We start from the raw sequence: 56067 nt of genomic DNA on the forward strand, positions 1-56067 counted from the left end.
GGAGGTTGGCTTAGAAGCAGCCACCCTTTAAAGAAAGCGTAATAGCTCACTAGTCGAGTCGGCCTGCGCGGAAGATGTAACGGGGCTCAAACCATACACCGAAGCTACGGGTGCACTCTTTTGAGTGTGCGGTAGAGGAGCGTTCTGTAAGCCTGTGAAGGTGAGTTGAGAAGCTTGCTGGAGGTATCAGAAGTGCGAATGCTGACATGAGTAACGATAATGGGAGTGAAAAACTTCCACGCCGAAAGACCAAGGTTTCCTGCGCCACGTTAATCGACGCAGGGTGAGTCGGCCCCTAAGGTGAGACTGAGAAGTGTAATCGATGGGAAACAGGTTAATATTCCTGTACTTCTAACTATTGCGATGGAGAGACGGAGAAGGCTAGGCCAGCGCGGCGTTGGTTGTCCGTGTTTAAGGCAGTAGGCTGAGATCTTAGGCAAATCCGGGATCTTAAGGCCGAGAGCTGATGACGAGTCCTCTTATGAGGATGAAGTGGTTGATGCCATGCTTCCAAGAAAATCTTCTAAGCTTCAGATAGTTAGGAACCGTACCCCAAACCGACACAGGTGGTCGGGTAGAGAATACCAAGGCGCTTGAGAGAACTCGGGTGAAGGAACTAGGCAAAATGGCACCGTAACTTCGGGAGAAGGTGCGCCGGCTAGGGTGAAGGACTTGCTCCGTAAGCTCTGGCTGGTCGAAGATACCAGGCCGCTGCGACTGTTTATTAAAAACACAGGACTCTGCAAACACGAAAGTGGACGTATAGGGTCTGACGCCTGCCCGGTGCCGGAAGGTTAATTGATGGGGTTAGCGCAAGCGAAGCTCTTGATCGAAGCCCCGGTAAACGGCGGCCGTAACTATAACGGTCCTAAGGTAGCGAAATTCCTTGTCGGGTAAGTTCCGACCTGCACGAATGGCGTAACGATGGCGGCGCTGTCTCCACCCGAGACTCAGTGAAATTGAAATCGCTGTGAAGATGCAGTGTATCCGCGGCAAGACGGAAAGACCCCGTGAACCTTTACTATAGCTTTGCACTGGACTTTGAAGTTGTTTGTGTAGGATAGGTGGGAGGCTTTGAAACTGTGACGCCAGTTGCAGTGGAGCCAACCTTGAAATACCACCCTGGCAACTTTGAGGTTCTAACTCAGGTCCGTAAGCCGGATCGAAGACAGTGTATGGTGGGTAGTTTGACTGGGGCGGTCTCCTCCTAAAGAGTAACGGAGGAGTACGAAGGTGCGCTCGGGCCGGTCGGAAATCGGTCTAAGAGTATAAAGGCAAAAGCGCGCTTAACTGCGAGACCAACAAGTCGAGCAGGTACGAAAGTAGGTCTTAGTGATCCGGTGGTTCTGTATGGAAGGGCCATCGCTCAACGGATAAAAGGTACTCCGGGGATAACAGGCTGATACCGCCCAAGAGTTCATATCGACGGCGGTGTTTGGCACCTCGATGTCGGCTCATCACATCCTGGGGCTGAAGCCGGTCCCAAGGGTATGGCTGTTCGCCATTTAAAGTGGTACGCGAGCTGGGTTTAGAACGTCGTGAGACAGTTCGGTCCCTATCTGCCGTGGACGTTTGAGATTTGAGAGGGGCTGCTCCTAGTACGAGAGGACCGGAGTGGACGAACCTCTGGTGTTCCGGTTGTCACGCCAGTGGCATTGCCGGGTAGCTATGTTCGGAAACGATAACCGCTGAAAGCATCTAAGCGGGAAGCGTGCCTCAAGATGAGATCTCACTGGGATCTTGAATCCCCTAAAGGGCCGTCGAAGACTACGACGTTGATAGGTTGGGTGTGTAAGCGCTGTGAGGCGTTGAGCTAACCAATACTAATTGCCCGTGAGGCTTGACCATATAACACCCAAACAATTTGGGTCTGGTTGATACCAAACAAACGAAAATTTAGTTGAACTCAAAACACCGAATCAACTACTATTACATACCTAATTCGAAGGCACGACAAAGCCGAGGCACACCTGCCCAGCCCACAACGGACCTTCTAAAGAATTGCTTGACGACCATAGAGCGTTGGAACCACCTGATCCCTTCCCGAACTCAGTAGTGAAACGATGTATCGCCGATGGTAGTGTGGGGTTTCCCCATGTGAGAGTAGGTCATCGTCAAGCGCCAAACAAAAATCCCCTGTACGCACATCGCGACAGGGGATTTTTTTGCTTAGGATTTATTAGTTTTTAAGGTTAACTTTTTATTTGCTATATTTTAAAGCGTTCGGCTTACTCATTAGTTTAGTTTTCTCAGCATGTAAAGCATGGCATGATGAAACAAAAAAGGTGGGCTATGTTAGATCAAGTGGTAAATAAAGTTAAAACGCATCGGCCAAGACAACTAGCAGCTGCTGCTCGAGCGGAAGCAGCTGTCCTAGTGCCTATGACTCGGACAGAATCCCCTGAAATTATTCTGACCTTGCGAGCGAGTGGCTTGTCTACGCATAGTGGTGAGGTAGCCTTTCCTGGTGGTCATCAAGATGCAACAGATCCTGACTTGATATACACCGCGCTACGGGAAGCGGAAGAAGAAATCGGCTTGGCTCCAGGTCTTGTCGAAGTAGTGGGGCCCATGAGTCAACTGGTCTCTTTGCATGGGGTGAAAGTCACGCCTATTGTTGGTATCGTGCCTAGTTTTTTAGAATATAAGGCCAATGAAGCTGAAATCGCTTCAGTGTTTAGTGTGCCGCTGGATTTTTTTGCCAATGACCCTCGTAGTATCACTCATCGTATCGATTACTTAGGTGAAAGTTGGTACGTGCCAAGCTATTTTTTCCAAGGCTACAAAATTTGGGGGCTAACCGCAGTTATGATCGTTGAGCTGATCAATGTGATTTATGGGCTCAATATTGATTTGCGGGTCCCTCCTGCTCAACTTACAGAAAGAGAATAATAAAATGCTTTATGCTTTAAATGAGAATACTCCTGAGATTGATCCTAGCGCTTGGGTTGCTGAAACAGCAGTGGTAATTGGTAAGGTGCGTTTAGCACAAGACAGTAGTGTTTGGTTTGGTGCGGTGTTGCGTGGCGATAATGAGTTAATCCAGATCGGTGTCGGCAGTAATGTCCAAGATGGCGCGGTTATGCATACCGATATGGGATATCCCTTGACCTTAGGTCAGCATGTTACAGTCGGCCATAATGCAATGCTGCATGGCTGTAGCGTCGGTGATGGGAGTTTAATTGGAATTAATGCGGTGATCTTAAATGGGGCGATCATCGGCAAAAACTGCATCATTGGTGCTAATACTTTAATTGCTGAGGGTAAAGAAATTCCAGATAATAGTTTGGTGGTTGGTTCACCGGGTAAAGTGGTTAAGCAGTTAACTGAACAGCAGGTTACTCAATTGAAACTGAATGCTATCCATTATGTGGAAAATGCTAAGCGCTACCAACAGAGTTTAATCCGATTAAAATGAGTGCTGAGATGAATAGTAAAGAACGTCCAGTGAAATCGCCTTGTGTCAGTATTTGTGCTTTAGATATTGATGATGTTTGTATGGGGTGTTTACGTTCTGGGCAGGAAATTAGCCAGTGGGGGAAGATGAGTAACGAACAGCGTTTGGCCGTTTTAGAAAGAATTAAGCAACGGGCACAAAAGTAGTCAACTGGCTTATTGGTTATTTCTAACTAGGCTTTATTTGGTGTATTGTACTGCCATGTTTACGGCACGTTGAGGAATGTATGCCCTGTTTAGGAACGCCGCTATCTGATAGCGCAACGCGAGTTTTACTCTGTGGCTCAGGTGAGCTAGGTAAAGAAGTAACTATTGAACTGCAGCGATTAGGTGTGGAAGTCATTGCCCTTGATCGTTATGCCAATGCGCCGGCCATGCAGGTAGCGCATCGTAGCTATGTAGTCGATATGCTTGATGGTGAAGCGCTACGCGCGATTATTGAGCAGGAGGAGCCGCATTTTATTGTCCCAGAAATTGAGGCGATTGCGACTGAGACCCTTAAGCAGCTAGAGGATGAGGGTTTCACCGTTATTCCTACCGCGCGTGCTGCTCAGCTGACCATGGATCGGGAAGGCATCCGTCGTTTAGCTGCAGAAACACTCGAGTTACCTACTTCTCCCTATTTTTTTGCTGATGATTATGATGACTATCAGTTAGCCGTAGAAAAACTCGGTTATCCTTGTGTGGTTAAGCCGTTAATGAGCTCTTCTGGTAAAGGTCAAAGCGTACTGCGTAGTGCTGCAGATTTAGCCAGTGCTTGGCAGTACTCACAAGAAGGCGGGCGTACAGGAGCTGGGCGTGTCATTGTTGAAGGCTTTATTGACTTTGACTACGAAATTACTTTACTCACAGTGCGCCATGCGCAGGGCACCTTATATTGTGAACCTATTGGGCATCGTCAAGAAAATGGTGACTATCAGTCGTCTTGGCAGCCTCAAGCAATGTCTACAGTTGCCCTTGAACAAGCGAAATATATTGCTAAAAGCATTACCGATGATTTAGGCGGACGCGGGGTATTTGGTGTCGAGCTATTTGTGAAAGGTGATGAGGTGTGGTTTAGCGAGGTCTCACCACGGCCCCATGATACAGGTTTAGTCACGCTGATTTCGCAGGATCTCTCAGAGTTTGCATTGCATGCACGGGCTATTTTAGGTTTACCGATTCCCAATATTGTTCAGCATGGCCCAAGCGCCTCTTCAGTGATTTTAGCCAGCGGCTGTTCTGAAGAAGTGAGCTTTGCTAACTTAACCGTGGCTTTATCTGAACCAGATACCAGCTTGCGTTTATTTGGTAAGCCAGACGTTGATGGTGAACGACGTATGGGCGTTGCTTTAGCAAGAGCGGAGAGCATTGAATCAGCGGTTGCTAAAGCAGAAAAGTCTGCTAAAAGTGTTCGCATAGAGCTTTAACTCAAGCGCGGCTGGAAACTCGGCTCAATAACGGCGAGTTTCCTAGCTAGCAGCAGATTAATAGCGTGATTTCACTCAGGTTGATTAATCGTCAAAGTCGAAATCAAAGTCTGCAAGTTCTTTTTGTAGACGTCTTTCTTCAAGTAAGTTATCTATAACTCGGCGTCTAGTTAGACTGCTTTTACTGGTTTCTGCTGGTGTGTCTTCTTCAGCTACGGGATCTGCATCATCATCTAAAAAATCGTCATCTAGCTCAATATCATCACTCATATTTATCTCCTAACGGCGGGCGTTGGCGCACCTTATATCTATTATTTTTATCTAGGTAAATATGAAAAAATCTATCGGTTCTATTAATTTATTAGATTAGATTAATTAATCAGAGGTTTTCTCTTTAAACTCGCATAGATCCTCAATCCGGCAGCTCCCGCAGCGTGGTTTCCTAGCCTGACAAACGTAACGGCCATGCAGGATTAACCAATGGTGTGCATCTAGTAAAAACTCTTTAGGCACCAAGCGTAGAAGTTTTTTTTCAACCTCTAATACGTTTTTACCCGGTGCAATTCCGGTGCGATTACTTACTCGAAAGATATGAGTATCAACAGCCATGGCGATTTGCCCAAAGGCGGTATTAAGCACCACATTTGCCGTTTTTCTGCCTACGCCAGGTAGCGCTTCTAGTTCAGCCCGAGTTTGCGGCACTTGACTGTTGTGCTGCTCGATCAGTATTTGGCAAGTTTTAATAATATTTTTAGCTTTGGTTGGGTAGAGGCCAATGGTTTTGACGTATTCGCATAACCCATCATAGCCTAAGGCAAAGATTGCTTCTGGGGTGTTAGCTACGGGAAATAGCTTATCGGTGGCTTTATTAACACCTACGTCGGTGGCTTGTGCCGATAGGATCACCGCAATCAGTAGCTCGAAAGGGTTGCTGTAGTTAAGCTCGGTTTCTGGCTTAGGATTATCTTCGCGAAAGCGACTAAAAATTTCGTAGCGTTTTTGCGCATTCATAATAGATTGTCCATGAAAAGGAGCGATCTTACTAAAAAACGGACAGTTTTGCTGCTGCACAGCTGAAGAAAAAATACCAGATAGAACTTGACCCGATAAAATCCTGCTGCAAACTACTGAGCTGTCTTTATGAGTGGGTGCAACTAATGGAATTAATTTCGGAATGGGTAACAACGATTAATGGCTTAGTCTGGGGTGTTCCCATGCTGATTGCCTTGTTGGGTACCGGGTTTTACCTAATGCTGCGCTTAAAAGGCATGCCGCTGTTAAGGATCAGTTTAGGTTTTAAGGAGCTGTGGCGAGGCCGTGAAACGGGCGCAGCGCATTTGGGGCATATCAGTCCTTTTGCTGCGCTCATGACGACGTTAGCCGCTACGGTGGGAACTGGAAATATCGCCGGAGTAGCGACCGCAATCGCCTTAGGCGGGCCGGGCGCGCTGTTTTGGATGTGGTGCACGGCATTGGTCGGCATGGCAACAAAATATGCAGAAGTGGTCTTAGCCGTACATTTTCGGCAGAAAAATGCCCAAGGAGAGTTTGTTGGAGGGCCGATGTATGCCATTAAAAATGGTTTACATCAGCGCTGGGCTTGGTTAGGCGCAGCCTTTGCTTTATTTGGCGGTTTAGCAAGTTTTGGGATCGGTAATCTAGTACAAGTTAATAGCATGGCTGATGCCTTAGCCAATGTGTTTGCGGTGCCATTATGGGGAACCGGTTTAATCGCAATGTTTGCGGTAGGCTTAGTCGTACTGGGCGGCATTAAGCGCATTGGGGCAGTAGCTCAAACTTTAGTGCCCTTTATGTGTGTAGCCTATGTAATGGCAGCTTTGGTGGTACTGGCGATTAATTATACGGCAATTCCAGGAGCATTTAAGCTGATTGTAGAGTCAGCCTTTAATGGTCATGCAGCCGTAGGTGGTTTTGCCGGTTCAGCAATGATTGTGGCGATTCAAATGGGCGTGGCGCGCGGGATTTTTTCCAACGAAGCAGGACTTGGTAGTGCGGGAATTGCCCAAGCTGCAGGAACCAGTAATAGTCCTGTACGTTCTGGCTTAATCGGCATGATGGGAACCTTTATTGATACTTTAATTGTGTGTAGCATGACGGGCTTAGCCATTGTTTGTACTGGTGTGTGGAGTTCAGGTGAGAGTGGCGCAGTACTGTCTTCAGCCGCATTTGAAAGTGCTTTGCCAGGGGTTGGCGGCTATATTCTTACACTGGCCTTAGTGGTGTTTGCTTTTACCACGATTTTAGGCTGGTGCTATTATGGTGAGCGCTGTTGGGAGTATTTGCTTGGGACTAAAGCGGTAGTTCCGTATCGCGTGCTGATGGTGTTAGCGTTGCCGATAGGCGCCTTAGTTAAGCTGAAGTTTGTCTGGCTGTTAGCCGATACTCTGAACGGGTTAATGGCGTTGCCAAACTTGCTAGCTTTACTCTTATTAAGTCCTTTAGTCATTCAATTAACCCGCCAATATTTTGCGGATCAAAGCCATTGTATTTCTTCCAATCAACGATAACTGTTTAAGGTGAGTGGTATGTCTCAAGTAACATTTAAAAATAGCCCAGTACGCATTGATGGCAACTTTCCACGACCAGGCGATACCGCGCCAGGCTTTAGCTTGGTCGGCTCTAATTTGGAGGAAGTGAGTCTTGCTAGTCTAGATGGACAGCGTAAAATTATTAGTATTTTTCCAAGTATTGATACACCGACCTGTGCTACTTCAGTGCGTAAGTTTAATGAGAAAGCGTCGGAGTTAAAAAATACCCGCATTTTGTGTATTTCAGCGGATTTACCCTTTGCTCAAGCGCGCTTTTGTGGCGCCGAAGGCTTAGAGCGAGTGGTGATGTTATCCACTATGCGTGATCCAGACTTTTTTCAAGCCTATGGAGTTGATATTGCCGAAGGGCCGTTAGCCGGTTTAGGTGCGCGGGCAGTGATTGTGCTCGATGAAGATAACGAAGTGCTTTACAGTGAGTTAGTAGCAGAAATTACTGAAGAGCCAGATTACCTAGCAGCATTGGCAGCACTGGCTTAGGCCAGTGTTTAGCTGTGATCTGAAGTAAGAATCTTTAGAAAACGAAGGTTTCCTCTGCCTCAGCGTGAACGAGTTCAGCTTCAGGTAGGGTAAATTCAGTTTGGGGTTGTAAGGTTGTAGTGGTGCTAAGCTGTTCGGCAAGGGTGGGAAGGTGGTGGGTGAGCTGTGATTCTACGTGGGTTTTAGCCGGCGTAGAGTCTGCTTCAACCAAGCAGCCATGCAATAAAAAGCAACTTAAAAACAAATAGCCTAAACGTTCTGCAGCTGCAGGAAAGTAAATTTTCATAACAGTCTCCTTTTCTGCATAATGACTCCATGGTTTCCTAAACAGCTTTGTAGCTGATTAGCTAAGAGAAAGCTACTCTCAGCCGATTAAGCAACCTTAATGTAACGATCAAAATGCAGTAAAGGAGCTAATATCTAGCTCCTTATTCTATTTCGGAATAACTGTATAAGAATAAACGCGCTAGAATTAACCTAAGTGCGCTTTATCTAACTCTACCGCTTGGGCGAGATCTGCTAAAAGCTGCTTGCGTACTTTGAGCTTAGTGTTTTTATGGGCATTCATATTCAGCTTTTTCATCATTTCTGCTGTGGCTTTTGCAGTGGCCATCAGTGCTTCAGGGGCGACTACCTGATCTAAAAAGCCTGCAGCGACTGCTTGCTCTGGGCTAAAGGGTTCGGCATTAATCACCGAGCGTTCAAAGCTAGCCGGTGTTAAGCGATTTTTCGCCAACTCAATACCGGCATGGTGCATGGTCATGCCAATTTGCACTTCATTTAGTTGAATATTGAAAGGACCGCTGACACCAATGCGATAATCAGCACTGAGCAGTAAAAAAGCGCCTTTAGCTACCGCATGTCCAGAGCAGGCCACAATGACAGGAAACGGATGGGCCAATAAACGGGCTGAGAGGGTGGAGCCTAGGCTGACCAAGTTCACTGCGTGCTCAGGGCCGGAAGTCATTACTTTAAGATCGTAACCGCCTGATAAAATACCTTCTTTACCAGTGATGATCACTACGGCACGGTCTTTTTCTGCTTGATCTAAGCACTGATTAAAGCAGGCAATTAAATCAGGTGAGATGGCATTCACTTTACCGTTTTGCAAGGTTAGGGTGGCAATGCCATTGTCTAGGGAGTAATCAACAAGTTCGGTCATGGTTCATTCTTCTTTCATGCTGTAGATTAATGCTCTGCCGATGCAGACAGGCAGAGGAAGGGATAGAATGAGGCTAACCTTACCGAGGTCTAATGTTTTGGTAAAGACCATAAGCTGACTATTTAGTCTGATGTGGTCACAGATATACGGCATCAAACGTGACGGGCGTCGGTTGAATCAGTTGCGGGCGATGGCGAGTAGTTAGCCAGCCGCTGGGCGCGTGAATTAATATAATGTAGTGAGTACCGCATGAATCATAACCAACAAGCAGTGGATCCCCAGCAACTAATGATTGCCAGCGAATTAGACGCGCGAGGCTTGTTTTGTCCTGAGCCAGTGATGATGCTGCATAATAGTGTGCGCCAATTGCAGGCGGGTGAAGTGTTACACGTCATTGCTACTGACCCTTCAACCCAACGTGATATACCTAAATTTTGTACATTTTTGGGGCATGTGTTGTTGGCACAACAAGTGCAAGACTCAGAGTTTGAATATTGGATTCAAAAGAAAGCTGACTAAGTGGTTGGCGTGAGCCGCTGAGTATTCATTATTTTTCTTCGAGCTGGGCAGGAGCCTTATGGAACAGTTTCGTAATATTGGCATTATTGGGCGCATGGGCAGTGCGAAGGTACTGGAGACTATTCGTCGACTCAAGCGCTATTTGCTCAGTCGGCATTTGCATGTGATTTTAGAAGACACCATTGCCGAGCTGTTGCCCGGTCATCATTTGCAAACCTGCTCCCGAAAAATGTTAGGTGAAATCTGTGACTTAGTCATTGTCGTTGGTGGTGATGGCAGTATGCTTGGCGCAGCGCGGGCTTTGGCCCGCTCTAAAGTGCCGGTGCTCGGGATTAATCGTGGTAATTTAGGTTTTTTGACCGATATTGCGCCCGATGAAATGGAAGAAAAAATTGCCGAGGTATTATCTGGGCGTTATACCACCGAACAGCGCTTTTTACTGGAAACCGAAGTGCGCCGTGATGGTCAGCCAATTGGACAAGCCGATGCGCTGAATGATGTAGTGCTGCATCCAGGTAAATCAACGCGCATGATTGAGTTTGAGCTATTTATTGATGGCCAGTTTGTGTACAGCTTAAAAGCCGATGGACTCATTATTTCTACGCCAACTGGCTCTACGGCTTATGCTTTGTCTGCAGGCGGCCCGATTATGCACCCTAAGCTAGATGTCATCGTGGTGGTACCGATGTATCCGCATACCTTATCTAGTCGCCCGATTGTAGTCAGTGCAGACAGTGAACTGAAAGTGGTGGTGTCAACGGATTTAACCATTTACCCCTTGGTGTCTTGTGATGGGCAAAACCATGTTACCTGTGCACCAGGCGATACGCTGCATATTCAGCGTAAACCACAAAAACTGAACTTAATTCATCCCCTTGATCATAATTACTACGCAGTCTGCCGCGATAAATTGGGTTGGGGCAGTCGATTAGGTAAAGGGCAAGACTAATGTGGTTAGATTCTGCTCGTGGCTATGATGTAGTAGGTGACATCCATGGATGTGCCGCTACCTTAGTGCGTTTATTAGAGCAGCTGGGGTATCGGCGAATTAAAGGCATTTGGCAGCATCCAACGCGGCAAATGCTGTTTCTAGGCGATATTATTGACCGTGGCCCACAGATTCGTGAAGCCTTGCACCTAGTCCATGACATGGTGGATCGAGGGCAGGCGCATTGTATTATGGGCAACCATGAATTTTATGCGCTGGCGTGGAATACGCCAGCGCCAGCTGGTAGCGGTAAACTTTTTGTGCGAGAGCATACTAAACGTCATGCCCGTTTACAGGCGGAAACCCATGCGCAGTTTGTTGCCCATCCTTATGATTGGAAGGATTTTGTCACTTGGTTTCATAGCTTACCGTTATTTCTTGATGCGGGGCGTTTTCGTTTAGTTCATGCTTTATGGGATCAGCCTTTAATTGATACGCTGCGTAGCAGTTATCCTGATGGACGAATTGATCGTACGTTTTTACAGCAAGCAGCCTTTCAGGGCAGTTTTGCTGATCAAGTGTTTAACCGATTATTACGTGGCATTAATTTACGGTTACCCCATGGCGCATCACAAGTCAGTAGTGATGGCTATATTCGCTCGTTTTTTCGCAGCAAGTTTTGGGAAGAGGAGCAAGAACCTGAAACTTACGGTGATTTAGTGTTTCAGCCGGATGCACTACCTGAGGCGATTGCCAATGAGCCTTTGCCTATGAGCTATCGTGCATCTTTGATGCGCTATGATCGTTTGCAGCCGATATTGTTTGTTGGTCATTATTGGCGTAAAGGGCATCCAACTATGATTCGGCCTAATGTGGCGTGCTTAGATTACAGTGCAGTCAATGGGGGTAAGTTAGTCGCTTATCGACTTGATGCAGAAGACGTCTTGCTACCCAATAAGTTTGTTTGGGTGAATGCGGTTTAATTTTAGGATGCTTGGCATCAGCTAAAGAGGGTGTATGCAGTTTGTAAAAGCGTTAGCGCTACCACTGGATCAAGATCTAAGCCCATTACTGGCTTTACTTAATGCGCAGCAGATTATGCATCGGGTGATTGAGCATGCAGGGCAGCAAGAACTATGGATACTGCAGGCTCAGCAACAGCAAGTAGAGGCTTTGTACCAAGCGTGGCAAGCCGGGGAGTTGACGCATACCCAAACCTATCAGCGTTCATCGCTGACTCGTCCTGTATTAGGCCAATTAAAACGTGCGCCTATGACAACGACTGTTTTAATACTGACGGCGTTAGTTGCATTAATCACCCAAGTGGGCGAGAACTTTCACACCTTAAGCTATTTCAGTTTTACTGACTTTTATGTGCAAGCCCCTTACCTATATTTTTCAAGCTTAAATGCTAGCTTAGAAAGCGGGCAGTGGTGGCGATTGATCAGTCCGATTTTGATTCACTTTGGTTTTTTACACTTGGCAATGAACAGTCTGTGGTTTTGGGAGCTAGGTAAACGTATTGAGTGGCGGCATGGCGGCTTATTTCTCTTGCTATTAACTCTAGTTGCCGGTGGACTATCGAACTACGCGCAATACTTTTTTTCTGGACCCAGTTTATTTGGCGGGTTGTCTGGCGTGCTGTATGCCTTATTGGGCTATTGCTGGCTGTATCAGCGGCAAGTGCCGAGTGCCTTTACTAGTTTGCCTAAAGGCGTGGTCGTCATGATGTTAGCTTGGTTAGTGTTATGCTTAACCGGCATTGTGACTTGGCTCGGTTTTGGGGCAATTGCCAATGCGGCGCACGTCAGTGGGCTTATCGTAGGATGCTTAGCTGGCGCAGTCGGCGGCTGGCGAGCAAAACAACAACAGGTGCGGTAATTATCTATGCAGAATTTTTTAGCGATGATTCAAAATATTACTCCTGAAATCTATCAAGAGTTAAAGTTAGCAGTGGAAATTGGCAAGTGGTCGGATGGCCGTAAACTAACCCAAGAGCAAAAAGAAATTAGCTTGATGGCAATGATCGCCTGGGAGCAAAAAAACTTACCTGAAGAGCAACGCACTGGGTATATGGGCGGACAAGCCTGTGCCTCACAGAGTAAAAAACTAGCCGAAGTGGATGACAGCTTGTTTGCACCGGCTGCAGGTACGCTCCATTGATGCAAGAGTTAAGCCGTGGAACGTTGCATAAAATGCACATTGCCCTTGGTGATCCAGTGGCAGAGTACCAGCTCAATTTAGGCAATCAAACGATTGCGATGAACGAGCTGATTGGTAAGCAGTTAAAACTGACGCATTTAGGTGAGATTCATTGCATTCACTGCCAGCGAAAAACCAAAAAAAGTTTTGCCCAAGGTTATTGCTGGCCATGCTTTAAGGCTTTACCGCAATGCGATACCTGCATTATGAGCCCTGAAAAGTGCCATTTTGATCAAGGCACTTGCCGTGATGAAACTTGGGCTAGCCAGTTTTGCATGACCGAGCACATTGTGTACTTGGCTAATTCGACTGGGGTTAAAGTAGGTATTACGCGAGCTAACCAAGTGCCGACGCGTTGGCTAGATCAGGGCGCTGCTCAAGCCTTGCCGATTTTTCGCGTAGCGACTCGCCAACAATCGGGATTGGTAGAAGATATTTTGCGCAGCCAAGTCACCGATCGCACGAATTGGCGTGCTTTGCTACGGGCAGAAGCAGAACCTTTAGATTTGCCGCAGATACGCGATCAGATTACCCAAACTTGTCAGCCAGCACTGACTGAACTCCAACAACGCTTTGGTCTCCAAGCCATTCAGCCGATTAACAGCGCAACTGTGTTAGAAATTAGCTATCCCGTTGAGCAGTACCTGAGCAAGATCAGTAGTTTTAATTTAGATAAGCAACCCGCGGCTGAAGGTACATTGCTGGGTTTAAAAGGGCAGTATTTAATTTTTGATACTGGCGTCATTAATTTGCGTAAATATACCGCTTACCAAACGGCACTCAGCGTGCAAGCGTCTGTGAGTGTCTGAACGATTGTTATCTTATTTCGCAACGAGGAACCTATGCGTACAGAACAACCGCAAATGATTCGTTTAAGTGCTTATCAGCAGCCTGATTACTTAATTAACGAAACCCATCTTACGTTTGAGTTATACGAAGAGTACGCGTTAGTTCATGCGCAGCTGGTAATGCAGCGTAACCCCGCTTTAGACACGAATTTACCGCCGTTACATTTAGACGGACAGGAGCTCAGTTTGCAGCGGCTGGCACTGAATGATCGTGAGCTCAGCGCCGACGAGTATCAGCTCAGCCCTTATCAGCTTAGTTTGCAGCCTGATAGTGAAGCCTTTGTGATCGACAGTACCGTGCGTATTGAGCCGCAAAACAATACCGCGCTTGAGGGTTTATATAAGTCCGGCGGTATGTTTTGCACTCAGTGTGAGGCGGAAGGCTTCCGTAAAATTACCTATTACCTTGATCGTCCAGATGTCATGAGTCGCTTTACCACGACCTTAAGTGCGGATAAAAACCGTTATCCGGTCTTACTCTCAAATGGCAATTTAATTGCTAGTGGTCAAGCTGAAGAGGGACGGCATTGGGCGACCTGGGAAGACCCATTTAAAAAACCAGCGTATTTATTTGCTTTAGTCGCTGGTGATTTATGGTGCGTTGAAGATCGCTTCACTACGCTCAGTGGTCGTGAGGTGACACTGCAGCTGTATGTCGAACCAAAGAATATTGATAAATGCCAGCATGGTATGGATAGCTTAAAAAAATCCATGCGCTGGGATGAAGAAAAGTATGGGCGTGAATACGATTTAGATATTTTTATGATCGTGGCCGTGGATGATTTCAATATGGGCGCAATGGAAAACAAAGGGTTAAATATTTTTAACTCCAGTTGTGTGTTAGCTAAGCCCGAAACCGCGACTGATGCGACTTATCAGCGAATTGAAAGCATTGTGGCCCATGAATACTTTCATAACTGGTCAGGTAACCGAGTAACCTGTCGTGATTGGTTTCAACTATCACTAAAAGAAGGCTTTACGGTCTTTCGTGATATGCAGTTTTCCGCGGATATGAACTCGAAAGCGGTAAAGCGAATTGAAGATGTAGCTTATCTGCGTACCCATCAATTTGCTGAAGACGCGGGTCCCATGGCGCACCCAGTGCGACCTGAGGAGTATCTAGAAATCTCCAACTTCTATACCTTAACCATTTATGAAAAAGGTGCTGAAGTTGTTCGAATGATTCATACCTTGTTGGGTGAAAAAGCCTTCCGTCAAGGTTCGGATTTGTATTTTGCAAGGCATGATGGGCAAGCTGTTACTTGTGATGACTTTATTCAAGCCATGCAAGATGCTAGCGGGCAAGATTTAACCCAGTTTAAGCGCTGGTATAGTCAAGCGGGTACGCCTGTATTAAACGTGACTGATCACTATGATCCACAGCAGCAGGTTTATCGCCTTAAGGTAAAACAAAGTTGTCCAGCGACTCCGGGGCAGCCTGATAAAGCGCCCCTGGTGATTCCTTTAGCTGTGGGACTCTTAGATGCTAAGGGGCGTGATTTACCGTTACAGCTGGCAGGCGAGACTCAGGCGAGCATTGGTACTCGAGTATTGGTCGTTACTGAAGCAGAACAAACATTTGAGTTTATAAAGGTAACAGACGCGCCGGTGCCCTCATTGCTGCGCGATTTTTCTGCCCCGGTAAATTTATTTTTTGCTTATAGTACTGAACAATTAGTGTTTTTGCTCAAGCATGATAGTGATGGCTTTAATCGTTGGGAGGCAGGACAGCAATTAGCGGTTAGGGCGATTAAAGCGTTGATGGCTGATGCCAAAGCCGATCTTAGCGTCTTTATTCACGCGTTGGGAGCCGTTGCTCAAGATCCAACCCTGGATGTGGCTTTAAAAGCTGAAATTTTTAGTTTGCCAAGTGAAAGCTATCTGATTGAGCAGTTTACTCAAGCAGACGTGCAAGCCATTCACCAAGCGCGTGAGGCGTTACGCTTGCAAATAGCGGTACAGTTAAAAGATGCGCTGTGGACTCGTTATCAGTCGGCCCGTCATATTTCACAAGAAGTGGAGTATTCAGCCCAGGCTGACCATGTGGCGCGCCGCCGCTGGCAGAACGTAGCACTTAGTTATTTAATGCTCACTGAGTTACCTGAAATTGTTTTAGCCTGCGTTGATCAGTTTGAGCATGCCGATAATATGACCGAGCGCTTCGCTGCGTTAACCTGCCTGGTTAACTCCAGTCTATGCTATGAGAAACAGCAAGCATTAGCGGCATTTGAGCGGGAGTTTGCCGATGATGCGCAAGTCATGGATCAATGGTTTAGTGTGCAAGCGGGTAGCTTTTTAAAGGGTGGTTTAGGGCGAGTGAAAACCTTGATGCAACACCCTAAATTTAGCATTAAAAATCCGAATAAAGTGCGTTCAGTAATAGGTGCTTTTGCCAATCAGTCCTTAGTGAACTTTCACCAAGCTGATGGCAGTGGTTATGCTTTCTTAGCTGAGCAAATTTTACAATTAGATCGATTAAACCCACAAATGGCGGCTAGGATACTTGCTCCGCTAACGCGCTGGCAGCGCTTTGCTGAGCCGCAACGCAGTGCGATGAAAAAACAGTTACAACGCATTCAACAGGCCGAGCAGTTATCGCCTGACGTGTATGAAGTAGTGAATAAAAGCCTGTAATTAACAGACTGTATCGGAGAGTGAAGATGAAAACGATTAAATCCCGTGCGGCCGTGGCCTTTGGTCCAAAGCAACCTCTAGAAGTGGTTGAAGTGGATGTGGAAATGCCTAAAGCAGGCGAAGTCTTAGTCAAAATTGTCGCTTCTGGGGTGTGCCATACTGACGCTTACACCTTATCTGGAGAAGACCCAGAAGGGGTGTTTCCTGCGATTTTAGGCCATGAAGGGGGTGGAATTGTCGAAGCTGTGGGTGAAGGCGTCACGTCACTTGCGGTAGGCGATCATGTAATTCCTTTGTATACCGCTGAATGCCGTACCTGTAAGTATTGCACGTCTGGTAAAACTAACTTATGCCAAGCCGTACGCGAAACCCAGGGGAAAGGCTTAATGCCTGACGGCACCACGCGTTTTTCCTATAAGGGAGAGCCCATTTACCACTATATGGGCACCTCAACCTTCTCGGAGTACACGGTAGTTCCTGAGATTTCATTAGCTAAAGTGCCAAAAGAAGCGCCATTAGAGAAAGTCTGTTTATTGGGCTGCGGCGTTACCACAGGTATTGGTGCTGTGATTAACACGGCTAAAGTTGAAGCTGGCGCTACTGTGGCGATCTTTGGCTTAGGCGGTATTGGTTTAGCGGCGATTATCGGCGCCAAAATGAATAAAGCTAGCCGGATTATTGCCATTGATATTAACCCAAGTAAGTTTGATATCGCCAAAGAGTTAGGTGCTACCGATTTTGTTAATCCAAAAGATTATGACAAACCGATCCAAGAAGTGATTGTAGAAATGACTGATGGCGGTGTGGACTATTCATTTGAATGTGTCGGTAACGTGCAGCTAATGCGTGCTGCGCTTGAGTGTTGTCATAAAGGGTGGGGTGAGTCGACCATTATTGGAGTGGCGGGTGCGGGCCAAGAAATCAGTACGCGTCCATTCCAGCTAGTGACTGGCCGCGTATGGCGTGGCAGTGCGTTTGGTGGTGTAAAAGGTCGCACTGAATTGCCTAACTACGTAGAAAAAGCTCAGAACGGCGAAATTCCACTGGATACCTTTATTACCCATACCATGGGACTGGATGAAATTAATGAAGCCTTTAAATTAATGGAAGAAGGTAAAAGTATTCGTAGCGTGATTCATTTTTAAGTCGCTCGTTTGAGAAATGAAGCGCTGCTGAGTTAAGTGACTAAGCAGCGCTTTAAAAGCACATTCTTAGCCAGGTAAGGCGTTAATGTTTGGGGGAACAGTATGTCTTTAGAAAAACTTAGTTCTAACCTTTGCTTTGGTGGCGAGCATCATCGTTACCGTCATCAGTCCAGTACCCTTAATTGCTCCATGGAGTTTGCAGTATTCTTGCCGCCACAAGCGCTGCAAGGTGAAGCTTGCCCAGTTTTATACTGGTTGTCTGGCTTAACCTGCACCGATGAGAACTTTATGCAAAAAGCCGGAGCGCAACGCGTCGCTGCTGAGCTGGGTATTATCATTGTGGCGCCTGATACCAGTCCGCGCGGTGAGCAGGTGGCCGATGATCCTGAAAAGGCGTGGGATTTTGGCTTAGGTGCAGGTTTTTATCTCAATGCAACCGAGCAGCCCTGGCAGGCCCATTACCAAATGCATGATTATGTGGTGCAGGAATTACCAGCGCTAATTGAGCAGCAGTTTAAGGTAACCGATAAGCGCGGTATCAGTGGCCACTCGATGGGCGGGCATGGAGCGTTAGTTTGCGCGATGCGGAACCCAGGACGTTATCAATCGATCTCGGCCTTTGCTCCAATTAGCAATCCAATCAATTGTCCTTGGGGTGTAAAAGCATTTAGTCACTATTTGGGCGAAGATCGTCAAACATGGGAGGCGTGGGATGCCTGTGAGCTACTAGCTCAAGCTACAGAAAAGCTTCCGACCTTAGTGGATCAAGGCACGGCGGATAGTTTTTTAACGACTCAACTCAAACCCGAGGCGCTAGTTAAGGCGGCCGAGCAGGTGGGGTATCCGCTGAAGTTACGCCTGCAAGAAGGCTATGATCATAGCTATTATTTTATTGCTAGCTTTATTGAAGATCACTTGTACCATCATGCAAAGCATTTACGCTAAGTTATTGGTTTAGTCGGTAAGCGTCTAGACAGCTAGGCGCTTTTTTATTGTCTATTCTAGGGTTTGAGGTTAGCCATCTTGAAGCATCGAACATTACTGACTGCCGAAGGCTACGATAAATTAAAAAACGAACTCAGTTATCTAATACGTGAGCATCGTCCTGAAATTACCCAAATAGTCTCTTGGGCGGCGAGTTTAGGAGATCGTTCAGAAAATGCCGATTATCAATACAATAAGCGAAAATTAAGGGAAATTGATCGGCGTATTCGCTATCTCACTAAATTATTTGAGGTGGCTGAACGAATTGAGTACCACCCCGTGCAAGAAGGTAAGGTATTTTTTGGTGCTTGGTGCGAGCTAGAAAACGATCAGGGAGAAAGTTTGACCTTTAGAATTGTGGGGGATGAAGAGGTGTATGGTGAAAAAAACTATATTTCTCTTAAGTCACCTATGGCTAAGGCGTGCTTAGGTAAAACCTTAGATGATGAAGTTATCGTGCGTACCCCTAGTGGTGAGGCGCATTGGTATATTGTTGGCATTCGTTACGCTTAATTCGTTGCTTGCTGGCGCTGAGGGGCGGACCATAGCTGTTGGGTGTAGGAAGTGGGCGGGAGTAGGGTAATGAAAAGTTGTGTTTACGGTTTGTTTGGCCTTAGCAGCTTAAGTTTATTGGGGTGCAGTACAGTAATGCCTTTAAGCCTGCATAGTTTGCCTGATCCGCAGTATCAATTTAACTACACCGCACCTGTATTGGTGCAAGCAGAGGGTCAAGGGGCTGAAGCATTAAAAGCGCGTTATTATTTACCCAAAGTGGCTGACGGTCTTCGGCAGCTTGGCTTTCAGCAGGTAATGGTCGCTAGCGCTCAGCAGTCTGTAGATAATGTGCAGCTTATTTTCCGACTGAGTGTTAGCACAGAGCAGCAAGCCTATAGCTATCAGGCTACGGATTATGGTTATACCCATACTGAATACTTCAGTCACTGTTACACTGATGAGCAAGGTGTGCGTGCATGCAGCCAAAGTGCTCGCCCAGTTTACGGCCCAGTCGGTACCTCCGAGCGAGTAGGCTACACTCGCTATTCCGAATTTAAATTAACTGGAATTGATCCTGCGAGTCAGCAAACAGTACTTAGCGTGATTGCCAGCTCAAGTAACACCCAGTGTAAAGATAAAAAAGTTGAAGACTTTTTGGTCGAGCGAGCGTTGGGCTATGTCGATCTCAGTCAGCGGCAAGAGCTGGCGTTTAAAGTTAAAATGCCAGAAGGCTATTCCTGCCAGTAATGGCGGCAACAATAGCCTTAGATTGCTTAACGCAAGTCTGGTGCAGCTAAAGGCTCGCCCTCATAACCAACGACTTGGCCGAAGTGATCGGTTTCTTTCCAAAGCTGGATGAACTCTAACACTTCGGTTTTATTACGTGCGACAAAATTCCAGTACAGCATGATTTCTTCAGTAAAGGGCTCACCGCCAATTAGAATGATTTGACTGGCCTCTAACACTGCTAAATCAATCTGGCTTCGACCTTTTCCTAAATACAGCAAAGTGCCCGGTTGTAATTGTTGATCTTCTACTCTGGCACTGCCGGTGAGTACCGCAATGCCATACTCAAATGCTGGATTAAGTGGCAAGTTAAGGGTGGTCGCTGCTTGGCTCGTAATATCAGCGCCGAGCAGTGGAGTATGCACTGCAACGGGTGAAACGTGACCGAACATTTCCCCTATCAGTAACGTTAACTGGGCTTGTTCCAATGCAACCTTAGGTAGCTCTGGGTAATGCTCAAATGCGGGCTCGATAAAGCGTTTTTCATCTGGTAGAGCTATCCAAAACTGGGCCAGTTGTAATTGCGGCGAACGTTGCTCTGGGGACTCTTCAGAGTGAGAAATTCCACGGCCGGCAGTCATCAGATTAACTTGGCCTTGGGTGAGCAACTGTTTTACTCCAAGACTGTCACGATGCAAAATTTCGCCTTCGATCATCCAACTAAAAGTTTGCAAGCCTGTATGAGGATGTGGCCCAACACGTACCCCGGAGCCTTGACTTACATCAGCGGGACCGGCGTGATCAAAAAAACACCAAGCACCGATCATGCGCTGCTGGCGGTGGGGTAATAAGCGGCGAATTTTCATTCCTTCGCCCAGCGTAGCCTCCCGCGCGGTTAAGGCTAAAGGCGGAGTGATCTGACTATGATGCCGACATTCAGCGTATTGTTCTGGGGTCATATGGATAGATGAACTCATCGGTTACTCCTTAATCCTGACAGGCGGTGATTGTGTCATTGAGCGTACACTAAAAAGCATCACAGTAGGCAAGCCACTGTGATGCTGAGTTAGCACAGCACTAATTAGCTATTGTGTTGTAAAGTGTCGTCGCGGCTTTGAATTAAGTTGGAATAGGCCGGTAAATGGCCTGCCAAAATACCACCAAAGCCTTCAATGTCATTACGCCAATCGCGATGCAGTTCACAGCCTACGCCAAACCAGCTCATTAATTGTACGCCAGCCGCTGACATACGATCCCAAGCGGCATCACGGGTGGTTTTATTAAAGGTGCCCGATGCATCGGTGACCACAAACACTTCATACCCTGCTTCAATGGCAGAAAGTGCTGGGAAAGCCACACAGACTTCAGTGACGACACCGGCAATAATCAGTTGTTTTTTACCGGTTGCTTCAACTGCTTTAACAAAGTCTTCGTTATCCCAGGCATTGATTTGACCAGGGCGGGCAATGTAAGGCGCATCTGGGAAGGCACGCTTTAGTTCTGGAACTAAAGGGCCGTTAGGGCCTTGCTCAAAGCTGGTCGTTAAAATAGTCGGTAATTCAAAAAAGTTGGCAATATCCGCTAATGCCATAACGTTATTTTTAAATTCGTCGGCATTAAAATCACGGGCTAAAGACAGTAAGCCTGCTTGGTGATCCACTAGCAGAACCGCAGCGTTATCTTTATCTAAACGTTGGTATTGAAATGACATATACACCTCGCATCATCGAATCACAGGGATTGAATTAGTTACGGTGATGCAACTAATTCAACTTCAGCATCGATAGTAGTTAACCTTGTAGCTCAAGATTAGAGGGTTAAATAAGGACGGACTGTTTTAATGATGGAACGCTAGAAGCTCCTTAAATAGCAAACGCTAACGCTTGGCATGAGTCAGCAGCCTAAACTAGGCTACTCCCTTTATTTATCCCTGGCGTAAGGTTTGCATTGGGCTGGTATTAAGTACTTTACGGGTTCCTAAACTACCGGCAGTTAAAATCACGACCGCGCCTAACAGCGGCACTAACAGTAACCAAGGATGCGGAGACCAAGTTAAATCAAAAGCATAACGGTACAGCACCCAGCTGCTGAGCTCGGTGCCAAGCCAAGCTAAGCTGCCACTGATAAAACCAATTAAGGCAAATTCGTAGCGTCTCGTTTTGACTAGCAAAGCCCGCTCGGCACCTAACGCCCTGAGTAAGCCTGCTTGCTGAGTGCGTTCAGCTAAGGTGCTTTGTAATCCGGCAAATAACACGGTTAAGCCTGCAGCCAAAACGAACAGTAAAATAAATTCTACCGCTAGTGTGACCTGCGCCAGAATACTGCGGAGTTGTTCAATAATAGCGTCCACTTGCAGCAGAGTAACACTTGGGAACTGCTGATTTAGTGCTGCCAAATCCTGTTGCTCGTCAGCGGCTAGATAAAAGCTGGTTATCCAGGTGAAGGGAAGCTGGTTTAGGCTATCGGGTGAAAAAATCACAAAGAAATTAGGTTGCATACTGTTCCAATCAACCGATCTTAAGCTGGTAATGGTAGCTGTTTTCTCAACCGCGCCAAAGGTAAAGGTTAAGCGATCACCTAGGATTAGGCCTAAACGCTTAGCAAACTCTTGCTCGACTGATATTTCTGCACCCTGAGCGCTTGCTTGCCACCACTGGCCGCTGGTTATCGCGTTGGCGCTAGGGAGGTGTTCTGTCCAGGTCACGTTAAGGTCGCGCTGCAGACTCTGCATACCTTGTGAGCCTGCTGCCACAAACTCGCTGGCTGGTTGTTGGTTAATCTGACTTAAGCGTGCAGGCAGCATAGGAAACAGCGTTGCTGGCCGAGGATCAAAACGTTGGATATGTTCAGCAAAAGCCTGCTGCTCATGGGGCAAAATATTAATTGCAAAAATATTAGGTGCATCGCTGGGTAATTGGGCTTGCCAGCTATCCAGCAGCTCACCGCGTAATAGAGCAATCAAAGCCATGGATAGCAAAATTAATCCAAACGCCAAGACTTGACCAATTGCAGCAAGTGGCTTGCGCAATAACTGACCAAAACCTAAGCGCCATGCCAATTGTCGTGTAGCGAGTAGCCGACGCAAGCTTGCTAAGCTAAACCAGACTAAGCAACCGAGCACTGTCGCTGCCACAAGTCCACCGCCTAATAAAGCTAGGGTTAAACTCCAATCTAAACTAAGCCGCCACATCAGTAGCATTACGGAGAATAACGCTAAGCCATAAATAAAGAGCTGGCTAGCTGCAGGTGGCATCGCAGATTGGCGTAATACCCGAATGGGCGGTACGCGACCAAGGGCTAACAGTGGTGGTAAAGCAAAACCAAATAGGGTAATGAACCCAGTGCCCATGCCAGTCATAGAAGGCACAGCAGAAAGTGCGGGTAAGGGAGTATTGAGCAGTTGGCTGAGGGCGGTAAATAATCCTGCCTGAATTGCTATCCCCATTAATGCCCCTAAAACGCCGGCACTTAGCCCTAAAAACAACAGCTGGAATAAGAAAAAAAGCAGCGTATGTGCACGACTTAGGCCTAGACAGCGCAGTAAAGCCGCATGGTCTAAGCGCCGTTGGGCAAAATGATTAGCTGATAAGGCAACGGCTACAGCTGCCAACAAAATGGCAGCCAAACTAGCAAGGTTTAGGTAGCGCTCAGCGCGCAGCAAGGCATTGCTTACTTGCTGATTACTATCATTTAGGTCTTCAAACTGCTGCTGAGAGGTTAGAGTAATGGCTTGCTTATAGGCAGTTAAATTAGTTTCATCTCCGGCCCATAACTCCCGATAGCGCACACGACTGCCCGGCTGAACTACTTGGCTGGCCGCTAAGTCATCTAGGTGCATGATGCCCCGCGGCGTTAGGTTAGCAAAACTAGCACCACGATCGGGCTCATAGGTCAGCGCTCGAGTAGCTTTTAATTGAATAGCACCTAAGTCAACTAGATCACCGACACTGATCTTGAGGGCGGCAAATAGTCTGGGCTCAAGCCAGATTTCACCGGGTTGAGGCGTATCACCTTTAACTTCATTGCCATACACGTCAGTGCTGCTAGCCAGCTCACCGCGGAGCGGATAATGATTACTGGCCGCTTTAACGCTGACTAATTGTAGTGCCTCTTCGCTGGCCAGCATGGTGGCAAACTCGACGGTTGAGGCATGGCGTAATTGATGGGCGACACCGGTTTTAATTTGCGTGGCAGTTGCTGGCACCGTACCAGATAGCACTAAGTCAGCGGCTAAAAACTCGCCAGCCCGTGATTGCATCGCTCCTTGTAGACGCTCAGCAAAATGCCCAACCGCGCTGCTCACGGCAACCGCAATTAATAGGGCAAAAAATAAAACCCGAACTTCGCCGGCTTTAGTTTCACGCAATAATTGTCGCAGAGCTAAGAAAAATACCGCCAACATGGACTGAGGCATCACTCGGCTACCTGCTGGCCAGCGTCTAAGCGTAACTGCTGCTGGCAGCGCTGGGCTAATTGTTCATCATGGGTAACAAGGACCAAAGTCGTGCCTTGCTCTTGGTTTAAGGCGAAAATCAGATCACTAATATGTTGGCCTGTTTTGCTATCCAAGTTACCGGTAGGTTCATCGGCAAATAAAATTTGTGGGCGCGCGGCAAAAGCGCGAGCAATGGCAACTCGTTGCTGTTCACCACCAGATAGTTGGCGGGGGGTGTGTTTAGTACGGTGAGCTAATCCAACTCGTTGCAGAAGTTCTAAGGCCTGTTGCGCTGCATTATTTGTCCCTGCTAGCTCCAGTGGCAGCATCACATTTTCTAATGCGCTCAAGGTGTCCAGTAATTGAAACGCTTGAAATACAAAACCCACATGGGCTGCGCGAACCGCTGCCCGCTGATCCTCATTCAGTGTTTCAAGCAGGTGGCCAGCCAGCTTGACCGAGCCTTGACTTGGCGTATCTAAGCCGGCCAATAAGCCCAACAAGGTTGATTTACCTGAGCCAGAACTGCCAGTAATAGCTAAACTATCGCCTTGATTAAGACTAAATGAGATGTTTTGCAGAATGTTCAAACTGCCTTCTTCGGTAGTCACATCTTGGTAAAGTTGGCGTACAGTCAAAATCTGTTCAGACATGGAGCACTCAATGAAAAAGTGGTTAAGCAAGATTGCGCTAGTAGTTTATTTAGCGGTTGGATTAGTCAGTGCCGCGTTTGCGCAAACAGTGTTAGTGGTAGGGGATAGTATCAGTGCCGCTTACGGACTGGAAACTCAGCAGGGCTGGGTTGCCTTGTTAGAGCAAAAAATTAAGCAAGCAAATATTTCAGCCAGGGTCGTAAATGCCTCAATCAGTGGCGATACCACGGCCGGAGGCTTACAGCGTTTACCGCAGTTATTAGCTGAGCATCAGCCAAGCTTGATGGTGTTGGAGTTGGGGGGAAATGATGGCTTGCGCGGTTTATCGCTGGATGCTATGCGCGCTAATTTACAGCAGATGATTGAGTTGGCGACAGCGCAACAGGCTCAGGTAGTGCTGTTAGGTATGCAGTTGCCGCCCAACTATGGGCCGCGCTATACGCAAAACTTTGCCAAGGTCTATCAGCAGCTGGCAACAGAGCATGAGATTAGGTTAGTACCGTTCTTTTTAGAGGGGATAGGTGGTGTAGCGGGTATGATGCAAGCCGATGGGATTCATCCCGTGGCAGAGGCGCAGCCGATCTTGTTGGCTAATGTGTGGCCTATTCTAGAGCAGGTATTAATGCCTTAAGCGTTTATCGCGGCTGAGTTAACGCTTGACTGACGATGGCGCAGTCAAGCGTTTGGTAAAGCTAGTCGAGAACGTGCCAGTTTCCATTTTCCCCTTGCACAAAATGCACCTGACTTTGCTTAGTTGATTCGCCTAATAATGGCGCCTTAGTGGTGACGGCAATCTGGCAGGTATAGCCGGCAGCGGGTTTGGCGTTGTGGCAGCTGAGTTTTTCTACCTTAAGTACTTCAAGCTTTGCCTCATTGCCTAAAAAACCAGTGGTGAGGTTATTTAGTTGTTGTAACTCTTGCTCGAGCGCTTGTTGCATTTGGCGGCTGTTGGGCTCTGAACTACAGGCGCTGAGTAACAACCCGCTGCAGCTCAAGAGGGCTAGCAGTAACGATCGCTGATTTAACATGCTGTATTCCTTAAAAGTATTCAATGATTATAAGCGCTGGGGATTGATTTTATCAGCCCACTGATTGACAGCATGCAATAAGTGGGCCTCATCAACTTGTAGCAATTCGCCTTGTTTGAGCAGCTGCTTGCCATTGACCCAAACGTGCTTAACCTGGCTGCTATTACAGGTATAAATTAGCTGGGAGACAGGATCATACACCGGTTGCTGGGCCACTCCTGATAGATCAACAGCCATAATATCGGCCTGTTTACCCAGTTCTAAACTGCCAGTTTGGGTATCTAGATTCAGCGCTTTGGCGCCATTTAAGGTAGCCATGCGTAATGCTTGGTGGGCATTAAGGCTAGTGGCAGAGTGGGTAGTCACCTTAGCCACGAAAGCAGCACTACGAGATTCGCTAATCAGATCCAGATCATTATTGCTGGCGGCACCATCGGTACCCAAGGCAACATTGACTCCTGCCTCGAGTAATCGATTGACTGGGCAAAAACCGCTGGCTAGTTTTAGGTTGGATTCAGGGCAGTGAATAACTTGGGTTTGTGTGGAGACTAATAAGGCTAAGTCTTCTTCATTTACTTGGGTCATGTGCACGGCTTGAAATTGTGGACCAAGCAATCCTAGTCGCTGTAAACGTGCGAGCGGTCGCTCTTGATAACGAAGTAAACTGTCTTTAATTTCCGTCTGGGTTTCGTGCACGTGCATTTGGATCGGCGCATCAAGTTGATTGGCGATCATAGCGATTTGCTTAAGCGCATCGTCGTGCACAGTGTAGGGAGCATGGGGACCAAAGCCAATGTGTAAGCGTGGATGATGGCGCAGCTCATTAAATAAAGCGATGGTTTGTTGAATCGAGTCATCTAGATCACGGGCTCCGGGCGCCGCAAACTCTAACATGGGTACGGTAATTTGCGCTTTAATGCCACTTTGATGGACTTCATCGCAGGCAATTTTTGGATAAAAGTACATATCGGAAACGCAGGTAATTCCGCTTTTTACTTGCTCGGCTAACGCCAAGCGGGTTCCAATGCGGACAAAGTCTTCATCCACCCAGCGCGCTTCAGCTGGCCAAATATGGTTTTCTAGCCAAGTATGTAACGCCAGGTCATCGGCCAAACCTCTAAATAAGCTCATGGCAGCATGCCCATGGGCATTAATTAAGCCAGGAGTCAGTAACATATTGGGTAAATCAATACGTTGTTGTGTGATGCGCTTGCTGGCCTGCTCGAGCGGCTCTAAGCAGGCAATTACGCCATCTTTAATACCCAGCGCATAGTTTTTAAATACCACTCCAGCCGGCTCAACAGGGGCAATCCATGTTGGCACCAGTAATAAGTCCAGAGAGGTTTCGGGCATAGTGGGGCTTCCTAAATCAAGATAAAAATAAAGCCAGAGCAGTTATTGCTAGGTAGTCATTACTCGTCTTTTCCCCTCTGAAAATCAGGGGGTAGAGCATCAGAGTTGCTAAGACGAGGCGGGTAAGGGAGAGGGCACATTTAAAGAGTAATTTTTTAGCTAAATGCACAAAGCCTCAAACCAGCCTCCTACTAAAAACGACCAAGCGTTATGAGCAGGCGTGGTTTGAGGCTTTAAAGGTGCCGCAAATAGTTTAAATTATTTATTTAAACTATCTACCAGTGCTTTAGCTGCCACTAGCTTAACCACTTTTTTTGCTGGAATTTCAATGGTTTTTCCAGTTTGTGGATTGCGGCCAGTGCGGGCGCTACGTTCCGCTGCTTTGAGTTTACCAACGCCAGGTAGGGTGATTTCGCCATCATTTTCTAAGGCGTCTTGGACGATTTGCGCTAACTGATCGAGCATTGCACGTGCAGTGGTTTTCGTTACTTCGGTAGATTCTGCGATTTCACTAATGAGTTGGTCTTTAGTCAGTGCCATAGATCTAGTTCCTTGTGTTCAATAGTAAGCGGCATTAACCGCCCAGATAGGCTTTTTTTACATCTTCATTGGCTAATAAATTAGCGCCTGAATCTTCTAAAACAATGTGACCATGCTCCATCACATAGCCACGATCCGCTAGTTTGAGCGCCTGATGCGCGTTTTGTTCCACGAGAAAGATAGTAACGCCTTCCTCACGTAACTGCTCAATAATCTGGAAAATTTGCTGGATGATAATAGGTGCCAGTCCCAGAGATGGCTCATCCAAAAGTAAAAGCTGTGGCTGGCTCATCAAAGCACGGCCAATGGCGAGCATTTGTTGTTCGCCACCGGACATGGTGCCCGCGCGCTGTTGAAAGCGCTCTTGAAGCCGTGGAAAGAGTTCAAGAACATGGGCTAAACGGCGCTGGCGCTCATCTTTGTCATCACAAAAAAAAGCGCCCATGGCAAGATTTTCTTCAACCGTTAGCCGAGCAAATACTCGGCGTCCTTCGGGCACAATGGCTAAGCCTTTACGCATAATCTGCGCAGTGGAGTAGCGAGTTATGTCTTCACCTTGATAAATCACTTGTCCTGATTGGGCTTGAGGATCGCCGCAGAGTGTCATCATTAAGGTGGTTTTACCGGCACCATTGGCACCAATAAGCGTTACAATTTCGCCTTGCTTAACCTTCACGGTAACATTATGCAATGCTTGAATTTTGCCGTAATAGGTATTGATATTGCGCATTTCTAACATGATTATTCCTCACCTAAGTACGCTTTAATCACGTCAGGGTTGTTTTTGATCTCATCCGGCGTGCCGTCAGCTAACGGGGTACCTTGGTTAATCACAAAAATACGATCTGATAGATGCATCACTAGCTTCATATCGTGCTCAATCAGAAGCACGGTCATTTGGTCTTGGTCACGTAACTCTAAAATCAGCTGTTTTAGATCTTCAGTTTCACTGGGATTTAAGCCAGCAGCAGGCTCGTCGAGCATCAATAATCGTGGTTGGGTGACCATGCACCGAGCAATCTCTAAGCGCCGTTGTTGCCCATAGGCTAGAGTACCGGCTTCGCGATTGGCATGGGCTAATAAATCTACCCGCTCTAACCAGTTAGCCGCACGTTCACGGGCTTCACGCTCAGCGCGGCGGTAGCTAGGAGTGTTAAATAACCCCGCAAGAAAGTGTGTGTTGAGGTGTTGATGCTGCGCAACTAATAAATTTTCTAGCAAGGTCATTTCTTTAAAAAGACGTACATGTTGAAAGGTACGGATCATGCCTTTACGAGAGATTTTATAGCCATTGAGCTGCTGAATAGGCTCGCCCTCAAATAAAATTGTGCCGCCCGTGGGCTGATAGAAACCCGTTAAACAGTTAAAGACGGTCGTTTTCCCCGCTCCATTGGGGCCAATCATCGAGACAATCTGCCCTTTATTAACGGTAAGAGCTACTTGGTTGACTGCCAGTAGCCCACCAAAGCGCATGGATAAATCCTGAACCTGGAGAATTGGCTGGGTCATTGGCGTAACTCCATTTGTGGGCGTTTCATTGGCAATAAACCTTGGGGACGCCAAATCATCATCAATACCATCATCAGGCCAAAGAGCAGCATGCGGTATTCATTAAATTCTCGAGCGAGTTCCGGTAACACAGTCATGGCGATTGCCGCTAAAATCACGCCTAACTGTGAGCCCATTCCGCCTAGTACGACAATGGCCAAAATAATAGCCGACTCGATAAAGGTAAAAGACTCCGGACTAATAAAGCCTTGGCGAGCGGCAAAGAAGCTGCCAGCGAAACCTGCAAAAATTGCACCAATGGTAAAGGCTGAGAGCTTAATGGTGGTGGGGTTTAACCCTAGAGCTCGGCTAGCAATTTCATCTTCGCGAATAGCTTCCCAGGCGCGGCCGATGGGCATGCGCATCAGGCGATTGATAACAAATAAAGTAATCAAAACTAAAACTAATGCTAAAAGATATAAAAAGATAACGCGGTGCCCAGCATTAAAAGCAATACCAAAAAACTCGTGAAACGTTTGACTGCCTTCAGGGGCTTTGCGGCTAAACTCTAAACCAAACAAAGTAGGTTTAGGAATGTTGCCAATACCTCGCGGGCCACCCGTTAAAGACGTGAGGTTGTTGAGTAAAATTCGAATAATTTCACCGAACCCCAAGGTCACAATCGCTAGGTAGTCGCCGCGTAATCGCAGTACGGGAAAGCCCAAAATAAAGCCAAAAAATGCGGCCATCACACCTGCTGCAGCAAGTCCAGTCCAGAAACCGACATCAAAATACATCGCTAGCATGGCGTAAGTATAAGCACCCACTGCATAGAAGCCGACATAGCCTAAATCAAGTAAACCAGCTAAGCCCACCACAATATTCAGCCCTAAGCCCAGCATCACATAAATTAATACTAAGGTGCCTAAGTCAACTTGGCTGCGGTTAGCGATAAAAGGAAAAAGTATTGCAGCGGCAATGGCAAAGCACCAAAACAAAACAACCAGCGGCTTATTTTTACGCAGCGCTGCCAGTGGCTTGTCTGCTGAAGGCAAACGAGGCAGATGTTGGCCGAGGCCAAACAGCAAATCTTTAAACAGGTTAAAACAAAAAATAAAGCCAGCAGCTAGGCTGAGTGTCCACCAAGTGCTGGTTTCAGCCCCTACGAGGGTTAATTGGGTGCCCACTTGAGTTAGGCGCACGCCCAGTAGTAGGCCGCCTAAGACAAACACTACGACCGCGGAAAACAGGGCCGCTTTAATAGGTAAACGCATTAGACTTTCTCCACTTCAGGGCGGCCTAAAATACCGGAAGGTCTAAATAACAAAATAAGGATGAGTAAACTGAAAGCCACGACATCTTTATATTGGCTGCTGAAATAGCCTGAGGTCATGGCTTCAGTAACGCCTAATACCAATCCACCCAGTACCGCTCCTGGAATACTGCCAATCCCACCCAATACTGCCGCGGTAAAGGCTTTAAGACCTGCCATAAAACCAATATAAGGGTTAACTACACCGTAGTATAAACTGAGTAAAACCCCAGCTACCGCTGCTAAAGCGGCGCCAATAACAAAGGTGATGCTAATGATGGCGTTACTATTGATGCCAAGAAGCCCGGTCATTTTGATGTCTTCGGCACAGGCACGGCAGGCACGACCAGTGCGTGAGCGTGAAATAAACCAACTCAGCGCCAGCATGCTGATTAAGGTAGTAACAAAAATAATGCCCTGCATATAAGACAGGCTGGTGTGATAGCCCTCAGGATCGCCTAAGGTCCAGCCGCCAGAAATTAAGCTAGGCATTGCTATATCGCGCGCACCTTGGGCGATACGAACAAAGTTTTGCAGTAAAATTGACATCCCAATGGCTGAAATCAGTGGAATTAAGCGGTTGCTGCCGCGAAGCGGGCGATAAGCGACACGTTCAATACTAAAGCCGTAGGCAGAGGTCACAATAATACTGATGGCAAAGGCGGCAAAAATCAGTAGTGAGACGCTTTCAACGCCCAGCATCGCCAGCCCAGTCAGCACAATAAAGGTGATGTAGCTGCCGATCATATACACTTCGCCATGGGCAAAGTTAATCATGCCAATAATGCCGTACACCATGGTGTAACCAATGGCAATCAGCGCATAGGTACTGCCAAGGGTTAAGCCATTGAGCAGTTGCTGAATAAAATAAAAAAAAGACTCGCCCATAACAACAACCTTAACTAAGTGGTAAGAAGGGGGCTCCCTTCAACTCCAAAACTGCAGCTCAGTGGGGCTGAGCTGCAGGGGTGTTACCTAGTGTGACGCAGAGTGGAATTACTCTGTTTTTGCCGTTTTACTGCCATCGGCGTGCCACTCATACACCACAAAGTTAAAGTCTTTTAAATCACCCTTTTCGGTGAACTCAAGGGTGCCAGTTGGCGTATCAAAGCGGCCTTGGCGAATTGCTTCAGCCACTGTTTCTGGGTCATCACTCTTGCTGGACTTCATCGCATCAGCCATTACTTGAACCGCAGAATAAGCTGGGAAGACAAAGGCACCACTAGGATCTTGTTTTTTAGCTTTAAAGGCCGCTACTAAATCAGCGTTTTTAGGGTCTTGGTCAAAAGCTTTCGGTAAAGTGACCAGCATTCCTTCGGAAGCTTTACCCGCAATGGCAGTAATATCGCTATTACCTACGCCTTCAGGACCCATAAATTTGGCATTGAAGTTATTTTCTGCCGATTGACGCAGCAGCATGCCCATTTCTGGGTGGTAAGAACCAAAGTAAACAAAGTCGACGTTTTCTTTTTTCATCTTAGCGATTAACGCGGAAAAGTCTTTATCACCTGCAGTCACCCCTTCAAAAAGAGCGACCGGAATTTTAGCTTCGTCTAAGGCGTGCTTTACCGCAGTAGCGATGCCTTCACCGTATTGCTGCTTATCATGTAACACGGCTACCCGCTGCGGTTTGACCTGCTCGACAATGTATTTGCCAGCAGTGGGGCCTTGCATGTTATCTAACCCAATGGTGCGAAAGATCATGCTATGACCGCGCTCGGTGAGCTCTGGAATCGTAGAGGCAGCGGTAATCATTAAGATACCTTCTTCGTCATAAATATCAGAAGCAGGTTGGGTTGAGCCTGAGCACAGGTGACCGACTACAAACTTCACGCCGTCATTAACAATTTTGTTAGCCACCGCGACCGCTTGTTTGGGGTCACACGCATCGTCATACACCACTGCCTGCAGCTGTGAGCCATTCACGCCACCGGCTTGGTTAATTTGCTCGATCGCCATATTGGCCCCCATCGCCTGCATATCACCATACTGGGCAACAGGGCCTGTCACGGGGCCAGCTAAGGCAATTTTGATTGGATCAGCAGCGAGGCTGTAATGGGCAAAGCCTGCCATAGCCATTGCGGCTAATACGTGAGTGACGCGTTGAGTTGGCTTACGCATAATGTTTCTCCACCTTGTTTAATTTGTTCTTAATCCTTGGTTAGCCCTCAGGAGTGCACGGGCACTCTAATAAGAGGTAACGTTGCAGCGAGTGTATGCAACTTGTTTAGCAAGGGGAACAAGCCATAAGTCATAGGCTCGGCAAAAACCTGGGTAAGGCTAAAAAAAATCAGAAAAAGGCAGGGTTAAGCGCTTGGCTTAGTCGATAGTCTTAGAGGATAAAGTAAATTGTCGGGCAGATTGCTAAGGAGCGGCTAGCCTGCAATGGTATTTGTGCGCGATGGCAAGTGCAGACAAGGGAGAAAGGAGGGTGTTTAGGGCTGACACTGAGCGAGCAGTGCCAGTCTCCAGAACTCAAAAGTGGGTGCGGGTTAATCGTTCCAGCCGCCCATTTCTTTCCAGCGATTAACAATGCCGCAAAATAAGTCGGCGGTTTTTTCGGTATCGTAGCGCGCATTGTGTGCTTCTCTGGCATCAAAGCTCATGCCCGCAGCATCACAGGCTTTAGCCAGCACTGTTTGACCGTAAGCCAATCCAGCTAAGGTAGCAGTATCAAAACTAGAGAAGGGATGGAAAGGATTGCGTTTAATACCACAGCGTTCAGCAGCGGCATTGACGAAGCCTAGGTCAAAGTGACTGTTGTGGCCGACTAAGATTGCTCGCTTACAGCCACTGCTTTTGAGCGATTTGCGTACGCTTTTGAAAATCTCTGCCAGCGCGTGCTCCTCACTGACCGCCATCCGTAGCGGATGATCAAGCTTAATGCCGGTAAAATCGAGCGCTGCTTGTTCGATGTTAGCCCCCTCAAAAGGCTCTACACGATAAAACAACGTGTGCTCGGGGTAGAGCTGACCGTCTTCATCCATATTTAAAATGACTGCAGCAATTTCTAGTAGAGCATCAGTTGCACTATTGAATCCGCCAGTCTCCACATCAATCACGACCGGTAGATACCCACGAAAGCGATTGGCCAACGCAGTTTTTTTATTGGTGCTTTTTTTTGGCTCAGGGGTTTGGGCGTAGTCTTCAAAAGAGTCAAAGTCAAAATCTTGGCTCATGCCTGAGTCTCCAATACCCGCCAGTTAATCGCCTCACCGGCTTTTAATGGAATGACTTGGGTGCCTGAAAACGGTAGGCTGGTAGGTGCTGTCCAGCTGTCACGCACTAAGGTGATGTGGTCAGTATTACGTGGTAAACCGTAAAAGTCAGGACCAAACAAGCTAGCAAAGCCTTCGAGCTTGTCCAGTGCGTTGCGTTGTTCAAAGGCTTCAGCATATAACTCAATCGCTGCATAAGCGGTGTAACAACCGGCACAGCCACAGGCATTTTCTTTGGCTGATTGCGCGTGGGGGGCGGAGTCAGTACCTAGGAAAAACTTAGGGCTACCGCTGGTAGCGGCATCTAATAGCGCTTCTTGGTGGGTATTGCGCTTAAGAATCGGCAAGCAGAAGAAGTGCGGACGAATACCACCTACGAGCATGTGGTTACGGTTGTATAGCAAATGATGCGCAGTGATAGTGGCGGCAATATTGCTGCCAGCTTCGCTAACAAATTGAGCCGCATCCGCGGTGGTAATGTGCTCAAAGACAATTTTAAGCTGCGGAAAACGCGCTACCAGTGGTAACAGTTTTTCATCAATAAATTGTTTTTCACGATCGAAAATATCTACGTGTTGATGAGTGACTTCACCATGCACCAATAATGGCATGCCCACTTCACTCATGACTTCTAAAGCAGGGTAGATATTGGCTAAATCACTCACGCCTGAATCTGAGTTAGTGGTTGCGCCAGCAGGATATAACTTGGCAGCAAAAACGAAACCAGAAGCAGCCGCTTGTTTAATATCTTCAGCACTCGTTTTGTCGGTGAGATACAGCACCATCAGTGGCTGAAAAGTATTGCCTGTTGGACGCGCAGCAAGAATGCGTTGGCGATAGCTATCTGCCTCTGCTGCATTGCGTACCGGTGGAACCAAGTTGGGCATAATGATAGCGCGCGCAAATACGCGAGCCGCGTCGGGCACCGTTTGCTGTAAGGCAGCGCCATCGCGCAAGTGAATGTGCCAGTCGTCTGGACGCAACAGGGTAAGGCGATCAATCATGAAAATTTCCAATCCAATTCAACGTGGGCTAATCCTACCTGAAAAGGCTTTTTTCAGCATCCGCAAATAAAGGAATTGCTTTATTTAATCGATAAACCGCTGAACTCTGTGCTTAGCCCCTATAAAAAAAAGCTGATCAGCAGTAGAATCAATGCTTTATTCAATCGTAATCCTTTGGAGCTGAAGGCATGACAGACGTTAACAAGGTGGTTCTAGCCTATTCAGGCGGTCTAGACACTTCGGTCATTTTGAAATGGCTGCAAGACACCTATAACTGTGAAATAGTCACTTTTACCGCGGACTTAGGTCAAGGTGAAGAAGTTGAGCCGGCGCGTGCAAAAGCAGAAGCGCTTGGTGTTAAAGAAATCTATATTGATGACTTGCGCGAAGAGTTCGTGCGTGACTTTGTCTTCCCGATGTTCCGAGCTAACACCATTTATGAAGGCGAGTATCTATTAGGTACTTCAATTGCTCGCCCGCTTATTGCTAAGCGTTTAGTTGAAATTGCCAATGAAACCGGTGCCGATGCCATTTCCCATGGTGCAACTGGTAAAGGTAACGACCAAGTACGTTTTGAGCTAGGTGCTTACGCGTTAAAACCAGGGGTTAAAGTGATTGCGCCATGGCGTGAGTGGGATTTGTTATCCCGCGAAAAACTGCTCGCTTATGCTGAAAAGCACAATATTCCGATTGAGCGTCATGGTAAAAAATCCCCTTATTCGATGGATGCTAACTTACTGCACATCTCCTATGAAGGTGGCGTGTTAGAAGATACTTGGTCTGAGCACGAAGAAGATATGTGGCGCTGGAGTGTTTCTCCAGAAAACGCACCGGATACCCCAACCTACTTAGAGCTTACGTACCGCAAAGGGGACATTGTTGCCATTGATGGTAAGGAAATGACACCAGCCCAAGTATTAACTTACTTAAACAAAGTGGGTGGTGATAATGGTATTGGCCGTGTAGATATTGTAGAGAACCGTTACGTGGGTATGAAAGCACGTGGTTGCTATGAAACTCCTGGCGGTACTATTATGCTGAAAGGCCATCGTGCGATGGAGTCAATCACCCTAGACCGTGAAGTGATGCATTTAAAAGATGAGCTAATGCCAAAATATGCCTCACTGATTTATAACGGTTATTGGTGGAGCCCTGAGCGTCATATGTTGCAACAAATGATTGATGCTTCGCAGGCCAATGTAAATGGAGTGGTTCGTTTAAAACTGTATAAGGGCAATATTATGGTGGTTGGACGTAAGTCTGATGACTCATTGTTTGATGCAGCGGTAGCCACTTTTGAAGATGATGCGGGTGCATACGATCAGCAAGATGCTGAAGGCTTTATTAAGCTAAACGCTTTACGTTTACGTATTGCCGCTAGCAAAGGTCGCTCACTGCTATAAGTGTAAAATTAAGGTAGTGTAGTCCAAGCAAAGCCCCTTAATTTGGGGCTTTGCTGTTTAGTATGAGGAGAATAATCAATGCGTATATTGCACACTATGTTGCGCGTGGGTGATTTAGATAAATCAATCGCGTTCTATACCGAAGTTTTAGGCATGCAGTTGCTGCGTCGTAACGACTACCCAGAAGGTAAGTTCACCTTAGCTTTTGTTGGTTACGGTAGCGAAGCAGAAAATGCAGTGATTGAACTAACCCATAACTGGGATACCAATAGCTATGATCTAGGAAATGGTTACGGGCATATTGCACTTGAAGTGCCTGATGTCTATAAAGCCTGCGAATTGATTCGGGAAAAGGGCGGTAAAATTACCCGTGAACCAGGTCCAATGATGCATGGCAACAGTATTTTAGCCTTTGTTGAAGATCCAGATGGCTATAAGATCGAACTGCTCTCGCCAGATCGTAAAGACTAAGTGCTGTCCCCTAAAAAGCTCCCTATCTGGGAGCTTTTTAGTTAAGAGGCTTAGTTAACAAACGCCTAAGCCGAGTTGTAGTAATGCCATGCCAGAATGAGACCAGCCCCACCACGCCAACCCTAAAATGGCGGCTAAGGATAAACCTGAAGTAATCAAAAGCAGGGTGCGCATGGCCAGCCGCTTATGATGTGATGGCATGTATTTGCTCCCCTTTAGGCGCTCTAAACTCTTTAATCGGAAAGTTGCACAGTGCGGCAACTACACTTAATGCTATAGACAGTTGCCAGACCAAATCATAACTACCCGTGCGGTCAAAAACTAACCCACCTAACCAACCTCCTAAAAAAGAGCCTACTTGGTGAAAGAAAAACACAATGCCTGCCAACATCGACAAATTACGTATACCAAACATACTGGCTACTGTGCCGTTAGTTAAGGGCACCGTTGAAAGCCAGAGAAGTCCCATGGCAATGCCGAATAAGTAGGCCGATAACTGGCTAATCGGTAAGTAAAAAAACAAGGCAATCACTAGGCCGCGAATTAAATAGAGCCAGCCTAAAAGTTTGGGCTTAGAGTAGTATCCTCCTAACCAGCCTGCTAACCAGGTGCCAACAATATTAAACAAGCCTACAAGTGCCAATACCGTAGTGCCAACGCTAGCCGGTAGCTGACGATCAATCAAGTACGAAGGAATATGCACGCCAATAAACACTACTTGAAAGCCACAGACAAAAAAGCCAAAGGCCAGTAGCCAAAAGCCTTTTTCTTTAACCACTTGGTTGAGTGCTTGCTTTACACTTTGTTCAAAATCGTCTGTAGTATTTGGCTGTGGTGTTTCTTTTAGCATAAAAGCTAAGGGTAAACATAGGCAGATTAGGGCAGCAGTGACTAACATTGCACTCGACCAGCCCAGCCACTCAATTAAGCCAAGAGTGCCCGGCAACATCACAAACTGTCCAAGTGAACCTGCTGCGCTAGCAATTCCCATGGCCATGCTACGCTTTTCGGCTGGCACCGAGCGACCAATAGCGGAGAGTAGTACCGCAAAAGAAGTCCCGGAGAGTCCAAAACCAATGAGTAAACCAGCACTTAACGTGAGATCCATTGGTGTGCTGCTATTGGCCATTAAGTACAGCCCACAAGCATAGGCAAGCGTGGTAACAATAACGGTGGGTTTTAATCCGTAGCGATCAGCAAAAGCGCCGACAAAGGGTTGTACGCCGCCCCATACTAAGTTCTGTACTGCGATAGCAAAGGAAAAGATTTCACGTTCCCAGCCAAACGCTTGGCTTAGCGGGTTGAGATAGAGACCAAAGGCATGCCGGATCCCTAGCGATAAAGCCAATATGATCGAGCTGCCAATCATTAGCAGCAAGCCTGTGCGTAAAGCTGAATGCATAAATCCACCTAGAATAAAGCCAGTCTTGTGACTGGTTGATTGTTATTGTTAGTTGTCCAGGGGGAAGTGTTAGGTGCGAGGACTGAGGGTGCGTGCCCAGTCGTCGGCATCGACAAAGCCTAACACCTGTTGCTCCTTTAAATTTTCCACGTTAACAAATACCGCAGCTCCGTATTCAAAATCTACCTCAGCATGGGCAAAGTGCTCAGTCAGTTCATCTAAGCAGCTGCTATGGGTGACTAAAAATAGGTTGCGACCTTCTTGTTTAATATTGAGAGCTTGCTTGAAGAAGTCTGGCTGGCATTTAAATAAAAAATCTTTACTGGCGATTTCTTGAGCAAAAATAGCTTGGCTGGTTTGTTTGGTGCGGGTGAGTGGGCTGGTGTAGATATCCCCGTTGGCTAGGCCTAAGTTGGATAAATAGCGCCCCATTTCAAGGCCGGTAGCAACCGAGCGTTGGGTGATACCGCTTGGTTCCGCTAAGCAGGCGGCATCGACTCGACTGCAACGCTCTAAATGGCGAATAAAAACAATAAGATCACCATCTTGCCATTCTTTAACTAAGGTTTGCGTTAGTTGAAAAGGGCTTTCGGATAGATCGGCAGGTAAAGGTTCACGCCACAGTGGTGAGGTTTCCCAAGCGGTACCGGTAATTAGTGCAGCAAGTGTCAGCGTTTTGACATTGAGTAGCTTTTTTAAGAAGTTAATTTTCATAAACAGTCAATAAAGGGGAACCAATAAGTAACGCCTGGTTAATACACAGGGATAATACGGCGCAGTAGCGCAGACAGCGTATTATCCCAAAAGTGCGTACAACTAGCCTGTTAGGTTTTATCCTTTGCGAGCATTTAGCGCTTGTCCATTTTCTGCCTGGCTATCAGGCCCCATGAGGTACAGATAAACTGGCATAATTTGCTCTGGCGTGGGGTTGGTTTCTGGGTGCTCACCAGGATAGGCTTGGCTGCGCATTTGGGTGCGGGTAGCACCAGGATTGACTGAGTTACTGCGTACATTGGTGCCATCTAGCTCGTCGGCTAATACTTGCATCAACCCTTCGGTGGCAAACTTAGATACGGCATAGGCTCCCCAGTAGGCGCGTCCTTTACGACCCACGCTGCTAGAGGTGAAAATAATGGAGGCGTCTTCTGAGAGTCGGAGCAGGGGCAGTAACGCGCGGGTTAAAGAATAGGTGCCATTGACGTTAACCTGCATAACTTTGGCAAAGTTTTCATCGGATAACTGCTCAATTGGAGTGCGCGGTCCCAAAATAGAGGCGTTATGCAAAATACCGTCTAAACGACCAAAGGTTTCTTCGATCATCGCGCCTAACTCTTCGGACTGATTACTGCTGATGTGCTGTAAGTCCATGGGTACAACCACTGGAGTGGGGTGGCCTGCAGCCACAATTTCATCGTACACCTGATTAAGGTTGGTTTCGGTTTTACCCAGCAGCAACACCGTTGCGCCGTGGGCAGCGTAAGCTTTAGCGGCAGCCGCGCCGATACCGCGCCCCGCACCGGTGACTAAAATAACGCGATTTTCTAGTAAATTAGGACGAGCAACATAATCAAACATGAGATTCCTCAATAATGACTGCTGTTAACAGCCACAAATAACTTGTTCTAATAAATTTAATAAGGCTTCAGGACTGGCAATGACTTGATTGGCACCCCACAGCTGCGGATTATCGCTAGCGGCATGATAACCATAGGTGACGGCAATGCTTGGCATATCAGCGGCCTGGGCGGCCTGAATATCACGCAGATCATCTCCGATATATACAATTTTTTCAGGGCTCAGGGCTAATTGCTCAGCCGCTTTGTAGAGCATATCGGGCGCCGGCTTGCTCTTTTCAACATGCTCAGGGCAGAGCAGTGCTGCGCAACGCTGATCCAGGTGCAGTGCCTGCATAAGTGGTTCGGCAAAGAGCGCGGGTTTGTTAGTCGCCACCCCCCAAGGCAGCTGCATTTTTTCTAAAAACTGCAGTACTTCTGGCATGCCGGTAAATAAAGTGGAGTGTTGAGCAAACTGCGTCTGATATCGCTGTAAAAAATCCTGCTTCAGCAAAACCGCTTGAGCATCATCCGGCGCTAAATTAAACCCATAATTAACCATGGCTTGCGCGCCTTGTGAGACAACTTGTCGAAAGCCGTTTATTCGCTCTTGATTAAGTGGGGCTAGTCCTTGCTCGTTACGCATGGCCTGAATAATGGCAATAAAGTCGCGTGCGCTATCGATCAGTGTTCCATCTAAATCAAACAGCACTCCTTGAATACGATTCATGCTTGAGCCTTAGTGGTGCGTAGCATGTAGTTCACATCAACATCAGCTTCGAGTTTGTAGATCTTAGTCAAGGGGTTATAGGTCAGACCGATAATATCTTGGACTTGAAACCCAGCTTGGCGACACCAAGCCCCCAGTTCAGAAGGGCGAATAAACTTTTTAAAGTCATGGGTGCCACGTGGCATCAAGCGCAAGATATATTCTGCGCCAATAATTGCGAATAAATATGACTTAGGATTGCGGTTAATAGTGGAAAAAAATACTTGTCCGCCGGGTTTTACCAGTTGGTAACAGGCTTGGATAATGGAAGCCGGATCTGGGACGTGCTCCAGCATTTCAAGGCAAGTCACTACATCAAACTGCCCAGGCATTTCAGCGGCTAAGGCTTCGGCGGTGACTTGGCGGTACTCAACCTCAACCCCGGACTCCAGTTTATGTAATTCCGCCACCGACAGTGGCGCTTCGCCCATATCAATGCCCATAACGGTAGCTCCGCGCTGGGCCATGGCCTCACTTAAAATACCGCCACCACAGCCTACATCCAATACTTTTTTACCCGCTAGGCCGGCGTGCTCATCAATCCAGTTCACTCGCAGTGGGTTAATATCATGTAATGGTTTGAACTCGCTTTCCCGATCCCACCAACGGTGCGCCAAGGCTTCAAATTTAGCAATCTCAGCATGATCAACATTGGACATAGTTTTTCCCCAAACGGTAGTACTAAAAATGACTACATAATGCCATGTTAGGGGCTAAAAGCCTATGAAAACCAAGGGCCTTGTTAATCAATTTGCCAAACAAATAGGCTTAACTGGAGCGATTATTTGCTTATTGGGTTGCCTGCTGAAGCTGATCAAAAATGCCACCATCATTAAAAAATTTAGGTTGTGCTTGCGCCCAGCCGCCAAAAAACTGATCAATGGTCACTAAGTTCAGCTGAGCAAAGTGTCCACTAAACTCTTCAGCTATTTTAGGGTTGCGTGGTCGATAAAAGTGCTTAGCAGCAATCCGTTGGCCTTCATCGCTATACAGATATTCAAGATAGGCAGTGGCTAATTCGCGAGTGCCTTTGCGTTCAACATTACGCTCAACAATGGCCACTGGTGGTTCAGCTAGAATTGAAATGGAGGGGGTGACAATCTCGAACTCCTGCTCGGGATGTTGCTGCAAACTAAGGTAAGCCTCATTTTCCCAAGCAAGTAACACATCACCTAAGCCATAACTGGCAAAGGTATTGGTTGCGCCTCTGGCTCCACTGTCAAGTACAGGCACGTTACGGTAGAGTTGTTGCACAAACTCATGTGCCTGCTGCTCATCGCCGAGTGTTTTTTGCGCATAAGCCCAAGCTGCAAGAAAATTCCAACGAGCACCACCTGAGGTTTTAGGATTAGGGGTAATGACTTCAATGCCAGACTGTATTAAGTCATCCCAGTCTTTGATCTGCTTTGGGTTACCTTTACGCACTAAAAAAACAATGGTTGAAGTGTAGGGGGTGCTGCTATGGGGTAAACGAGTTTGCCAGTCTTTAGGCAGCCAATTACCGGTGCGGTGGAGTTCATCAATATCACCGGCTAAAGCTAAGGTCACCACATCAGCTGGTAAGCCTTCGACCACTGCGCGCGCTTGTTTGCCTGAGCCACCATGGGACTGACGAATCTGCACTGCTGGGTGTCCTTGGGCTTGCCAGTATTGATTAAAGGCGCGGTTGTAGTCGTTATACAACTCACGGGTAGGGTCGTAAGAGACGTTTAATAAGCTTTGTGCATGCAGGCTAAAACTACTAGCGATCAGTACTAAAGCGGTTAATGGGCGAGTAAACCAAGGCTGAGTCGACATCTGTAAGCTCCTAAGCTAAATGTGTAATGCCTACGATAGATAGGCGAAGTGTTAGCTTAGGTGAGCTTGGATAGAACGAAAAAGACTGTTTTTACCTTTGCTTAGAGAGATTTGATTGGTAGAAAACTGGGCTCAGTAGTAAGCAGAGCCCAGTATTTTTAGCGAAAATAGCGGCAGAGCTGACTTGACTTATGTCTAAGGAAAAAAGCCAAGCTTTAAGACAAATAAGCTGGAAAGTACCCACATAGCAAGATTTAAATCCTTATAGCGGCCACTCATCACCTTAATTAAGGTCCAGCTAATAAAGCCAAATGCGATGCCATTGGCAATCGAAAATGTCAGCGGCATGGCCAGTGCAGCGACTACCACTGGAGCTGCAACTGTGATGTCCTCCCAGTCAATATGAGCTAGGCCACTGGTCATCAGTACCGCGACAAAAAACAGTGCAGGAGCCGTTGCATATAAAGGAATAGCAGCGGCCAGCGGTGAGAAAAACAGGCTCAGTAAAAAGCAAACAGCAACCACACAGGCGGTGAGCCCGGTGCGTCCTCCCACAGCAGTACCCGCAGTTGATTCAACATAACTGGTAGTGGTGCTGGCACCAATCATCGAGCCGGCCATGGTGGCAGTGCTGTCGGCTAGCAGTGCACGGCCTAAGCGTGGCAAGTTACCCTGTTCATCAACCAGCTTGGCCCGTTGCGCGACTCCAATTAAAGTACCAGAGGTATCAAATAGATCGACAAACAAAAAGGCAAAAATTACGCTGATCAGGCCTACATCTAAGGCGCCAGCAATATCCAGTTGCATAAAGGTGGGTGCGAGGCTGGGTGGCATACTTATGACGCCATCTAACTGGGTATCACCTAAAGCTAAGGCGACCACCGTGACCGCCAAAATTCCGATCATAACGGCGCCGGTTACTTTGCGGTAGGTCAGCGCAACAATTAACGCAAAGCCAAAAGTAGCCAAAAGCGGAGCGGTTTTATTCAGCGCACCAAGTCCCACTAAGGTGTCGGGATTAGCCACCACAATTTCGGCTTTAGTTAAGGCAATTAAGGCTAGAAATAAACCAATGCCGGCACTGATCGCCGAGCGCAAAGGCAGTGGAATGCTATTAATAATCCATTCGCGAATTTTAAAAATCGACATGCAAAAAAAGATTAAACCCGATAAGAATACGGCACCCAGTCCAACTTGCCAGGTATAGCCCATGGTCAGCACCACGGTGTAGGTAAAGAACGCATTTAAGCCCATACCAGGGGCCAAAGCGATAGGGTAATTAGCCAGTAACCCCATAATCGCAGAACCAATCGCCCCTGCTAAGCAGGTGGCAACAAACACTGCCCCTTTATCCATTCCCGTTTCTGCCAGCATATTGGGATTAATAAAGAGAATGTAGGCCATCGTTAAGAAGGTGGTCACGCCCGCTAAAATTTCAGTTTTAATGGTCGTGTTATGGGCTGAGAGTTTGAAATACTGTTCCAGCATGTCTGTTTCCAGAAGCAAAAAAGAAAGCATGATACCAGAGCCTGGCTAGCTCAACACTCAGCAGAGTAGTGAGTACCAAGATTTGGCTGACACGCTTGCCAGTTTCGATGAGTGCAGAACTTCTCGAACTTTGTAGCAGATACCCTTTCCATATTGAAGTTATTGCACTAAATGAGGAAGGTCGTTATGTATAACGTTAAATGTTTGTTGCCAACGTTCACGTTAGCTATAGCCGGAATCGGCATTAATCCACTAGTTCTGGCGGCTGATCGCTCAGAACAGTTAACCATTGAGGTGCATGCCTCGAGTGAGCAAGGACAAGGAGCGGCGTTAGGGACGATTAAGGTTGAGCCAACGCCCTATGGTTTGCTGTTTACCCCAGAGCTTAAGGGATTGGCAGCGGGGCTTCATGGGTTTCATATCCATGAGAACGCAAATTGCGCTCCAAATACAGATGCTCAAGCTAAGGTAGTTCCGGCTGGAGCTGCGGGTGGGCACTTTGATCCAGAAAAAACGGGGCAACATCTTGGGCCTTATAATAGCGCAGGGCATTTAGGTGACTTGCCAGCTCTTTACGTTAACGCCGAAGGCGTAGCCGATTACCCAGTACTGGCGCCGAAGCTGCGGGAGTTAGCGCAAATTAAAAAGCGCTCGATTATGATTCATGCCGGAGGCGATAACCATAGCGATCATCCCGCGCCCTTGGGCGGCGGTGGTGCGCGCATGGCCTGTGGCGTGATTAATTAACGGTCATTGTTAGCGCCGAGTCAGGGCTGCTTTACTCGGCGTTTTTATAGCTATGTAAAATATCAATAAAGGCATTAACTGCATTTGAGGCGGTGCGTTGTTGATGCTGAATATAGCCCAGTGGACGAAGTAAGCTAGGAGTCTGTACGTTGAGTTGTATTAGCTCTGTGTCGAGCATAGTTTTCGGCAGTACACTCCAAGCCAATCCGATAGAGACCATCATTTTAATGGTTTCCATATAGTTAGTACTCATACTGATGCAAGGAACTAAGCCTTGCTGATCAAATAACTGCTGGGCAATTTTTTGGGTAAAGGTGTGACTGCCAGGAAAAATAGCAGGGTGGCTGGCTAGCTCAGATAAGGTAAGCGGTGCTTGCTCTGCTAACGGATGATCCTTAGCGGCGACAAAGACCAGTTCATCATTCCATAACAGATGGGCCGCCAGTGGGGGGAGCGTGTGGGGAGAGAGGGTAATAATCGCTAACTCGCAGCGCCCTTGGAGCACTTCCTCATAAGCCACCTCAGAATCTAAGAAACGAATATCTAGCTGTACCTCAGGATAGCGCCGCGTAAACTCTCGCAAAATAGGCGGCAAACGATGCAGGCCAATATGGTGGCTGGTGGCTAAGCTCAGCGAGCCGCTGACCTGGTGCTCAAGATTATGTAACGCGCGTTGAGTGTCTTTAAGTTCATTAATTAAGCGATAGGCTCTAGGCAATAAGGCTTTACCGGCGTCAGTTAATAGAATGTCGCGGTTTATTCGATCAAATAAGCGCACGCCCAATTGCTGCTCAAGGGCAGAAATACGTTTACTCACCGCCGGCTGAGTAACGTGTAATTGCTCGGCGGCCAACGAGAAGCTTAGCTGCTCAGCTGCAGCGACAAAGGTATTGAGGTGAGTAAGATCCATAACAGCGCCCGTGAAGTCCTAGTCTGAAATGTATTCCAAAATGGAATGCAATCGATGAAAAAATAAAATTTGAGTTATTTGAGCAAAGTTTCTAGGATAAAGCTATAAGCACATTCAGTGCGGGGCGATACAGCCTAGAAAATTATACCGCAGCTAAGATAAATGATGAGGGTAAGCCAATGACCGGCAAGACACTGTATGACAAGTTATGGGATATGCACGAAGTAAAGCGTCGTGATGACGGTTCTTCGTTAATTTACATTGATCGTCATATTCTGCATGAAGTGACATCACCCCAGGCATTTGAGGGGTTACGTCTTGCAGGACGTCAGCCATGGCGTATTGATGCCAACATTGCTACTCCTGATCACAACGTACCAACCACGAAAAAAGAGCGTGAGGGTGGAATTGCAGCCATTGCTGATGAAACCTCACGTATTCAGGTACAAACATTAGATGCTAACTGCGATGAGTTTGGCATTGTTGAGTTTAAGATGAATGATATCCGTCAAGGGATTGTTCACGTAATTGGGCCAGAGCAGGGTGCCACCTTGCCAGGAATGACCGTGGTTTGCGGTGACTCCCATACCTCTACTCATGGTGCTTTTGGTGCCTTAGCTCATGGCATTGGTACTTCAGAAGTTGAGCATGTGTTGGCTACTCAGTGTTTAGTGGCCAAAAAAATGAAAAATATGCAAGTACGGGTTGAAGGCCAGTTAGGAGCAGGGGTGACTGCCAAAGACGTCGTGTTGGCGATCATTGGTAAAATTGGTACCGCAGGGGGTACCGGTTATGCCATTGAGTTTGCCGGTAGTGCGATCCGTGATTTATCGATGGAAGGTCGGATGACCATTTGTAACATGTCGATTGAAGCCGGTGCACGTGTTGGTTTAGTCGCTGTCGACGAGAAAACTATTGATTATGTGAAAGGTCGTCCGTACTCACCTAAGGGGCAGGATTGGGAGCAAGCGGTTACCGTTTGGCAAGGGTTAGTTTCAGATGCAGATGCTCAATTTGACAAAGTCGTTGAACTGCGTGCTGAAGACATTAAACCACAAGTGAGCTGGGGCACCTCGCCAGAGATGGTCTTGCCAGTGGATGCTAATGTACCTGATCCCGCTCAAGAAGCCGATCCGGTGAAGCGTGACTCGATTCAGCGAGCCTTAAATTATATGGGGCTGAGAGCCAATCAAGCGATTACCGACATCAAAGTTGACCGGGTATTTATTGGTTCTTGCACCAACTCACGGATTGAAGACTTGCGGGCTGCAGCTGAGGCAGCTAAAGGGCGCAAAGTAGCAGCTAACGTGCTTCAGGCCATGGTAGTACCAGGTTCTGGACTAGTTAAGCAGCAAGCCGAAGCCGAAGGTTTAGATAAAATTTTTATTGAGGCAGGCTTTGAGTGGCGTGAGCCTGGTTGCTCTATGTGCTTAGCGATGAACCCTGATAAATTAGGCAGTGGTGAGCACTGTGCCTCGACCTCTAACCGTAACTTTGAAGGACGCCAAGGCAATGGCGGACGCACCCATTTAGTCAGTCCAGCGATGGCTGCAGCGGCCGCAGTTCAAGGTCATTTTGTTGACGTGCGTGAATTATTAAATTAAGGAGAGTTCCATGAAAGCTTTTACTCAACATACGGGATTAGTGGCTCCTTTGGATCGCGCCAACGTAGACACTGACCAAATTATTCCTAAGCAATTCTTAAAATCGATTAAGCGTACCGGTTTTGGCCCGAACTTGTTTGACGAGTGGCGCTATTTAGATGAAGGCTATCCGGGGCAAGACAATAGTCAACGTCCGATAAACCAAGACTTTGTACTGAACCAAGCGCGTTACCAAGGGGCGAGTGTGTTATTGGCGCAAGAAAACTTTGGCTGCGGTTCTAGTCGTGAACATGCGCCTTGGGCGTTAGATGAATATGGTTTTCGCTGTGTGATTGCACCGAGCTTTGCGGATATTTTTTATAACAACAGTTTTAAAAATGGCTTGCTGCCGATTGTATTAGAACAAGCAGAAGTGGATGCGTTGTTTGAACAAGTGTTTGCTGAGCCAGGCTATCAGTTAACGGTAGACCTTGAGGCGCAAACGGTCACCCGTCCTGATGGCGTCAGCTACAGTTTTGAGGTGGATGCATTCCGTAAGCACTGCTTGCTCAATGGTTTGGATGATATTGGTTTAACCTTACAAGACGAAGCAGCGATTAAAGATTTTGAAGCTAAGCACCAAGCGGCGCAGCCTTGGTTATTTGGCGCAATTAAGTAAATTAATTTGATCGAGCTGGCGCTTAGCGTCAGCTCCAGTAAGAAGAGAAAGCAAATGAGCAAAACAGTATTAGTGTTTCCAGGTGATGGGATTGGTCCTGAAATTACCGCTGAAGCGGTTAAAGTATTAGAACTGGCTAATCAAAAATACAGTTTGGGTTTAACCCTGCAACAGGATGTGATTGGTGGCGCAGCCATTGATCAGCACGGTGTCCCTTTAGCTGATGAAACCTTGGCTCGTGCCCGTCAAGCCGATGCTGTGCTGTTAGGTGCTGTGGGCGGGCCTAAGTGGGACACCTTAGATCGTGCGATTCGTCCTGAGCGTGGCTTGTTGAAAATTCGCTCTGAATTAAAACTGTTCGCAAACTTGCGCCCAGCGCTGCTGTATCCACAGCTAGCCGAAGCCTCTACCTTAAAGCCAGAAGTAGTATCAGGCTTAGATATTTTAATCGTGCGTGAACTAACCGGTGGGATCTATTTCGGTAGCCCGCGCGACACAGTAACTTTAGAGAATGGCGAACGCAAAGCCTTTGATACGCTACCCTATAGCGAAAGTGAAATTCGTCGTATTGCTAAAGTAGGCTTTGAGATGGCACAGTTACGCAACAAAAAGCTGTGCTCAGTAGATAAAGCAAACGTTTTAGAGTCCAGCCGTTTGTGGCGTGAAGTGGTTGAAGAGGTGGCAAAAGACTACCCGGAGGTAGAGTTAAGCCACATGTACGTAGATAACGCCGCCATGCAATTGGTGCGTGCGCCAAAACAGTTTGATGTCATAGTTACAGATAACATGTTTGGTGATATTCTCTCGGACGAAGCTTCAATGCTGACTGGCTCGATTGGTATGTTGCCCTCAGCCTCCTTGGATGCAAATAACAAAGGTATGTATGAACCTTGTCACGGTTCAGCACCGGACATTGCAGGTCAAGGCTTAGCAAACCCGCTGGCAACCATTTTGTCGGTATCGATGATGTTGCGTTATACCTTTAATCAGGTAGCTGCAGCAGATGCTATTGAGCAGGCGGTCAGTGACGTCTTAGATCAAGGCTTGCGTACTGGAGATATCTGGTCGCAAGGAATGGAAAAAGTAAGTACAAGCGCTATGGGTGATGCAGTGGTTGCAGCACTCGCAAAGCTATAACGTGCTTCTCTTTGCCCTAGCTAATCGTTGATTGGCTGGGGCAACTTATTTATAAGGTGTAGTTACAGATGAAACGTGTAGGTCTGATTGGTTGGCGTGGAATGGTTGGGTCGGTCTTAATGCAGCGTATGCAAGAAGAGCGAGACTTCGATTTAATTGAACCGGTATTTTTCACTACCTCAAACGTAGGGGGTGAAGCGCCGAGTGTTGGGCGCGATGTGCCAACCTTAAAAGATGCTTACGATCTTGATGAGTTAAAAGGATTAGATATCATTTTGACCTGTCAAGGTGGCGACTACACCTCTGAAGTTTTCCCCAAGCTGCGCGAAGCGGGTTGGAAGGGTTACTGGATTGATGCGGCGTCTACTTTACGTATGGACGATAACGCTGTGATTGTTTTAGATCCAGTTAACCGTCGTGGCATTGATAAAGCGATTGATGCTGGGCAAAAAGAATTTATTGGCGGCAACTGCACCGTGAGCTTAATGCTCATGGGGTTAGGTGGTTTATTTGAGGCAGGCTTGGTCGAGTGGATGAGTGCCATGACCTATCAGGCAGCCAGTGGTGCTGGTGCGCAAAACATGCGCGAGCTGATCAAGCAGATGGGAACGATTCAGCAATCAGTTGCTACTGAGCTAGATGATCCCGCTTCGGCTATTTTAGAAATCGATCGTAAAGTAGCCCAGATGCAGCGTAGTGAAGCCTTTCCTACTGATCATTTTGGCGTGCCGTTAGCGGGCAGCCTGATTCCATGGATTGACTCTGAGTTACCTAATGGCCAAAGCCGTGAAGAGTGGAAAGCTCAGGCTGAAACTAACAAAATTTTAGGCCGTTTTAAAAATCCAATTCCAGTGGATGGCCTCTGCGTACGTGTAGGAGCGATGCGCTCTCACAGCCAAGCGCTGACGATCAAACTAAACAAAGATGTGCCAATTAGTGATCTAGAAGATCTTATTAGTCAACACAATCCATGGGTTAAGCTAATTCCTAATCAGCGTGAAGCAACCATGAAAGAGCTGACGCCAGCGGCTATTACAGGCACCATGAATATCCCTGTGGGACGTTTACGTAAGTTGAATATGGGCTCGCAATTTGTTGGTGCCTTTACTGTTGGTGACCAATTGCTATGGGGCGCGGCAGAGCCATTGCGCCGTATGCTGCGGATTTTACTCGAGCGCTAAGTGAGTAAGTAATTAAAAAGCCCATCGATTGATGGGCTTTTTTGTGTGGATCGCATTGTGCACTTTTAGTGTGCTTGATAGCTAATGCGTACAGTACGTAGCTTAAGTGCAGTGGGGGCTTTTTGCCGTAATTGTTCGGCCAGTTGCGGCTCAATGACTTCAGGCAAGGGAAGTAATAAATCAACTTCGATCTGTCCGCTTAAATAATGCAAAGTTGCTCTGCCTAGTACGGCAGGCGCAATGACTCCTTGCCAGCTAATCGCCAGCTGCTCAAGCACATGGTGGCGTAGCGGTAGGTCAGCACACAAGTCAGAAAGCGCATCATCTTCAGGATCAATATGAATCATCACATCGCCAATGCTTTCGTGCTCTTCCATTAGACGCATTCTCACATAGTCACCAATATGGTGGCCTTCAGATACACTGAGATGCGAGTCTACTTCAATATGCACATCAATTAAGGAAGTACCAGCCATACGCCGAGAGCGTAGCATATGCATGCTTTTCACACCCTCAACTTGCTTAATGACTCGTTTAATGGCTTTGATTTTTTGTGGTTCTAATCCGGTATCAATCAGTTCGCGAATCGCACTCCAGGTTTGATCCCAGCCGATTTTAACAATCATCACAGCCACTGCTAGGGCGGCAAAGGCATCTAAATAAGGGAAACCTAATAAACTGCCACCCACACCGATAAACACGACAATCGAAGAAATAGCATCTGAGCGGTGGTGCCAGGCATTCGCTGCTAGCAGGCTGGATTTGGTTTGCTTAGCGGCGCGCATGGTGTAGTGATACAGCCATTCATTAGCGGCAATCGACAGTGCGGCTACCCACAGCACAATTTGGGTAGGAATCAGTAGTGTTTCAGGCTCAAGTAAACGCTTACCGGCATCCCACATAATGCCAGCTGCAGTCACCATCAAGACCACACCCAAGAGTACAGTAAAGGCGGTTTCAATTCGGCCATGCCCGTAAGGGTGCTCTTGATCTGCTGGCTGGTTGCTGTATTTGGCCGCAAACCACACCATTAAGTCAGTACTAAGATCGGCCAGTGAGTGCAAACCATCGGCTAATAGCGCATGGGAGTGACCAATAAAACCAAAAATAATTTTGCCAAAGGTTAGCGTAGCGTTAACTAAGGCACCCACTAAGCTGGTATTGCGCATAGCTTTTTGCCGCGCCTGAATGAGTTCTTTGTTCATGTCTTACCCACATTGCTAGCAGAGAATTGTAGGCACGGTACGCAGTCTGCAAAGCTTTGTCTAGTAAGGCTTTGCCAGAACTTTTAGATGGGTTTGCATCTAATAATCATTGCTAATTTAATCAAGCGTAAGGCGGGTGATTTATGAGACAAACACTCAGCACAAAAATACGGGCACTAGTAATGGTCATCGGTGGTCTGCCGCTACTGGGAGCAGCCAGCCAAGCCACGAGCAATTCAGCTCAGGCCGCGCAGGGTGACGCGATGGTACAAAAAATCTATCAGTGTGAGCGGGGCTTAGTATTGCCAGTGAGTTATATCAATACCCAGTCGGGTGGAGCCTTTGCTGTGCTGCAGGTAGAAGGGAGACAAATACCCATGCAAATTACCAGTAGCGGTTCAGGTGCGCGCTATCTCTCAATTAATCAAGAGTTACGCTATAGCTGGCACACTAAAGGTGAGTTGGGGGTTTTATCCTGGATTAGCTCCAATAAAAAAGCCCCAAAAGAAGAGCAAGGGCTATTAAAAGATTGTAAAGAGCTGCTTAGGTAACGCAAAATTATCCTAGGCGAGACATTGTTCGCAGATTTATCACTTAATAAACAAGAGGTTTTCATGGGTAGCAGTATCCAGCAATGGACAGAGCAAGCGAAACAAAACTGGTGGCCATGGCTGCTTGAATATGGCAGTCATGTGTTATTTGCCCTAATCACCTTAGTGGTAGGCTGGTGGCTGATTAATCGAGTGGTTAATGCCATTGAGCGCTTCACTCAGCAGCGCCACGCTGATCCGATGCTCAGTGGCTTTATTAGCTCGCTGGTCAGTGCGCTACTGCGCATCATGCTGTTGATTAGCGTGGCTGGCATGCTCGGTATCCAAACAACGTCCTTTATTGCTTTGCTCGGTGCAGCTGGTTTGGCCGTTGGTATGGCATTGCAGGGCAGTCTGTCAAACTTTGCAGGTGGCGTGTTGATTTTGTTTTTACGACCGTTTCGGGCTGGCGATTACATTGAGGCCCAAGGCACTGGTGGAACGGTTGAAAGTATTATGATTTTTCATACGGTGTTAAAAACCGGAGATAATAAAACCGTAATTTTGCCCAATGGCGCATTATCTAACGGCAGTATCGTGAACTTTTCCCGCAAGCCGACCCGCCGAGTTGATCTTAATTTAGGAATTGATTATGGCGACGATTTACAGCAAGCCCGCGCAATCTTATTGGCGATTGCAAATGCCGATGAGCGCGTACTGCAAGAGCCAAAGCCTGTGGTGTATCTGACCTCGCTGGGTGATAACTCGGTTAATATCTCGTTGCGGATGTGGGTGAAAAGTGCCGATTATTGGGGTGTATTCTTTGAGCTACAAGAGCAAGCAAAAGAGCGCTTTGATGCGGAGGGAATTAATTTCCCATTCCCACAACGCACCGTGCATCTGGCCAAGCAGGCGGACTAGCAGAGCAATATGACGGCCTGATTAAAAAATAGCCACTGCTCGGCAACTGAGTGCTGACAGTGGCTGCAGCGTATTTTTTTAAGTTATTCACAGACCCTTCCACACTTTTTGTGAGTAATCCCTTGGTCGCATAAAGTCAGAAAAATGATAGGAATCAAGCTGTAACAAACTGTTGAAGAAGATTCCGCCGTGCTTACATAAGGCTGCTATAATCCGCGCGGTTATACCTTTATTACATGTCTTCTGATTGGGTTAGTGTGAGCTTGCTGTGAGCCATCTTTTATTCTCTGCCGAAAACCTTAGTTGTGAGCGCGACGGTCGTTTGCTGTTTCAGCAGCTGAGCTTTACCGTGCAGGGGGGCGATATGCTGCAAGTGGTTGGACCGAATGGCAGTGGTAAATCAAGTCTATTGCGTTTAGTGACCGGCATGCGTCAGCCCAGCTCGGGTCACATTCAGCGGCAAAGCTCTGGAATTTTATGGATTGGCCATGCACCAGGGATTAACGGTTTATTGAGTGCGGAAGAGAACCTAAGTTGGTTGTCAGCATTAACCGGTGTTAAGGCCAGTGCGGTGCAAATTCAGCAAGCACTAACTGCCGTTGGCCTGCGCGGTTTTGAGGATGTGCCTTGCCACACCTTATCAGCGGGGCAGCAGCGGCGTGTGGCTTTAGCTCGTTTGTATTTGCCAGCTGCCGCACTGTGGGTATTGGATGAGCCCTTTACAGCACTAGATAAAGCCGCAGTGGCTCAGCTTGAACAGCATTTAGCTGCGCATTGTGAGCAAGGAGGTGCTGTGATCTTAACTACGCACCATGACTTACAGCATAAACCCCAACAGTTTGCTGAAGTAGATCTAAGTAAGGCAGGGCGTTGATGTCATTATTTTTCTTATTATTTCAACGAGAAGCGCGCTTACTATTTCGTCGAGTTTCTGACTTGATTAACCCGCTGATTTTTTTTGCTATTGTAGTTGCGCTGTTTCCATTAGCGGTTGGGCCAGAGGTCGGGTTATTGCAGACACTATCGCCTGGTTTGATCTGGGTAGCGGCACTGTTAGCTGTGCTGTTGTCCCTAGATGGTTTGTTTCGCGCAGACTTTGAAGATGGCTCCCTAGAGCAATGGGTAGTTTCCGAGCGTTTTTTACCTTTGCTGTGTTTGGCCAAGGTGGCTGCGCACTGGCTATTTTCAGGGTTAGCCTTGGTCTTATTAGCGCCTGTTTTAGCCTTGATGCTAGGACTGCCTGCAGCTTGCATTCCTGACTTATTACTGTCGTTATTGCTCGGCACCCCAGTGCTTAGCTTGCTAGGAGCAGTGGGCGCTGCACTAACCGTTGGTCTAAAACGGGGTGGATTGCTCTTGGCGTTATTGATTTTACCGCTTTATATTCCGGTGCTGATTTTAGGCAGTGGTACTTTACAAGCCGCACTGCAAGGCTTGCCCACCACTGGTTATCTGCTGTGGATGGCCTGTTTAACCGTATTAAGTATTACCTTAACTCCTTTTGCGATAGCTGCAGGGTTAAGTATTAGTGTGGCAGAATAGCCGGCTAACAAACGTGATGATTAAGCTCCCACTGAATGAAGAAGGTATAATAAATCAATGAATTGGGCATGGTTTCATAAATGGGGTTCACCTAAGTGGTTCTATGAAAAAAGTGGTAATTGGTTACCTTGGCTAGTCATTGCATCCATTATTTTATTAGCTGTAGGGATGGTGTGGGGACTCGCGTTTGCCCCTGAGGATTATCAGCAAGGTAACAGCTTTCGGATTATTTATATCCATGTTCCTGCGGCATTTCTAGCCCAGTCAATTTATGTGACCTTAGCCATTGCCGGTCTGGTCAGCTTGGTCTGGAAAATGAAGGTTGCCGATGTTGCTTTGCAGCAAGCAGCACCTATTGGGGCGTGGATGACGTTTATTGCACTCTTTACTGGTGCGGTGTGGGGTAAGCCAACCTGGGGTGCATGGTGGGTATGGGATGCGCGTTTGACGGCGATGCTGATTTTATTGTTTTTATATTTTGGAGTGATCGCCTTAAGTCATGCGATTACTAACCGCGAAAGTGCGGCTAAAGCGTGCGCGATTCTATCCATTGTCGGAGTGGTTAATATTCCCATAATTAAGTACTCGGTAGAATGGTGGAACACCTTGCATCAGCCTGCCACCTTTACCGTAACCGAAAAACCGGCGATGCCCTTCGATATGTGGATGCCTTTATTGTTAATGGTGTTGGGGTTTTATTGCTTTTTTACTGCGGTGTTATTTGTGCGAATGCGCTTAGAAATATTAAAACGCGAGCACCGAGCCCGTTGGGTCGGTGACATTGTGAAGCAACAGCTGGAGCGCTAGTTATGTATTTTGCGTCCTTGAGTGATTTTTTGGCCATGGGTCAGCATGGCATCTATGTTTGGTCGGCCTATGCCGTAGCCCTTGCGGTGCTAGGTCTAAATGTTATGTTGCCGTTGTTAGCACGTCGGCGTTATCTGAAACAAGCAGCGCGTCAGTTGCGTCGGGAGCAGTCACTGTGAATCCAGTTCGTAAAAAACGTTTAATCATCGTCTTAGCTATCTTATTAGGCGTCAGCGCGACCGTAGGGATTGGATTACTCGCCTTGAAAGAAAATATTAACCTGTTCTACAGCCCAACCCAGATCGCCCAAGGTGAGGCGCCGGAAGAAATGCGGATTCGTGCCGGCGGCTTGGTCAAAGACGGCTCGGTTAAGATTTTAAATGAGCAAGAGTCACAAAGTGACGACAAAACCATCGTCACTCGTCAGTTTGTGATCACCGATGGTCAGCATGATGTAACGGTGCAATTTACTGGCTTCTTGCCTGACTTGTTCCGCGAAGGGCAAGGAATTGTCGCGCAAGGTAAGCTGAATCATGCTCGGGTATTGTTAGCTGATGAAGTCTTAGCTAAACATGATGAAAACTACATGCCGCCAGAGGTGACTAAAGCCTTAGAAGAGGCCGGCGTTCTCAAGCATTATGAAAATGGCGATCAAGCGACCGCTAAGGATAAAAACTAATGAATAGCTTTATGCTGTTTATTCCTGAACTGGGCCACTTAGCGCTAATTTTAGCGTTGTGCTTTGCCGTGGTGCAGTCAATTTTTCCGATTATTGGCGCGTGGCGCGGTGATCATCACTGGATGAGTTTGGCGCAACCGGCAGCTTGGGGGCAGTTTGCATTTTTGTTAGCGGCTTTTGCCTGTTTAACTTGGGCCTTCGTAGTAGATGATTTTAGTGTGTCCTATGCGGCCAGTAACTCCAATAGCTTGTTACCTTGGTACTACAAGGTTAGTGCGGTGTGGGGAGCCCATGAGGGATCATTGCTGTTATGGGCATTGATTTTAGCTGGCTGGACTTTTGCCGTTGCGATCTTCTCCAAGCAGTTGCCAGAAGAAATGCTGGCCCGCGTGCTATCCATTATGGGCATGATCAGTGTCGGTTTTTTACTGTTTTTGATCGTGACCTCTAACCCTTTTGAGCGCTTATTGCCTTTAATGCCAATGGATGGGCGTGATCTTAACCCCTTACTGCAGGACTTTGGCTTAATTGTACATCCGCCTATGTTGTATATGGGGTATGTGGGTTTCTCAGTCGCTTACGCCTTTGCCATAGCAGCATTGCTTGGCGGTAAACTCGATGCGGCTTGGGCACGCTGGTCACGGCCTTGGACCCTAATTGCATGGGCGTTTTTAGGC

The 56067-nt window shown here is 47.3% G+C and carries 61 protein-coding genes and 2 rRNA genes (2 of these 63 cut by a window edge); 35 read left to right on the forward strand and 28 right to left on the reverse strand.

Annotation, left to right across the window (positions count from 1 at the left end; all coding sequences use genetic code 11):
- The 6 genes from AKN87_RS02040 to purT all read left to right on the forward strand — a co-directional run.
- A 23S ribosomal RNA gene (locus tag AKN87_RS02040) occupies positions 1-1848 on the forward strand; it begins 1044 nt to the left of the window's first position.
- Positions 1849-2004: 156 nt separating this feature from the next.
- A 5S ribosomal RNA gene (rrf, locus tag AKN87_RS02045) occupies positions 2005-2120 on the forward strand.
- A 172-nt stretch (positions 2121-2292) separates the two neighbouring features.
- Positions 2293-2892, forward strand: coding sequence for a CoA pyrophosphatase (locus tag AKN87_RS02050; RefSeq protein WP_053099422.1), 600 nt, complete (start codon positions 2293-2295; stop codon positions 2890-2892).
- 4 nt (positions 2893-2896) lie between these two features.
- On the forward strand, positions 2897-3418 hold the full coding sequence (locus tag AKN87_RS02055) for a gamma carbonic anhydrase family protein (RefSeq protein WP_053099423.1): 522 nt from the start codon (positions 2897-2899) through the stop codon (positions 3416-3418).
- An 8-nt stretch (positions 3419-3426) separates the two neighbouring features.
- Positions 3427-3603: a DUF1289 domain-containing protein gene (locus AKN87_RS12050; RefSeq protein ID WP_064496066.1), complete on the forward strand. Its 177-nt coding sequence runs from the start codon at positions 3427-3429 to the stop codon at positions 3601-3603.
- Positions 3604-3683: 80 nt separating this feature from the next.
- The gene (gene purT, locus AKN87_RS02060) at positions 3684-4865 is read left to right on the forward strand and encodes a formate-dependent phosphoribosylglycinamide formyltransferase (RefSeq protein ID WP_053102300.1); all 1182 of its coding nucleotides are present in this window, start codon (positions 3684-3686) and stop codon (positions 4863-4865) included.
- 84 nt (positions 4866-4949) lie between these two features.
- On the opposite strand, the gene AKN87_RS02065 is transcribed toward purT, so the two are convergent.
- Positions 4950-5135, reverse strand: a complete 186-nt coding sequence (locus AKN87_RS02065) for a PA3496 family putative envelope integrity protein (protein ID WP_053099426.1) — start codon at positions 5133-5135, stop codon at positions 4950-4952.
- Positions 5136-5240: 105 nt separating this feature from the next.
- Entirely contained in the window at positions 5241-5876 is a 636-nt protein-coding gene (gene nth, locus AKN87_RS02070) for an endonuclease III (protein ID WP_053099427.1), read from the reverse strand.
- Positions 5877-6022: 146 nt separating this feature from the next.
- Here nth and AKN87_RS02075 point away from each other — a divergent pair, with 146 nt between their 5' ends.
- Together AKN87_RS02075 and tpx are read left to right on the forward strand one after the other, a co-directional pair.
- Positions 6023-7393 carry an alanine/glycine:cation symporter family protein gene (locus tag AKN87_RS02075; protein WP_053099428.1) on the forward strand — a complete coding sequence of 457 codons (1371 nt, stop codon included), beginning with the start codon at positions 6023-6025 and terminating at the stop codon, positions 7391-7393.
- An 18-nt stretch (positions 7394-7411) separates the two neighbouring features.
- Positions 7412-7912, forward strand: coding sequence for a thiol peroxidase (tpx, locus tag AKN87_RS02080; protein ID WP_053099429.1), 501 nt, complete (start codon positions 7412-7414; stop codon positions 7910-7912).
- 34 nt (positions 7913-7946) lie between these two features.
- On the opposite strand, the gene AKN87_RS02085 is transcribed toward tpx, so the two are convergent.
- On the reverse strand, positions 7947-8198 hold the full coding sequence (locus AKN87_RS02085) for a hypothetical protein (RefSeq protein ID WP_053102301.1): 252 nt from the start codon (positions 8196-8198) through the stop codon (positions 7947-7949).
- A 186-nt stretch (positions 8199-8384) separates the two neighbouring features.
- Positions 8385-9074: a crotonase/enoyl-CoA hydratase family protein gene (locus tag AKN87_RS02090; RefSeq protein ID WP_053099431.1), complete on the reverse strand. Its 690-nt coding sequence runs from the start codon at positions 9072-9074 to the stop codon at positions 8385-8387.
- 249 nt (positions 9075-9323) lie between these two features.
- Here AKN87_RS02090 and tusA point away from each other — a divergent pair, with 249 nt between their 5' ends.
- From tusA to AKN87_RS02145, 11 genes are all read left to right on the forward strand, one after another.
- Positions 9324-9593 (forward strand): sulfurtransferase TusA, encoded by a 270-nt coding sequence (gene tusA / locus AKN87_RS02095; RefSeq protein ID WP_053099432.1) that lies wholly within the window; start codon positions 9324-9326, stop codon positions 9591-9593.
- Between the two features lie 58 nt (positions 9594-9651).
- Positions 9652-10542: an NAD(+) kinase gene (locus AKN87_RS02100; RefSeq protein WP_053099433.1), complete on the forward strand. Its 891-nt coding sequence runs from the start codon at positions 9652-9654 to the stop codon at positions 10540-10542.
- Entirely contained in the window at positions 10542-11504 is a 963-nt protein-coding gene (locus tag AKN87_RS02105; RefSeq protein WP_053099434.1) for a metallophosphoesterase, read from the forward strand. The genes AKN87_RS02100 and AKN87_RS02105 overlap by 1 nt, the downstream gene beginning before the upstream one ends.
- A gap of 34 nt (positions 11505-11538) precedes the next feature.
- A complete protein-coding gene (locus AKN87_RS02110) occupies positions 11539-12402 on the forward strand; it encodes a rhomboid family intramembrane serine protease (protein ID WP_053102302.1) in 864 nt (287 codons plus the stop codon).
- A gap of 6 nt (positions 12403-12408) precedes the next feature.
- Positions 12409-12684, forward strand: a complete 276-nt coding sequence (locus tag AKN87_RS02115; RefSeq protein ID WP_053099436.1) for a YeaC family protein — start codon at positions 12409-12411, stop codon at positions 12682-12684.
- On the forward strand, positions 12684-13532 hold the full coding sequence (locus tag AKN87_RS02120; protein ID WP_053099437.1) for a DUF2797 domain-containing protein: 849 nt from the start codon (positions 12684-12686) through the stop codon (positions 13530-13532). Before AKN87_RS02115 ends, AKN87_RS02120 begins: the two co-directional genes overlap by 1 nt.
- 33 nt (positions 13533-13565) lie before the next feature.
- A complete protein-coding gene (gene pepN / locus AKN87_RS02125) occupies positions 13566-16205 on the forward strand; it encodes an aminopeptidase N (RefSeq protein WP_053102303.1) in 2640 nt (879 codons plus the stop codon).
- A gap of 26 nt (positions 16206-16231) precedes the next feature.
- The gene (locus AKN87_RS02130; RefSeq protein WP_053099439.1) at positions 16232-17350 is read left to right on the forward strand and encodes an S-(hydroxymethyl)glutathione dehydrogenase/class III alcohol dehydrogenase; all 1119 of its coding nucleotides are present in this window, start codon (positions 16232-16234) and stop codon (positions 17348-17350) included.
- A gap of 102 nt (positions 17351-17452) precedes the next feature.
- The gene (gene fghA, locus AKN87_RS02135) at positions 17453-18295 is read left to right on the forward strand and encodes an S-formylglutathione hydrolase (protein ID WP_053102304.1); all 843 of its coding nucleotides are present in this window, start codon (positions 17453-17455) and stop codon (positions 18293-18295) included.
- Between the two features lie 78 nt (positions 18296-18373).
- Positions 18374-18847, forward strand: a complete 474-nt coding sequence (gene greB / locus AKN87_RS02140; protein WP_053099441.1) for a transcription elongation factor GreB — start codon at positions 18374-18376, stop codon at positions 18845-18847.
- Between the two features lie 69 nt (positions 18848-18916).
- Positions 18917-19576 (forward strand): hypothetical protein, encoded by a 660-nt coding sequence (locus tag AKN87_RS02145; RefSeq protein WP_053102305.1) that lies wholly within the window; start codon positions 18917-18919, stop codon positions 19574-19576.
- 26 nt (positions 19577-19602) lie between these two features.
- On the opposite strand, the gene AKN87_RS02150 is transcribed toward AKN87_RS02145, so the two are convergent.
- From AKN87_RS02150 to AKN87_RS02165, 4 genes are all read right to left on the reverse strand, one after another.
- Positions 19603-20532 (reverse strand): pirin family protein, encoded by a 930-nt coding sequence (locus tag AKN87_RS02150; protein ID WP_231692612.1) that lies wholly within the window; start codon positions 20530-20532, stop codon positions 19603-19605.
- Positions 20533-20636: 104 nt separating this feature from the next.
- The gene (gene ycaC / locus AKN87_RS02155; RefSeq protein WP_053099443.1) at positions 20637-21266 is read right to left on the reverse strand and encodes an isochorismate family cysteine hydrolase YcaC; all 630 of its coding nucleotides are present in this window, start codon (positions 21264-21266) and stop codon (positions 20637-20639) included.
- 213 nt (positions 21267-21479) lie between these two features.
- Entirely contained in the window at positions 21480-23969 is a 2490-nt protein-coding gene (locus AKN87_RS02160) for an ABC transporter permease (protein WP_053102306.1), read from the reverse strand.
- A complete protein-coding gene (locus AKN87_RS02165; protein WP_053102307.1) occupies positions 23969-24643 on the reverse strand; it encodes an ABC transporter ATP-binding protein in 675 nt (224 codons plus the stop codon). Before AKN87_RS02165 ends, AKN87_RS02160 begins: the two co-directional genes overlap by 1 nt.
- 10 nt (positions 24644-24653) lie before the next feature.
- Here AKN87_RS02165 and AKN87_RS02170 point away from each other — a divergent pair, with 10 nt between their 5' ends.
- Complete coding sequence (locus tag AKN87_RS02170) at positions 24654-25274, forward strand: arylesterase (protein ID WP_053102308.1); 621 nt, start codon at positions 24654-24656, stop codon at positions 25272-25274.
- A 61-nt stretch (positions 25275-25335) separates the two neighbouring features.
- Here AKN87_RS02170 and AKN87_RS02175 read toward each other — a convergent pair whose 3' ends face one another.
- The 10 genes from AKN87_RS02175 to pyrC form a co-directional block, all read right to left on the reverse strand.
- Positions 25336-25671 carry a hypothetical protein gene (locus tag AKN87_RS02175; protein ID WP_053102309.1) on the reverse strand — a complete coding sequence of 112 codons (336 nt, stop codon included), beginning with the start codon at positions 25669-25671 and terminating at the stop codon, positions 25336-25338.
- A 27-nt stretch (positions 25672-25698) separates the two neighbouring features.
- Positions 25699-27024, reverse strand: a complete 1326-nt coding sequence (locus tag AKN87_RS02180; RefSeq protein ID WP_053099448.1) for a TRZ/ATZ family hydrolase — start codon at positions 27022-27024, stop codon at positions 25699-25701.
- Positions 27025-27282: 258 nt separating this feature from the next.
- On the reverse strand, positions 27283-27564 hold the full coding sequence (locus AKN87_RS02185; protein ID WP_053099449.1) for an HU family DNA-binding protein: 282 nt from the start codon (positions 27562-27564) through the stop codon (positions 27283-27285).
- 34 nt (positions 27565-27598) lie between these two features.
- The gene (locus AKN87_RS02190) at positions 27599-28303 is read right to left on the reverse strand and encodes an ABC transporter ATP-binding protein (RefSeq protein WP_053102310.1); all 705 of its coding nucleotides are present in this window, start codon (positions 28301-28303) and stop codon (positions 27599-27601) included.
- A gap of 2 nt (positions 28304-28305) precedes the next feature.
- On the reverse strand, positions 28306-29073 hold the full coding sequence (livG, locus tag AKN87_RS02195) for a high-affinity branched-chain amino acid ABC transporter ATP-binding protein LivG (protein WP_053099451.1): 768 nt from the start codon (positions 29071-29073) through the stop codon (positions 28306-28308).
- A complete protein-coding gene (locus tag AKN87_RS02200) occupies positions 29070-30326 on the reverse strand; it encodes a high-affinity branched-chain amino acid ABC transporter permease LivM (RefSeq protein ID WP_053102311.1) in 1257 nt (418 codons plus the stop codon). Before AKN87_RS02200 ends, livG begins: the two co-directional genes overlap by 4 nt.
- The gene (gene livH, locus AKN87_RS02205; RefSeq protein WP_053102312.1) at positions 30326-31252 is read right to left on the reverse strand and encodes a high-affinity branched-chain amino acid ABC transporter permease LivH; all 927 of its coding nucleotides are present in this window, start codon (positions 31250-31252) and stop codon (positions 30326-30328) included. The genes AKN87_RS02200 and livH overlap by 1 nt, the downstream gene beginning before the upstream one ends.
- A 108-nt stretch (positions 31253-31360) precedes the next feature.
- Positions 31361-32485, reverse strand: coding sequence for a branched-chain amino acid ABC transporter substrate-binding protein (locus tag AKN87_RS02210; protein ID WP_053102313.1), 1125 nt, complete (start codon positions 32483-32485; stop codon positions 31361-31363).
- 371 nt (positions 32486-32856) lie between these two features.
- Positions 32857-33543, reverse strand: a complete 687-nt coding sequence (rnt, locus tag AKN87_RS02215) for a ribonuclease T (protein WP_053102314.1) — start codon at positions 33541-33543, stop codon at positions 32857-32859.
- Entirely contained in the window at positions 33540-34586 is a 1047-nt protein-coding gene (gene pyrC / locus AKN87_RS02220) for a dihydroorotase (protein WP_053102315.1), read from the reverse strand. Before pyrC ends, rnt begins: the two co-directional genes overlap by 4 nt.
- 188 nt (positions 34587-34774) lie before the next feature.
- Between pyrC and AKN87_RS02225 the strand changes: the two genes are divergently transcribed.
- Both AKN87_RS02225 and gloA read left to right on the forward strand, forming a co-directional pair.
- Positions 34775-35989, forward strand: a complete 1215-nt coding sequence (locus tag AKN87_RS02225) for an argininosuccinate synthase (RefSeq protein WP_053102316.1) — start codon at positions 34775-34777, stop codon at positions 35987-35989.
- 78 nt (positions 35990-36067) lie between these two features.
- The gene (gene gloA / locus AKN87_RS02230; RefSeq protein ID WP_053102317.1) at positions 36068-36460 is read left to right on the forward strand and encodes a lactoylglutathione lyase; all 393 of its coding nucleotides are present in this window, start codon (positions 36068-36070) and stop codon (positions 36458-36460) included.
- Positions 36461-36514: 54 nt separating this feature from the next.
- On the opposite strand, the gene AKN87_RS12290 is transcribed toward gloA, so the two are convergent.
- From AKN87_RS12290 to AKN87_RS02265, 8 genes are all read right to left on the reverse strand, one after another.
- Positions 36515-36661 carry a hypothetical protein gene (locus AKN87_RS12290; protein ID WP_158487774.1) on the reverse strand — a complete coding sequence of 49 codons (147 nt, stop codon included), beginning with the start codon at positions 36659-36661 and terminating at the stop codon, positions 36515-36517.
- On the reverse strand, positions 36645-37862 hold the full coding sequence (locus AKN87_RS02235; RefSeq protein WP_053102318.1) for an MFS transporter: 1218 nt from the start codon (positions 37860-37862) through the stop codon (positions 36645-36647). The genes AKN87_RS12290 and AKN87_RS02235 overlap by 17 nt, the downstream gene beginning before the upstream one ends.
- Before the next feature lie 69 nt (positions 37863-37931).
- Positions 37932-38576: a lipopolysaccharide core heptose(II)-phosphate phosphatase PmrG gene (gene pmrG / locus AKN87_RS02240; protein WP_053099460.1), complete on the reverse strand. Its 645-nt coding sequence runs from the start codon at positions 38574-38576 to the stop codon at positions 37932-37934.
- Between the two features lie 117 nt (positions 38577-38693).
- Positions 38694-39437: a YciK family oxidoreductase gene (locus tag AKN87_RS02245; protein WP_053102319.1), complete on the reverse strand. Its 744-nt coding sequence runs from the start codon at positions 39435-39437 to the stop codon at positions 38694-38696.
- Positions 39438-39461: 24 nt separating this feature from the next.
- Positions 39462-40145 carry an HAD family hydrolase gene (locus AKN87_RS02250; RefSeq protein WP_053102320.1) on the reverse strand — a complete coding sequence of 228 codons (684 nt, stop codon included), beginning with the start codon at positions 40143-40145 and terminating at the stop codon, positions 39462-39464.
- Positions 40142-40843, reverse strand: a complete 702-nt coding sequence (gene ubiG / locus AKN87_RS02255) for a bifunctional 2-polyprenyl-6-hydroxyphenol methylase/3-demethylubiquinol 3-O-methyltransferase UbiG (RefSeq protein ID WP_053102321.1) — start codon at positions 40841-40843, stop codon at positions 40142-40144. Before ubiG ends, AKN87_RS02250 begins: the two co-directional genes overlap by 4 nt.
- A gap of 130 nt (positions 40844-40973) precedes the next feature.
- Positions 40974-41981, reverse strand: a complete 1008-nt coding sequence (locus tag AKN87_RS02260) for a sulfate ABC transporter substrate-binding protein (RefSeq protein ID WP_053102322.1) — start codon at positions 41979-41981, stop codon at positions 40974-40976.
- A 195-nt stretch (positions 41982-42176) separates the two neighbouring features.
- Positions 42177-43469: an NCS2 family permease gene (locus tag AKN87_RS02265; protein ID WP_053099465.1), complete on the reverse strand. Its 1293-nt coding sequence runs from the start codon at positions 43467-43469 to the stop codon at positions 42177-42179.
- Between the two features lie 186 nt (positions 43470-43655).
- On the opposite strand from AKN87_RS02265, the gene sodC reads away from it, so the two are divergent.
- Positions 43656-44216, forward strand: coding sequence for a superoxide dismutase family protein (sodC, locus tag AKN87_RS02270; protein WP_080995478.1), 561 nt, complete (start codon positions 43656-43658; stop codon positions 44214-44216).
- Positions 44217-44247: 31 nt separating this feature from the next.
- On the opposite strand, the gene AKN87_RS02275 is transcribed toward sodC, so the two are convergent.
- Positions 44248-45126 (reverse strand): LysR family transcriptional regulator, encoded by an 879-nt coding sequence (locus AKN87_RS02275; RefSeq protein WP_053102323.1) that lies wholly within the window; start codon positions 45124-45126, stop codon positions 44248-44250.
- Between the two features lie 179 nt (positions 45127-45305).
- Here AKN87_RS02275 and leuC point away from each other — a divergent pair, with 179 nt between their 5' ends.
- From leuC to asd, 4 genes are all read left to right on the forward strand, one after another.
- Positions 45306-46730, forward strand: coding sequence for a 3-isopropylmalate dehydratase large subunit (leuC, locus tag AKN87_RS02280; RefSeq protein ID WP_053102324.1), 1425 nt, complete (start codon positions 45306-45308; stop codon positions 46728-46730).
- Between the two features lie 10 nt (positions 46731-46740).
- Positions 46741-47388: a 3-isopropylmalate dehydratase small subunit gene (leuD, locus tag AKN87_RS02285; RefSeq protein ID WP_053099468.1), complete on the forward strand. Its 648-nt coding sequence runs from the start codon at positions 46741-46743 to the stop codon at positions 47386-47388.
- A 54-nt stretch (positions 47389-47442) separates the two neighbouring features.
- Positions 47443-48525, forward strand: a complete 1083-nt coding sequence (gene leuB / locus AKN87_RS02290) for a 3-isopropylmalate dehydrogenase (protein ID WP_053099469.1) — start codon at positions 47443-47445, stop codon at positions 48523-48525.
- A 68-nt stretch (positions 48526-48593) separates the two neighbouring features.
- Entirely contained in the window at positions 48594-49706 is a 1113-nt protein-coding gene (asd, locus tag AKN87_RS02295; protein ID WP_053099470.1) for an aspartate-semialdehyde dehydrogenase, read from the forward strand.
- 65 nt (positions 49707-49771) lie between these two features.
- Here the strand turns inward: asd and AKN87_RS02300 are convergent, their stop codons facing one another.
- Complete coding sequence (locus AKN87_RS02300) at positions 49772-50911, reverse strand: cation diffusion facilitator family transporter (RefSeq protein WP_053102325.1); 1140 nt, start codon at positions 50909-50911, stop codon at positions 49772-49774.
- A gap of 143 nt (positions 50912-51054) precedes the next feature.
- Between AKN87_RS02300 and AKN87_RS02305 the strand changes: the two genes are divergently transcribed.
- From AKN87_RS02305 to AKN87_RS02340, 8 genes are all read left to right on the forward strand, one after another.
- Positions 51055-51462 carry an MliC family protein gene (locus AKN87_RS02305; RefSeq protein WP_080995479.1) on the forward strand — a complete coding sequence of 136 codons (408 nt, stop codon included), beginning with the start codon at positions 51055-51057 and terminating at the stop codon, positions 51460-51462.
- A gap of 63 nt (positions 51463-51525) precedes the next feature.
- Positions 51526-52362: a mechanosensitive ion channel family protein gene (locus AKN87_RS02310; RefSeq protein ID WP_053102327.1), complete on the forward strand. Its 837-nt coding sequence runs from the start codon at positions 51526-51528 to the stop codon at positions 52360-52362.
- A 268-nt stretch (positions 52363-52630) separates the two neighbouring features.
- The gene (gene ccmA, locus AKN87_RS02315; protein WP_053099474.1) at positions 52631-53236 is read left to right on the forward strand and encodes a cytochrome c biogenesis heme-transporting ATPase CcmA; all 606 of its coding nucleotides are present in this window, start codon (positions 52631-52633) and stop codon (positions 53234-53236) included.
- The gene (gene ccmB, locus AKN87_RS02320; RefSeq protein WP_053102328.1) at positions 53236-53904 is read left to right on the forward strand and encodes a heme exporter protein CcmB; all 669 of its coding nucleotides are present in this window, start codon (positions 53236-53238) and stop codon (positions 53902-53904) included. The genes ccmA and ccmB overlap by 1 nt, the downstream gene beginning before the upstream one ends.
- 57 nt (positions 53905-53961) lie before the next feature.
- A complete protein-coding gene (locus AKN87_RS02325; RefSeq protein ID WP_053099476.1) occupies positions 53962-54711 on the forward strand; it encodes a heme ABC transporter permease in 750 nt (249 codons plus the stop codon).
- Between the two features lie 2 nt (positions 54712-54713).
- Complete coding sequence (ccmD, locus tag AKN87_RS02330) at positions 54714-54890, forward strand: heme exporter protein CcmD (protein ID WP_053102329.1); 177 nt, start codon at positions 54714-54716, stop codon at positions 54888-54890.
- Positions 54887-55390 (forward strand): cytochrome c maturation protein CcmE, encoded by a 504-nt coding sequence (gene ccmE / locus AKN87_RS02335; protein ID WP_053102330.1) that lies wholly within the window; start codon positions 54887-54889, stop codon positions 55388-55390. Before ccmD ends, ccmE begins: the two co-directional genes overlap by 4 nt.
- Positions 55390-56067, forward strand: the start of a protein-coding gene (locus tag AKN87_RS02340; protein WP_053102331.1) for a heme lyase CcmF/NrfE family subunit. The gene runs 1317 nt beyond the window's last position; 678 of the gene's 1995 nt are visible here — the first part of the coding sequence; the start codon lies at positions 55390-55392; its stop codon lies off the right edge, out of view. Before ccmE ends, AKN87_RS02340 begins: the two co-directional genes overlap by 1 nt.

This window comes from Thiopseudomonas alkaliphila, from assembly GCF_001267175.1.
Lineage (GTDB): Bacteria > Pseudomonadota > Gammaproteobacteria > Pseudomonadales > Pseudomonadaceae > Oblitimonas > Oblitimonas alkaliphila.

Bases quoted from the DNA above. Each gene is read 5' to 3' on its own strand.
- ccmD (WP_053102329.1), top strand. From the start codon at position 54,714: ATGTATTTTGCGTCCTTGAGTGATTTTTTGGCCATGGGTCAGCATGGC.
- pmrG (WP_053099460.1), bottom strand. From the start codon at position 38,576: ATGAAAATTAACTTCTTAAAAAAGCTACTCAATGTCAAAACGCTGACA.
- pepN (WP_053102303.1), top strand. From the start codon at position 13,566: ATGCGTACAGAACAACCGCAAATGATTCGTTTAAGTGCTTATCAGCAG.
- ycaC (WP_053099443.1), bottom strand. From the start codon at position 21,266: ATGTCATTTCAATACCAACGTTTAGATAAAGATAACGCTGCGGTTCTG.
- ccmB (WP_053102328.1), top strand. From the start codon at position 53,236: ATGTCATTATTTTTCTTATTATTTCAACGAGAAGCGCGCTTACTATTT.
- AKN87_RS02165 (WP_053102307.1), bottom strand. From the start codon at position 24,643: ATGTCTGAACAGATTTTGACTGTACGCCAACTTTACCAAGATGTGACT.
- rnt (WP_053102314.1), bottom strand. From the start codon at position 33,543: ATGAGCCAAGATTTTGACTTTGACTCTTTTGAAGACTACGCCCAAACC.
- AKN87_RS02210 (WP_053102313.1), bottom strand. From the start codon at position 32,485: ATGCGTAAGCCAACTCAACGCGTCACTCACGTATTAGCCGCAATGGCT.
- tusA (WP_053099432.1), top strand. From the start codon at position 9,324: ATGAATCATAACCAACAAGCAGTGGATCCCCAGCAACTAATGATTGCC.
- AKN87_RS02085 (WP_053102301.1), bottom strand. From the start codon at position 8,198: ATGAAAATTTACTTTCCTGCAGCTGCAGAACGTTTAGGCTATTTGTTT.
- leuD (WP_053099468.1), top strand. From the start codon at position 46,741: ATGAAAGCTTTTACTCAACATACGGGATTAGTGGCTCCTTTGGATCGC.
- fghA (WP_053102304.1), top strand. From the start codon at position 17,453: ATGTCTTTAGAAAAACTTAGTTCTAACCTTTGCTTTGGTGGCGAGCAT.
- AKN87_RS02200 (WP_053102311.1), bottom strand. From the start codon at position 30,326: ATGCGTTTACCTATTAAAGCGGCCCTGTTTTCCGCGGTCGTAGTGTTT.
- livH (WP_053102312.1), bottom strand. From the start codon at position 31,252: ATGGGCGAGTCTTTTTTTTATTTTATTCAGCAACTGCTCAATGGCTTA.
- purT (WP_053102300.1), top strand. From the start codon at position 3,684: ATGCCCTGTTTAGGAACGCCGCTATCTGATAGCGCAACGCGAGTTTTA.
- AKN87_RS02300 (WP_053102325.1), bottom strand. From the start codon at position 50,911: ATGAACAAAGAACTCATTCAGGCGCGGCAAAAAGCTATGCGCAATACC.
- livG (WP_053099451.1), bottom strand. From the start codon at position 29,073: ATGACCCAGCCAATTCTCCAGGTTCAGGATTTATCCATGCGCTTTGGT.
- AKN87_RS02275 (WP_053102323.1), bottom strand. From the start codon at position 45,126: ATGGATCTTACTCACCTCAATACCTTTGTCGCTGCAGCTGAGCAGCTA.
- AKN87_RS02175 (WP_053102309.1), bottom strand. From the start codon at position 25,671: ATGTTAAATCAGCGATCGTTACTGCTAGCCCTCTTGAGCTGCAGCGGG.
- nth (WP_053099427.1), bottom strand. From the start codon at position 5,876: ATGAATGCGCAAAAACGCTACGAAATTTTTAGTCGCTTTCGCGAAGAT.
- asd (WP_053099470.1), top strand. From the start codon at position 48,594: ATGAAACGTGTAGGTCTGATTGGTTGGCGTGGAATGGTTGGGTCGGTC.
- pyrC (WP_053102315.1), bottom strand. From the start codon at position 34,586: ATGATTGATCGCCTTACCCTGTTGCGTCCAGACGACTGGCACATTCAC.
- sodC (WP_080995478.1), top strand. From the start codon at position 43,656: ATGTATAACGTTAAATGTTTGTTGCCAACGTTCACGTTAGCTATAGCC.
- AKN87_RS02145 (WP_053102305.1), top strand. From the start codon at position 18,917: ATGAAAAGTTGTGTTTACGGTTTGTTTGGCCTTAGCAGCTTAAGTTTA.
- gloA (WP_053102317.1), top strand. From the start codon at position 36,068: ATGCGTATATTGCACACTATGTTGCGCGTGGGTGATTTAGATAAATCA.
- AKN87_RS02130 (WP_053099439.1), top strand. From the start codon at position 16,232: ATGAAAACGATTAAATCCCGTGCGGCCGTGGCCTTTGGTCCAAAGCAA.
- AKN87_RS02110 (WP_053102302.1), top strand. From the start codon at position 11,539: ATGCAGTTTGTAAAAGCGTTAGCGCTACCACTGGATCAAGATCTAAGC.
- AKN87_RS02180 (WP_053099448.1), bottom strand. From the start codon at position 27,024: ATGCCCGAAACCTCTCTGGACTTATTACTGGTGCCAACATGGATTGCC.
- tpx (WP_053099429.1), top strand. From the start codon at position 7,412: ATGTCTCAAGTAACATTTAAAAATAGCCCAGTACGCATTGATGGCAAC.
- AKN87_RS02075 (WP_053099428.1), top strand. From the start codon at position 6,023: ATGGAATTAATTTCGGAATGGGTAACAACGATTAATGGCTTAGTCTGG.
- AKN87_RS02190 (WP_053102310.1), bottom strand. From the start codon at position 28,303: ATGTTAGAAATGCGCAATATCAATACCTATTACGGCAAAATTCAAGCA.
- AKN87_RS02305 (WP_080995479.1), top strand. From the start codon at position 51,055: ATGAGACAAACACTCAGCACAAAAATACGGGCACTAGTAATGGTCATC.
- AKN87_RS02160 (WP_053102306.1), bottom strand. From the start codon at position 23,969: ATGCCTCAGTCCATGTTGGCGGTATTTTTCTTAGCTCTGCGACAATTA.
- AKN87_RS02185 (WP_053099449.1), bottom strand. From the start codon at position 27,564: ATGGCACTGACTAAAGACCAACTCATTAGTGAAATCGCAGAATCTACC.
- AKN87_RS02245 (WP_053102319.1), bottom strand. From the start codon at position 39,437: ATGTTTGATTATGTTGCTCGTCCTAATTTACTAGAAAATCGCGTTATT.
- AKN87_RS12290 (WP_158487774.1), bottom strand. From the start codon at position 36,661: ATGCCATCACATCATAAGCGGCTGGCCATGCGCACCCTGCTTTTGATT.
- AKN87_RS02120 (WP_053099437.1), top strand. From the start codon at position 12,684: ATGCAAGAGTTAAGCCGTGGAACGTTGCATAAAATGCACATTGCCCTT.
- AKN87_RS02115 (WP_053099436.1), top strand. From the start codon at position 12,409: ATGCAGAATTTTTTAGCGATGATTCAAAATATTACTCCTGAAATCTAT.
- AKN87_RS02225 (WP_053102316.1), top strand. From the start codon at position 34,775: ATGACAGACGTTAACAAGGTGGTTCTAGCCTATTCAGGCGGTCTAGAC.
- AKN87_RS02065 (WP_053099426.1), bottom strand. From the start codon at position 5,135: ATGAGTGATGATATTGAGCTAGATGACGATTTTTTAGATGATGATGCA.
- AKN87_RS02250 (WP_053102320.1), bottom strand. From the start codon at position 40,145: ATGAATCGTATTCAAGGAGTGCTGTTTGATTTAGATGGAACACTGATC.
- leuC (WP_053102324.1), top strand. From the start codon at position 45,306: ATGACCGGCAAGACACTGTATGACAAGTTATGGGATATGCACGAAGTA.
- AKN87_RS02050 (WP_053099422.1), top strand. From the start codon at position 2,293: ATGTTAGATCAAGTGGTAAATAAAGTTAAAACGCATCGGCCAAGACAA.
- AKN87_RS02170 (WP_053102308.1), top strand. From the start codon at position 24,654: ATGAAAAAGTGGTTAAGCAAGATTGCGCTAGTAGTTTATTTAGCGGTT.
- AKN87_RS02150 (WP_231692612.1), bottom strand. From the start codon at position 20,532: ATGAGTTCATCTATCCATATGACCCCAGAACAATACGCTGAATGTCGG.
- ubiG (WP_053102321.1), bottom strand. From the start codon at position 40,843: ATGTCCAATGTTGATCATGCTGAGATTGCTAAATTTGAAGCCTTGGCG.
- AKN87_RS02265 (WP_053099465.1), bottom strand. From the start codon at position 43,469: ATGCTGGAACAGTATTTCAAACTCTCAGCCCATAACACGACCATTAAA.
- AKN87_RS02260 (WP_053102322.1), bottom strand. From the start codon at position 41,981: ATGTCGACTCAGCCTTGGTTTACTCGCCCATTAACCGCTTTAGTACTG.
- AKN87_RS02100 (WP_053099433.1), top strand. From the start codon at position 9,652: ATGGAACAGTTTCGTAATATTGGCATTATTGGGCGCATGGGCAGTGCG.
- AKN87_RS02310 (WP_053102327.1), top strand. From the start codon at position 51,526: ATGGGTAGCAGTATCCAGCAATGGACAGAGCAAGCGAAACAAAACTGG.
- leuB (WP_053099469.1), top strand. From the start codon at position 47,443: ATGAGCAAAACAGTATTAGTGTTTCCAGGTGATGGGATTGGTCCTGAA.
- AKN87_RS12050 (WP_064496066.1), top strand. From the start codon at position 3,427: ATGAATAGTAAAGAACGTCCAGTGAAATCGCCTTGTGTCAGTATTTGT.
- AKN87_RS02090 (WP_053099431.1), bottom strand. From the start codon at position 9,074: ATGACCGAACTTGTTGATTACTCCCTAGACAATGGCATTGCCACCCTA.
- AKN87_RS02235 (WP_053102318.1), bottom strand. From the start codon at position 37,862: ATGCATTCAGCTTTACGCACAGGCTTGCTGCTAATGATTGGCAGCTCG.
- AKN87_RS02325 (WP_053099476.1), top strand. From the start codon at position 53,962: ATGAATTGGGCATGGTTTCATAAATGGGGTTCACCTAAGTGGTTCTAT.
- AKN87_RS02105 (WP_053099434.1), top strand. From the start codon at position 10,542: ATGTGGTTAGATTCTGCTCGTGGCTATGATGTAGTAGGTGACATCCAT.
- AKN87_RS02055 (WP_053099423.1), top strand. From the start codon at position 2,897: ATGCTTTATGCTTTAAATGAGAATACTCCTGAGATTGATCCTAGCGCT.